Below are 57,671 nucleotides of genomic sequence, written 5' to 3'. Positions count from 1 at the left end.
AGTGTGCTTTATCCTGCAGCCCACCGCATCTATATCCGCTATAAGGACAACCTCAAACGCTATGAGAGTCCACAGCGATTAGCGGCCGATATTGTACAGCAGCCGCCTCAAGCAACGGTGCTAGTGATTGGTATGGGCCGGGTGGGTAAAAGCGCGTTTAAAGCGCTCCGCACGGTTTTAGATGAGCAGGTTGCAGGACTCGACTCAGATCGATTTCGCGCCTCACAGTTGCAACAGAAAGGTTTAAATGTGTGTTTCGGGGACGGTGAAGATGCCGATTTCTGGGAAAACTTTGACACCTCGGATATTAAGCTGGTTCTATTGGCGCTGCCGTTGGTTGAAGATAGCCGCAATGTCACGGTACAGCTGATCAATGCGGGCTATACCGGGCAAATCGCCGCCATTGCTCGCTTTGAAGACGATCGAGAAGCGCTGATCGCATCTGGTATCGATAAGGTCTTTAACTTCTATAAAGAAGCCGGTTCCGGCTTTGCTGAAGACAGTCTACAGCTGATCTCGCAAAGCACCCAGTCAGCGCCTAAGCACTATCATGCCAATGAAGAGGATGATTGATCCGACCACAAACGCATTGCTACCCGGCGCAGTGAAATGACATCGCTGTCCGCCGGGAGCAACCAATATTACCTTGCTAATAACGCCATTACTGAGGGTTTTAGCTTGAACCACTTCTAGGTCACTACGCTAAAACCCCGTGGCATAACGCCTAACCCTCCTCGCCTAAATCGTGAATCCGCTCAACCCCATTAACGGCGAGCACTCAACAAAGACACTCGAAACAGCGGTTTCAGCCAACGCCATCGGCTCACCAACATCGCCATAAAAATCAAACTGCAGCCACCGAGCTGTAACGGACTCATCACCTCAGCATAGATGATTGCACCCAATAACGCCGCCCACACCGGCTCGAGGGTCATGATCAGCGCTACATGACTCGCCGAGGCCAAGCTTTGAGCATAGGTTTGCAAAGCAAAACGTAAGCTCGTGGCAATCAATGCACTGGCCAACAACCAACTGATAGTCGTAGGACTCAAGCTATCGGGCCACGCTTCAAGCCAAGCAGACACGGCAATCCCACCGACGCCTACGATCAATAACTGAATAGCGGTCAGAATCAAGCTGGGCACCACTAGCGCCATTCTCGACACCAACACGAAATGCACCGAAAACAGCAGCGCCGCCCCCAAAAACCAAAACTGTCCTGCGGCCAAGGAGATACCCCCTTCAAGCGATAATAGGCCTAACCCAGCAATAGCAACCGGTAACGATAGCCAGGTACTCAGCTGCGCCCGTTCTCTATAAACCAGCCAAGCCATCACCGGCACTAACACCACGCCCATGCTGGTTATAAATGCCCCCTCACCAAGATGATGGCCCTGATACAACCCCATAATCCAACATAACAGCGCGCCGGTCATCAATACGCCAAGCCCCAACACCGGTACGATCTGACGCTGTTGCAGTAATTTTAAACAGCCGCGGTAACCGGGAATCAACAGAATTAGCCCGGCTAATAGAAAACGAACCCCAATAAAGAGTAAAGGAGGCATCTCTAGTAGCGCCTCTTTTGAAAAAATCCACCCTGCAGCAGCAATCAGGGTGACGAGTAACAGCAGCAGATCTGCGCGGGCTGCAGGCGACAATGGCATATAAACCTCAATAATTAAAAATATAGAGTTTCGCGAAGTAAAAGCAGAAAAAAGTTTAAACACATAACGACCAACCCCGTTACGCATAAACTCTTTATGAAAAAGCCTGCTTAATAGGCTATGAGAGATGAACGTCAACGCATCGATTTTTCCATCTGTTGCAAGCTTTTCTGCGCGATCGTACGGCCTAACTCAATCATCTCTTTGGCTCGATGAAAGTCATAGAAACGACAGGCCTCTTTGGGTATGCCGATCAACAGATCCGGTGGGTAGCCCGCCACTTTATACTTACCCAATGAAGCCTGCATCACTTCAACTGAATTAAGCAATACATCGATACGGCCAGTCGCTTTATGCACGGGATTGTCTTTTAGCACAGGTTTGCCCTGAGCCAACGCACTCTCTGCTGAGGTATCATGCTGCCATTCATCACTAAAGCCAGAACGTTCCAGATAGCGTGTATCGGGCAACTGCACATGATTACGCTGCTGATCCGCATTTAGATCGACGGCAATAATCAGATCAGCATGAGCTGCCACGGTGGGTATGATCGGAATCGGATTTAACACCCCACCATCCACCAGCACCCTTTCCTCTTCAATGACTGGGGTAAAAAAGCCAGGCACGGCAATAGAGGCCCTAATGGCATTGAGCATTAAGCCTTTCTGAAACCACACCTCTTTTTGATGGGTTAAATCGGTTGCCACGGCGGTGTAACTAATGGGTAACTCTTCAATTAACGGGTTACCGATGATCTCACGCAGCTTAATCAGTAACCGCTCTCCACGAATGGTGCCTTCACCTCGCAGGGTTAGATCCATCAACTTGAACACATCGATGCGCCTAAGACTGGTCACCCAATCGCGATACTCCTCCAACCGCCCGGCGGCATAGACTCCGCCTACTAGCGCCCCCATAGAGCTGCCAGCAACACAAACGACGTCATAGCCACGTCGATTTAGCTCATCAATCACACCGATGTGGCTATAACCGCGAGCGCCTCCGCTACCGAGTACCAGCGATACCGTGGTTTTCATAGATCAGCTCCTTGATTTCCCAGTACCGGCCTATCCAGGCCGATACATTTAGAGTCTCGATATCTGCTGAGTAAACCAGATTAGCGCAGCTGGACCCATAAACCCGACACTAACGGTGCATCAACCGGTAGTGCAGGCCCCACAGGGACCGTTGCTATACGTGCCGGATCAATACCCGCCCCGGTCAGCATAGCAATAAAGGCTTGGGCCGCCCGTGTGCTTTGCTGTAGCTGTTCTTCGAGGGAGACACCCGTTGCTTTGTTATAGCTACCGATCAATACCTGCTGGGTCGGATTTTGCATCATATAATCTAGCAACGGCTCTGCACTGTCCGGCTCATTCAGCCAGCTAAAACCTCGCTGTTTGATATCGGTGGCCAAGGTATCCGCCGATTGCTGCAAAGGTTGAATAAGATCGAGCTGAACATAACTTCTACGGTTACCCCGCTGCACCGTGTAAAGGGCTAACTGCAAATTACCCAGGCTGGCTGACACAAAAAACTGAGTTCGATCGATACCATATAACTCAGCAACCTCGAAATAGTTATTGGCCCACTGATTACTGCTACCACATTGACGGCTACTGCATTGGAATAGAATGTTTGCCTTTAGTGATCCTAGCAACTCAAGATAATAACGAAACACCTGTTCCGGTGTATGTATGTCGGACACTCGATAGGTAATACGGGTCAGATCACCTTTAATCACCTTACTCTGTTCCGGCGCAATGACCCCCTCAAGTTTTCGCATCGGTCCGGTGGCCAGTTCGTACTCGGGAATCTGCTGTTCATCAAAGCTAACAATCCAGCTCAAAGGAAAGCGGGGAAGCTGCAGTGGATCTCGACTACCCGCGACATCACTCTGCGCCTGTACGGTAAAACTTAACAGCAGCAACCCTAGCGGTAAAAGTGTTCGAATCCTCATTAATATTCCTTATGCTTATTAGCGTACGGTCATGAATAATCTGTGTCGAATAAGGTTAAGCAAACTTAAACTCATTGATCAGTGTAGCAATTTGCCCAACCGCCTGCGCTTCTAGATGTAAATGATGGCCGCCTTTTAATCTTTTTGTGGTGCACTGTTGCAACAATGAGATACGTCGTTCACTTTGAGGTATACCATTCTGCGCCAAAATCAGCAGGGTATCGGCCGTCACTCGGGTCAGAAAACTCTCCACCTGCGCTTCAGTCATGCGCATAATCGAGGGCAGCATCAGATTAGGATCGCTGCGCCAATAAAAGCCATCTTCACGTTCTTCGAGCCCTCTCTCAACCAACCATTTAGCTGCCTGTATATCAACAGGCCAACGACCGTTCATACGCGCGGTGATCGCAATATCCGCATCACGATAGCCTTTCGCCAAGCGCGTCTGCATTCTCACCCGCTTCTTGATCGCCGCGGCCAATTGTTCCGCCGTGTGCTCCGCCTGCGTAACTAAAGGGCCAATGCCTTCGATCAGCACCATCTTTGACACCCGTTCGGGAAAACCGCCGGCCACTAACGTGGCAATGCTGGCGCCCATTGAGTGACCCAGTAGAGAAAACGTCGGTAAACCGAGCTGATCCGCAACGCCAAGAACATCCTGCACATTATCCCAAATATAATAGGGCATCGATGCAGGCCGATGATCGGAAAATCCATGCCCCATCAAATCGAGGGCGATTAAGCGCACACCTTGCAAATGAGGTGCTAAACGGTTAAAGGTAGCCGCGTTATCAAGCCAGCCATGCAATGCCAACACCGGAATGCCGTCCTCAGGCCCCCAGCTCTTGGCCGCAATCCGGTGGCCGTTAACGTCAAACTGTAACTCATGTGTTATATCTGTATGCGTCATTGATCCATTAACCCTGAAAATCATCACTGTTGATGCTTAGCTAGCATGTATCAGAATACAAAAATGGGGTAGTATCTTCACTGTTTTTTCTTTTAAAACAGATAGTTTCAAGCCCAGTATAAACTAATCCTATATATTACCCGATCACCGAGGCCCTTGATGAATAACCTTCTATCAAAAATTAAACCACAACAGACGGGTTTATGGCTGCTCGGTTTACTCTTTCTTCCGGCCACCCTTTTCTTTCAACCGAACCTTGGCGGTGAAGGGATGTCAATTTCACACAACATTAGCCTCTGGATAGCCGCTATTCTGGTCATCGCTGGCGCTATGCTGCTGATGCTAAAAACTAAAACATTTAGTTATCCAAAATACTGGCTAGCGATGGCTGCCCTGCCCATCAGCATGATCATACTCGGTTTTATCGTCGATAACTTTCTGCCGACCGAGTGGCTGTTTCGACAACTCTATATTTTTGGCGGCTTTTTGTTTCTCATTGCCCTATTTCAGTTTCGCTTTACCCCGCGGGATGTACAACGAGCATTAATCGTAGTGCTGCTGGCGGGTATTGTTCACGGCCTTTATGGTATCTCCCAGATTATCTGGCCGAATATTCTCACAACCTATATCACTCCGAGCAAACAGATCCCCTACAGTATTTTCCAGCAGATCAATATTCATGCCTCGTTTCAGGCGACGGTATTGATGATCGGCCTTTACCTGCTGAGTCGCCCGGTCAGTTTGAGCCCGCGCCCGCTATTTACACTGACCCTACTGGCAAGCATTTTTCTTAGCTGCTTTATCGTTGCCTATTCCGGCTCAAGGGTCGGACTGATTGGCGCAACGGCCGGCGTGGTCATACTGATTCTGTGCAACGGGCGTCAGTGGCTCAAACGCAAATCACTAACCCTCGCCGTCATACTCACGATCACTGCCGCCCTATTGATGGGCAGCCAAGGGATTGAACGCAGTTCTGGCAAGCTCGGCGACCTCACCTCACTCAATGAAGCCGGCGTGGCACAAAACGGTTCTAATAGCCGTATCAATATCTATAACATATCTCTAGAACTGTTCCGCCAACAGCCACTGAGTGGTTATGGGATCGGTAGCTTCCAAAAAGTTTGGCATGACCAAAAAGTAGATTACTTAAATCGCTTCCCAGACGCCAACCTGCCTCCACAGCGTCTCAGTCATCCCCATAACGAGCTAATGTTCTGGTTGGTCGAGGGTGGCCTGATTGCCATCGCTGGTATATTGATTTCTGTGCTAGCTATTCTGTATGCTGCCTGCCAATGCGGTTGGCGTCGTGGCTTGAGTTATACGGCGTTGCTGCTACCGATTGGTTTACATACTCAGGTGGAGCTGCCCTTCTATATCAGTAATATCCCGTGGTTTTTACTGCTATTCCTGAGTTTTGTCATACTCCACCACAGCCGCCGTACTAAGCCGCTCACATTAAGCCGTTCGGCAGAGATCACTACCGGGGTTGCGGCTATCAGTCTGGCGGTGATTGTGACCGGGGTAATGTTACAAACCATACAGGCGAATAGCAGTGTGATCCGTTTCCTCAAAGGGCGGATGGCAGAACCCGCACTACTCCAACCAGCACTTAGCAATCCGTTCTTCAGGGATTCAGCCGAGCTCTACCTTATGCGCACCCTGCTGTTACGTGAACTCAATGCACACCAAGGGCGATTTGCACCGCAGTTTATCACCTGGGCAGTGCCCTATATTGAGTACACGCCGATTCCTCAGCTGTATATTGATCTATCCCGCGCCTATCTGGCCACTGGCGATAAAGACAATGCGATCAATATCATTGATGCGGGTCTGGCCCGCTATCCAAAGATACCATCACTGCTTGAAAGTGCCCGCTTAATCAAAGACGCTGCGGCGGGAATGTCGGAAATAAAACCAGTGGCGAAGACCGCCGTTACCACTACAGCAACGACTGAAGCCGTCGTAAGCCCCAGCGTGGCTAGCGCACCATCATCTGCAGTTGCCCCAGCCCTGCGGCAGGAAACGCCAGCTCAATAACGGCTAGCGCGCCCGGTAACATGGGTTCCGGGCGTAATAGGTTACCGTCACGCAGCAGCGAAACCAACTGACCTATCAGGGGTTGATGGGTCACCAGCATCAATGTGCTATCGGCTTGCAGAGCCAGCCAGTCCACTAGTTGCTGAGGTGATGATTCAGGTGTTAATAGCGCCAAAGATTCACACACCGCCGGTTGCTGGTCTTGCACCAACTGAGCGGTTTGACAGGTACGTAGGTAGGGACTATGGACAATCCGCTCCAGTCCGGCAAGACTGCCTGAATGCTGTTTAAGCATCTGTTGCACTCGCAGCCGCCCCTGCTCCGTCAAATGCCGCTGGACATCACTCGGGGCGTCATAGCCCGCCTCACCGTGGCGCAATAACAGTAATCGCATTAACAATCATTGTCCCGTGGTAGGACAAACTCCACATCGCTGCTTTGGGTATTGAGCATCATCATTTTAGCGACCTGAGAGACTGGCGCGCCATTAAAAACGACCTCATAAAGACCGCAAACCAACGGCATATAGATCTCCAATTGATCGGCCTTCTCTTTGACGTAACGCAGCGTGTTAACACCCTCGGCAACTTCACCAAGTGAGGCAACCGCCTCATCCAACGTTTTGCCCTCACCTAGCGCATAGCCAACCCGGTAATTACGACTCAGAGGCGATGAGCAGGTAACGATCAGATCGCCAACACCGGCCAACCCCAGAAAGGTCATCGGATTCGCCCCCAGTTGTACGGCAAAACGGCTCATCTCAGCCAGACTTCGCGTCATCAGCATACTTTTGGTATTTTCACCCATGCCCAACGCAGCGCTGAGTCCTGAGGCGATAGCGTAGATATTTTTCAGTGTGCCACCGAGTTCAACGCCGTACATATCGGTACTGGCATAGATACGGAAAAAGGCACAATGCAGAATATCCTGTACCGCTGTGCGAACCTCTTCACTATCACTGGCAATCACCGTCGCGGTGAGTTGCTTCTGGGCAATCTCTTTCGCGAGGTTAGGTCCGCTGATCACCCCAATAGGGTTATCGGGTAACTCCGCAGCTAGAATCTGACTCATCAAGCTAAAGGTTTTCGCTTCAATGCCCTTAGTCGTACTGACGATGATCTGATCCACTGTCATAAATGGTTTGGCTTGGCGGATAACCTCACGAAACGATTGGCTCGGGATTGAGACAAATACAATTTTGGCGCCGCTCAACGCTTGCGCCAGATCCGCCGTCGCCGTTACCTGTTCAGATATCGAGCAACCGGGCAAATATCGACTGTTTTCATGGTTGCGATTGATCTCTTCCGCTCGCCCGGCATCGCGCATCCACAGGCTTACATCCACCCCTTTACTGCCAATCAGGTTTGCTATCACAGTACCGAAGCTACCGCCGCCAAGTACTGAAACTTTTACCCTGTCCGTCATCAGAGATTCCTTACATGTATTCAAAGCGTTGTATAAAAAATATGCTTAAAGAAACCGTTCTTTAAGCAGAACCTAGCAGGGCGTTATTATTCAGATCGCTGATTGTGCTTATCATCCAACGAATCTAATAGTTTATTCACCCCAAGAAATAAAAATTTAACCATAAAGTAGCCCACTACCGCCAACAGGCCAAACAGCATCGCCAATGAGATATCGCCGGTACGTTGATAACCACTGACCGCAATAAACACAAAGAACAAGCTCACAACAATCGACAACACCTGACTAATCAGGCCAGTTTTATGTTTATCCATAGGGTCCTCTTTATTCCTGATAGTCATCTTTATCGCTCTTCTGCTGCGGGCCAAGCACGGCCAGACTCACCCATCAGGATGAGCAGCTAAGCGAAATATTTTTACCCCACTGCGGGGTTGCTTGATTGTATTGACTCAAGGGTGCATCGAAGGGGGTCTTTAACGCCCCATAAAGCCGAGCAAGATCCGTAAAGTCACCAAGCTCAGCCCGTTCAATCACCTGCTGCGCCAGATAGTTACGCAGTATAACCCGAGGATTGTGTTGTGCCATTATCACCGTAGCATTACCCTCGAGACGGTCAACATAGTCACCGAACCAAGGGGTGAAATCCGCAGCCCCAGCCAATAACGTGGTTAACGGTTCGATTTCGCCATCAAGCGCCTGCTCGAGAGCAATAAAAGCCTCATTATAATCCGCTTTTTGTTGTTCCAGTAGCTGTAAAAAGCGGCTAATCAGGTCGCCATCCTGAGTTGTTTTGCCCAGCATACCTAACCGCAGCTTCATCCGTTCGGTATAAGCTATGGCATAAATCGGCTGAAAATGTTGTAACGCCGCTTCAAGGTCGGCCTGTTTAACCAAGCCACTCAAGCTTTGTGCCAAACAGACACAGTTCCACATCGCGATTGAGGGTTGTTGCTGATATGCATAGCGACCGCGTTCATCCGAGCGGTTGCAAATATAATCGGGTTGGTAATCATCAAGAAAACCAAAGGGACCATAATCGAGCGTCACACCGATAATCGACATATTATCGGTGTTCATCACTCCATGGCAAAAGCCTAGTGCCTGCCAACGCGCCAACAACTGTGCCGTACGCTCAACCACCTCGGTGTACATGGCTAAATAAGGGTTTGCTTGTTCTGCTGCATGGGGGTAATGATGCTCAATCACAAAGTCAGCCAACTGCTTTAACTGTTCTGGCTGGCGACTGTAGTAATAATATTCAAAATGTCCAAAGCGTATATGGCTGGGGCTCATTCGCACCATTGAAGCACCAAACTCGATTGATTCGCGATAGATCTGGGTTTCACTACCGATAATACAAAGCGCTCGGGTGGTGGGTACATCGAGGGCTGCCAAAGCTTCACTGGCGAGGTATTCTCTAATCACCGAACGCAGCGCTGCACGGCCATCACCATGGCGTGAGTAAGGCGTCTTACCGCTACCTTTAAGCTGCAACTCCCACCGCTGACCATCACTACCGGCAATATCGCCGAGTAACACTGCACGACCATCTCCCAGCTGTGGCGTGTAACCACCGAACTGATGCCCGGAATAAACCGATGCCAGAGGATCACTGCCGTTGAGTAGCCGCTGACCGCTAAAATACTCACTCAATTGCTGCGCTGACGCTTGGCAGGGATCTAGCCCGATCAACGCGGCAGCCTCAGTACTGAAAGCAACCAAGTGAGGATTTTTAAGCGGCTGTGGCGTCACCGACTGATAGAACGGTGCAGGCAACTGCCGAAAGCGGTTTTCTAGCTGCAATTGATCCAAGCCAGCCCATTTCATCATCACCTACCGCCGTCAAGGTTAAACCGCTTCAAGCAGATTGGGGTCCGGATAGACACACTTCATTTTCACTCCCGCTACCTCTTCGATCTCAGGTAATAGGAAGGCATCATCCTCAGTCGCAAAACTGATAGAAGTGCCGGTAGAACCTGCGCGACCAGTACGGCCAATACGGTGAACATAATCATCCGCATCTTCCGGCAGTGCGTAGTTGATCACATGACTAACACCGTCGACATGAATCCCTCGGCCCGCCACGTCGGTGGCGACCAGAATATTGATTCTGCCACTACGGAAATCATCCAGTGTTTTAACCCGCTTTTGCTGGGTGATCTCACCGGACATCAAGGCAGCTTTTAAGCCATCTTTCTGTAACCGCTCAGCTAGCCGACGCGTTTCGTCACGACGATTACCAAACACGATAACCCGCTCCAACTGATTCAGCTGCATAAAGTTACGCAGCAAGCGGTATTTATCCTGACGTGAAACGAGATACACCAACTGCTCCACCGAATCGGTACTCTTTTGCTCTGGGGCGATCTCGATCACCTTAGCATCCACCGTCCATTGACGGGCGAGACTCATCACATCATCGGTAAAGGTGGCACTGTAAAGCAAGGTTTGACGATCACCTTTACGCGGGGTATGGCGAATAATAGTACGTACATCGGGAATAAAGCCCATACTCAGCATTCGATCGGCTTCATCAAGCACCATCACTTCCACATCACCGAGGTCTACATCAGATGAACGTACGAAATCGATCAAACGGCCCGGCGTCGCTACTAGAATATCGACTGGACGCGCCGCCAGCTGTTTACGCTGACGGTCGTAATCCATCCCGCCCACCAAGGCGACCACACCGATATCGGCATACTTACCCATCTCTTCTGCATCCGATGCAATCTGTAATGCGAGTTCGCGGGTCGGTGCAATAATGAGCGCCCGGGGCACCCCTTTAGCCGCTTTATATTCCAGCGGGTAATCCAGCAAATCGGTAATAATACTGATCAGAAAGGCCGCTGTTTTACCGGTACCGGTCTGGGCCTTACCAATAATATCCCGACCTTCAAGTGATTCGATCAGCGTTGCCGCCTGAATATCAGAACAATATTCAAAATTTAAGTCCGCAATCGCGTGCATCACATCATCAGGCAGATCGAAATCATGGAAACGCTGCTTCCCTTCCACCGGCGCTACGGCAAAATCCTCACGGCGCCAGCTTTTAGTCTGAGACGGGCCTGAGGTTTTGCTCTCACGGGTTTGCTGTCGCTTATGATCGCCACTACTGGATGTATTACGCGCGGCATTACCTGTTTGACTCTCATTGGGCACGGTTGCGGGTAGTACGGGTGTCGTCTCCGACGTTTCTATATTGGCAGACGGCGTCGCGTCTGATGGCTTAAATATTTTCTTTAACAAAGTCATACCTTATCCGCTTAAGCGAACGGTTAGCTAATATTTCGTCGAAATGGCGGCAATGAGTCGAGTAATTGTCGACCGTAACGTTTAGTCACAACACGTCGATCCAGCAATACGATGCGTCCTCTATCCTGCTCAGTTCGCAGCAGCCGTCCAGCAGCCTGAGTTAAGCGCACCGATGCCATCGGCACTGACCATTCCATAAAAGGGTTTCCACCTTGCTGCTGTATCCATTCAGCCATAGTGGCATCCACCGGATCATCCGGCACACTAAAGGGGATCTTGGTGATAATAACTTCCGTCAAATAGTCACCGGGAAGATCAACTCCCTCAGTAAAAGAAGCGAGACCGAAGATAACACTCCCTCGCCCCTCATCAATTTCGGCCTTATGACGTTTCAGAATCTCATTTTTACTGAAATCGCCCTGCGACAGCACCCTATTGTTGAGCTTTTCGTCGAGACTGGCAAGCACTGATCTCATTTGCCGCCATGAGCTGAACAATACCAGTGTACCGGTATCAGTTTTTAAATGATTATTAAGATAATCGGTGACCGCTTGGGTATGTAATTCAGGGTCATTCGCTTCAACTTTCATCGGCGGGACATAGAGTTCCGCTGCATTATAATGATCGAAAGGGCTGGCTAAGCTAAAACAGGGGGTATCGGCGGGTAAGCCTAGATCAGCTAAAACCCGATCAAAACGCCCCAACGCCGTTAATGTCGCCGAAGTCACCACCGCTGCATAACAGTGCTGCCACAGATTCATATGTAACATCTGCGCCGCCGACACGGGGGCAGTACTGCATTCAAAGTCATACCCTTGGGCGGTTTCCACCAAGCTGATCCAACGTGCCGTTGGCGTACTATTCTCAGCGTCCACATGCCCCATCGAACGCCCTAGGCCAGTGATGTTTTGCATTCTCGACACCATCATGCCAACCCGGGGATACCACATTTCGGCGGCCTGACGGTCAATACTGCCATCGCCATCCAACGACTCTTTCAGGAGATCTAGGATCATCTCCATCTTAGTGCCCATCCGAGCCGCTAGGTGCTCTACCTGTAAACCAAACTGCTTAACCTCATCAGGCACCACGCCACTCGGGTAACGGTAGCGTTCTTTAGGTCGGGTAAAGGCATCACTCAATAAGATCGGCCGGATCAGTTCGGCCCAGTTATTCAACACCACCTGCAAATCTTCCATCGGCTTACGCTGGTGCTCAATGTAATCACGCATTAATTGCGGATTCCCGCTTTGATCGAGCATTTTATCCAGCTGTTTAATCGTGCCGGATAACCAACGTTCGGTGGACTTAAGCCGCAAGTTAAAGGAGAAGTGACCGCTGGCCTTATCAGATAAATGGTGACCTTCATCGAAGATATAAATGGTCTCAGACGGATCCGGCAGGATAGCACCACCACCTAACGCTAAATCGGCCAGCACGATATCATGGTTGGCGATCACACACTCGACCTGATCAAGGTCTTTACGGGCTTTGAAAAAGCTACAGGCGGAAAAATTACTGCAACGACGATTGGTACACTGTAGATGATCACTGGTGAGCGGATACCAATCCTGTTCACTGATATCCTGACTCAGGTTATCGCGATCACCATCCCAGCGACCTGAGGCAAACTCATTTAATAGGCTCTTATAGAACTCGGCGGTTTCACCATCGATACGTAGCGCTTGCTCGTCTTCATACAACGCCTGCTGACCGGATGCCCCGTGGGCATCGAGATGCTGCTCCGCCTTACTGATACAGAAATAGCGGCCGCGCCCCTTGGCCAAGCCATAGGTGACAGACAATCCCGCATGTTCCGCCACCTCAGGAAGATCCTTATTAAGCAGCTGTTCTTGCAAAGCCACCGTCGCGGTGGAAAGCACTACCTTTTTACCCTTTGCTTTAGCGATCGGCAGAACCGCCAATAAATAGCCAATGGTTTTACCGGTACCGGTACCCGCCTCAATGACGCTCACATGCTTTTCACCCAAGCGGTGGGATTTGTCATCCTCCATAATGGCGCCAAGCACTTTCGCAACCTCTGCAATCATCTGCTTTTGCCCCATACGCGGCTTAAGCTGACGGCTCTCAAGAAAGCGTCTATACGCCCCCTGTATCTCTTTTTTTATCTCTTCTGAAAGCACCTGACTGCCCTAATACACCGTAACGACGGACATTCTAGCAATAATACTGGATAAATAGACAGAAAAATGTTTACAAAGCCAGAATACTGTATATAGTTACAGCTACTGGATAAAAACACAGAGTTCATCATGAAACTGACACAACGCCAAACAGATGTACTTGAATGCATTAAACACTGCATCAGCACCACCGGCTATCCGCCTACTCGGGCAGATATCGCTAAAGCGCTGGGGTTTAAATCAGCTAACGCCGCCGAAGAGCACCTCAAAGCATTGGCCCGTAAAGGAGCCATTGAGATGATCCCCGGCACCTCCCGCGGCATTCGAATCCCTGGATTTGATGACGAAGACCCTGGTTTGCCGGTTGTCGGTCAAGTCGCGGCGGGTGAGCCGATTCTGGCACAGGAAAACGTCGAAGAGCGCATTACTATCGCCTCAGACTTTTTCCACCCGCCAGCCGACTACCTACTTCGGGTGCGTGGCACCAGCATGAAGAACGTCGGTATTATGGATGGCGACTTACTGGCAGTGCACCAGTGTCAGGCGGCTAAAGACGGCGAAATTGTGGTTGCCCGAATAGATAATGATGTCACCGTCAAACGCTTTAAACGAAAAGGTAATCTTGTCTACCTAATCGCTGAGAATGAAGAGTTCGAACCCATTGTGGTCGATCTGCAGAAGCAGGAACTTTCCATTGAAGGTCTCGGTGTTGGGGTTATCAGAAGAGGACAGTAATCATGTTGCACGCAGTTAGCAGTCTCAACAGCTCAGATTCCGTACTGCCCGGTTTTATTCGTCCGGTCGCCGTACCATCAAACCACCCGGAACTGGCCGGCAAGGTAACGGAAATTGTTTTGCAAGGCAGTGATTTTGGGCAAATGACCATGCTACTGCCACTCTTAGCACAACTCAGTAAAGATGATCGTTGGTTTGCCTGGATAGCACCGCCGGCATCTCTACCGAAGAGCTTACTTGAAGCTGCCGGCATCGACCTCAAGAAGGTGATGCTGCTGCAACCTGATCAAGGCCACTCAACCTATCAATTGGCCTGCCAAGCTCTCAAAGCTGGCACTTGCCATGCGGTTATCAGCTGGCCCGGCGTACTCAGCAATGAAGAACTCAGCGGCCTCGAAGCTGCGGCGGTTAACGGTAAAAGCCATGGTATCGTGATCCGTGATCGCCGACTCGCTTAAGCCAAATATACAGCAAAAAAAAACAGCGCCTCGGCGCTGTTTTTTTAATGGATAATCCTTGGCTGATCCGGCGAATCCACGTCAAACTCAGCGTCGGGATCATTCTCCAACCCAAGTCCTGCGTCATCCCCATTCGCCGATGCCTTGACGCTCATATCAGAAATCATATGGATACCCGCTGTTAGCATCACCTTAGCGACATCAATGCACTCTTCATCAAGCTGCTCTCTGACATCGTCCGAGAAGCTGATCCGCATAATAGGCTCATCATTGGAATCAGCACGACGCAGCGCAATCTGACCATCATCCAACTCAATTATTTCCAAAAACATATTAGACATATTTTTCTCAACTCGGCTCAAATACGTGAACGAAACCACCGGTGTGAAGCACTACGCTTAGAAGCCTCGGCCTCAGAAACCCTTCAACCACCGATGCTTCTCTCCTCTTTTACCACTCCTGCATACCATTACGCATACGTTCGACCAGTGCCTTAAATTCGCTAAACCAGCGCTGGTATTCGCTGAGTATATCGCCATCTTCAGCATGGTCGGGATTAATCTGCATCACGTGTATCTCAGAGACACTTTCGGCTTTGCCTTGCGATTGCTGATGGTCTTCCGCTCGCCAGCAGGCTTTATACGCGGCAAGCAACTGATGCAACCAACTGTCAGTATCATTATGTAACTGTTGCAGTTCGGCGACTTCAGGTGCTTCCAACCCCTGCGCCTCCATCTGCTGCGTTAGCTGACTGAGCTTACTAATCCGGTTAGCATCAAAACTGTATTGTTCAGCGATCTCTCTGAGCAATGAACTGTATGCCGACACCATATGAAACAATACCGACTCATTATAGGATTCAATCAACGCATGCTTACTCCAGCCGGTCGATTCCTGAGCCACCTTCAGCGCATCCAAATGGATGCGGGTAAAGTTTAATTTCTGGTTGGTACGGGTTAAATACACACCGCTCATACTAAGCCTCCGCTCACTTTTTGGTTGCTGTCTTCTTCGCTTTAGCAGCTTCCACTACCCATTTACCGCCACTGTAGAAAGCACGCCATCCGGTCGCCTTACCTTCGACTTCCGTCATCACATACTGCTCTTTCGTTTTACGGCTGTAACGGACGATTGCAGGGTTGCCATCATCATCTTCTAACGGTGCACTGAAGAGGAAACTATATTTGGGATCGATCTCGCTCTTATGTGGTAAGAGCTCAGACACTTTAGGCGCTCGAGTTTCCCGTTTACGAGGGAACTGACTCGCCGCAAGGAACATACCTGATGCACCATCACGTAAGATAAAGGTGTCTTCGACGTTATCACATTGCAACTCTGGCATCGGCACCGGATCCATTTTCGGCGGCGCAGCCTCACCACTTTTCAACAACTTACGAGTGTTTTTACAAGTATCACTTGTACAGCCAAAGAACTTGCCGAAGCGGCCCGTTTTTAACTGCATCTCAGCACCACACTTGTCGCACTCCAACACCGGGCCATCATAACCCTTGATTTTAAAGGCACCCTGCTCAACTTCAAAACCAGGACAGTCCGGGTTGTTGCCACAGATATGCAGCTTACGTTGCTCATCAATCAGATAGCTGTCCATCGCCGTATCACAGATACTACAACGGTGCTTGTTACGCAGGATACGCGACTCTTCTTCATCATCGCCATCGACACTGACAACCTCATCACCGTGAACCAGATTCATGGTCGTTTTGCAGCGCTCTTTCGGTGGCAGGGCATAACCTGAACAGCCTAAGAAAACCCCGGTTGTGCCGGTACGCACCATCATCATCCGACCACAGGTAGGACAAGGAATATCCGTTTCTGTCGGCGCATTCAAGCGCATCCCGTCATCAGGGTCTTGTGCTAGCTCTAAACGATTACTAAAGCCTTCATAAAATTGGTTGAGCAACGCTTTCCAATCGGCTGCGCCAGTAGCGATGTCATCTAACGACTCTTCCATCCGGGCGGTAAAGCCAAAATCCATCAGGTCAGAGAAGTTCTCCACCAGTCTTTCAGTAACAATATCGCCCATTTTCTGAGCATAGAAACGCCGATTATGGACTTCCACATAACCACGATCCTGAATCGTCGAAATAATCGACGCATAGGTGGACGGCCGGCCAATGCCTCGTTTTTCTAGCTCTTTAACCAAACTCGCTTCGGTATAACGGGGTGCAGGCTTAGTAAAATGCTGCTTAGGATCTAGCTGTTGCAGTTGCAATACATCGCCCTGCTTCACATCTGGCAAGATAATATCGTCATCTTTACCCCGGCTATTCATCACTCGCGTATAACCATCAAAGCGCAAAATCCGACCTTTGGTGCGTAATTCAAATTCACCCGCCGTAATGGTTACCCGTGTACTGGTGTAGAGGGCCGGCGTCATCTGACACGCCATGAACTGCCGCCGAATGAGCTCATAGAGGCGTTCAGCGTCCCTCTCCATGCCTTTTAACGAAGTAGCCTCGATACTTACATCTGAAGGACGAATCGCCTCGTGCGCCTCCTGAGCGCCCTCTTTGCTGCTATAGGAGTTAGGTTTTTCAGGCAGATACTTGCTGCCAAAGTTCTCATTAATATATTCGCGGCAGGTAGCAACGGCTTCAGCACTTAAATTGGTCGAGTCGGTCCGCATGTAGGTGATATAGCCAGCTTCATAGAGTCGCTGCGCCAGCATCATGGTTTTCTTCACACCAAAGCTCAGTCGGGTACTCGCCGCCTGCTGCAGGGTTGAGGTGATGAAAGGGGACGAAGGACGACTACTCGTTGGACGATCCTGACGATTCGTGACCTGAAAGGCTTCTTTTTTCAGCTGCGCAACATATCCATCAGTCTCGGCACCACTGACAGGACGGAACGCCTTGCCCTGATATTTTTCGACCTGAAAGCGCAATGCTTCTTTTTTGTCCGACTCGACATCGGCATGTAACTCCCAGAACTCTTCAGGGATAAAGCTGCGAATCTCTTTTTCACGCTCAACTAGCAAACGTACAGCGACCGATTGCACCCGTCCAGCCGACAAGCCACGGGCAACCTTGGCCCATAACAGCGGCGACACCATGTAACCGACCACGCGATCAAGGAATCGACGCGCCTGCTGCGCATTAACTCGGTTAATATCAAGCTCACCCGGTTGCTTAAATGCTTCCTGAATCGCTTTTTCAGTAATTTCGTTAAATACCACACGTTTATAACGTGAATCTTCACCACCAATCGCTTCCCGCAGGTGCCAGGCAATCGCCTCCCCCTCGCGGTCCAAATCGGTTGCGAGATAGATTGTGTCTGCATCTTTCGCTAGTCGTCTCAATTCATCAACGACTTTTTCTTTACCGGGCAAGATCTCATAACGGGCATCCCAGTTATGTTCGGGATCAACACCCATACGAGCAATCAGTTGTTTTTTACTCTTTTCAGCCTTGTGCCGGATTTTATCTTCCGGTGACAATTTACGGGTTATCGCAGCCTGACGAGCGCGTTCTTTTGGATCCGATGCGGTCCCATTACCCGAGCCACTGGTGGGCAGATCCCGAATGTGGCCCACGCTCGATTTAACCACAAACTGGTTACCCAGATACTTGTTTATGGTTTTCGCTTTGGCAGGTGACTCAACTATAACTAGGGACTTTCCCATATAAATAAAATCCTTAAAGGACGAGGTGACAATACAAAACAGCGTGCATATATAAGGGCTGTAACCAGCAGGGTCAAGCTTCTGCTAAAAAAAACACGCCAATTAATCAAGATTATTGGCTAATAAAGGTATGTTTCTGGTAGCTTAAATACAGTATGCTGCCGCCAATATTAGCCCGTTCCTTAATTACAACTACCTGAGAATATGTTGCAAGACAACCTGATTTTTCTTTTTTCTTTAATCGCAGTCGGTTTCGTGGCGTTGCTGGTGAACAATTATTTCTCTACCAGAGAACAGCAAAATGAATACCGCAATAAGCGTCTGAAAGAGCTGAATAAGAAGTCAGCCGAAACCCTAGAAAGCCTTGCCGTGCTGAGGGAAGCCAACTGTCGCACGGAAATAACCGATGCTTTGAGCGGCTACGTTGTCAGCATGATCGAAGAAATTTCAACACTGGCCCCCGAATCGGAACTCCTTCAGGATATCGGTGCACAAAAAGAAAGTACCGACCGCATCACTGCGGTACCCGGTGGTTTTAACAACGATCGCGCCCTCAAAAAAGCTCAAATCCATATTCAACATGCCGAAAAACTCTGTATCGAGATGGCGCAACTTAACAAGCTCAGTGTAGCCCGGGCCAAGCAGTTTCAGCATGATCTTTACTGGTTGCATGTTTGCGTATTTGCCGATGCCCATATCAATCAGGGTAATCACTATCTCGAGCGGGGCGATAAGTTAGTAGCCATGTCCCACTACAAACATGCTAAAGCGATGGTTGCTCGTGCCAACGTGCCGCAGAAGCAAAAACAAGAATATATCGATAGGATTAGAGATCTTCTCAACCGCGCAAGACCCAGTAGCGCCATGGCTACCGGCAACTTGGCCGCCTCTGTTGATCTCTTAAGCCAGAAAGAAAATAAAGAAGAATAAGTATTAAGCGCCGACCTCAGTTTGAAGCGGCGTTTAGATATTCAAATCGGCCAACCGATTGGCCATCCGCACCGGTCACGGTTTCAGTAAACATCGCCAACGGCCGCACCCAGATGCCTCGCTCGCCATAACAGGGGCGATACACTACTAACCACTCTTCCGTTTCGGAATGCCGAGCGAGATGCAGCACTTCGTAATCTGCGCCTTTGTAATGACGGTAAATACCCGTTTTAAGCGTCATAGTCGCTCCTCTATCTTGCCTATTCATGATTAAAACTGCTGGTCAATAAAGGGCTTGAGTAACGCTTGAAACTCATCCAAGCTGTTTTCATCACCACGTTCATCCCAATATAACGAAATATGCACCGGTGTTGACTCGATCGAAGAGACGCCTGCTGGCAACTGCTCTATCAATGTATTCAAAACCGCTAGTTGCTGCTCGTTCAAGCAACGCTCACCACTGCCCCAACACCAACCTTCAGGCAAGCCCTCATTGGCCACGGCAATCTGACGAAAAACCTGCCACTCGGTGAAGTTATTGCGATGGGCTTTTTCCAGGTTATAGCGAGGCAAACGATAGGCTGTTGCCATCAAGGTTTCAGGCTTCACCTGGCCCGCTGCACGGGGCGGCGTCATGCGCACCATCTGCACCTGAAAGCCATGTTTAGACGCCTGTTGACGCAGTTTGGCAAGAAACCGCTGCCGTGGACTTGGCATCACCCACATCATCGACCCTAGCAATGACATCATAATTAAAATAATAATGGCCCACTTCATTTAATGCCCTCGACTAACCGGGTTGACACCGGTCATAATTAGAACCAGAGATTCTATGTTATTCTCATTATTAGGAATCAACAGGAGCAATTCCCATGTCCCTTTATAAACACATCTTAGTAGCGACTGATTTATCAGAAGAATCTGATCAATTGATCGACAAAGTAAAACAACTGGCCGAATGCTCTAACGCTGAGCTATCCATGATTCACGTTATCGAGCCGCTGAGCTTTGCTTACGGCGGTGACGTTCCGATGGACTTAACCGCGATTCAAGCACAGCTTGATGAGCACGCACAAAGCAAGATGACTCGCTTTAGTCAACAGCTAGACTACCCCGTTAAGCAATGTCATGTGGTTTCAGGTCACACTGAAACTGAAATTCACAAAGTCGCTGACGAACAGGGGTGCGATCTAATTATTGTCGGCAGCCATGGACGTCACGGGCTGGCATTGCTGTTAGGCTCAACTGCCAATGGCATCCTGCACGGCGCTAAATGCGACGTACTGGCGATCAGAGTAACCGAGAAAGAAGAGTAACACTCCCCTTTCTCTGCGCTCTACACGATCATCCTAGATTGTTAGGCGATGCGCGTATTACTGCATCGCCTCTAGTTCCACCCAGCGATCCATTAGTTTTTCCAGCGCTGCTTCTTTGCTTTGCAATGCTGCTAACTTAGCCGCAACTTGCGCATGATCGCCGTTATAAAAATCAGCCGCGCCGGTTTCTATATGCAGTTGTTCGATCTCGCCTTCAAGCTGTTCTAACTGCCCCGGCAGTAGATCCAACTCTCGCTGCAACTTGTAACTTAGTTTCTTCTTCGCCGGTTCCGCTTTAACGGGCTCCACCACTGCTTTAGCGGTAGGCTTTTCCACCGGCCGGTTGATCTCAGCACGCTGCCGTAACCAGTCTTCATAGCCCCCGACATATTCCTGAACCTTGCCGTTGCCTTCGAACACCAAGGTGGAAGTCACCACATTATCCAAGAATGCCCGGTCATGACTGACCAACAACAGGGTACCCTTGTACTCTAACAAGATCTCCTCAAGCAGCTCTAGGGTTTCAATATCCAAATCATTGGTCGGCTCATCAAGCACTAACAAGTTGGATGGCTGACTAAATAACTTAGCCAACATCACCCGGTTACATTCACCACCGGACAACGCCTTCACCGGGGTGCGTGCACGTTCCGGAGAGAACAGAAAATCACTCAAATAACTAATAATATGACGTGATTTACCATTGATCGAAATACTCTCACGGCCTTCGGAAATATTATCAATAATCGTTTTTTCCGGGTCGAGCTTGCCTCGCAACTGATCGAAATAGGCAACATTAAGACTGGTGCCGAGTTTAACCGCACCTTGATCCGGCTGAATTTGCCCTAACAGTACTTTCAATAGCGTACTTTTACCCACACCGTTCGGGCCGATCAGACCGATACGATCACCACGCTGAATAGAGAGTGTTAGATCACGTAACACAGTATCACCGTTATAGCCGTGGGTAACACCTTCCACTTCGATCACGATTTTGCCCGAACGGTCCGCTTGCTCTACTTGGAATTTAGCTTTGCCCTGCTTATCACGACGCTGGGAGCGCTCCACGCGCAAATCTTTAAGTGCACGGACACGGCCTTCATTACGGGTACGACGGGCCTTAATGCCCTGACGAATCCACTTTTCTTCTTCGGCTAAGCGCTTATCAAATAGGGCGTTATGACGCTCCTCTTCCTCAAGCATTTTCTCTTTTTGTGCTAAATAAGCGGAATAATTGCCGGGAAAAGAGGTGAGATTACCGCGATCCAGTTCAACAATACGGGTCGCCAAACGCTCAACCAATGAACGGTCATGGGAAATAAATAACACGCCCCCACGGAACTCCATGATCTGCTTTTCCAGCCATTCGATGGTTTCGATATCCAAATGGTTGGTTGGCTCATCGAGCAATAATATATCGGGGGACTGAACCAATGCCGCGCCGAGCGCCGCACGACGGCGCCAACCGCCAGATAGCGCCGACATAAGCTGTTCGCCATCTAATTCTAGACGTTCCAACACCTGCACGATTTTCTGCTCAAGGTGCCAGCCGTCAACGAGTTCGATTTTATGTTGCAACCGTTCCAGTTCAGCCATATCCGTATCACTTTGGCTCATCGCCAAAGCTTCATAACGGTTCAGCAGATCAACGGTTTCAGCACAACCGGAAGCCACGACATCGCGCACCTTGCGTTCATCAGCGGCAGGTAGCATCTGCGACAGTTCCGCCACTCGAGCGCCGCCATCCTGCCAGATTTCACCATCATCAGTTGCTTGATGCCGTGCCAGCACTTTCAGCAGGGTCGATTTACCCGCGCCATTAATGCCCACTAAGGCAACCCGTTCGCCTTTATCCAGTTGAAAGTCGATATGATCGAGCAGTTGTTTATCGCCAAAGGCGACGGAGACCTTGTCCAGTCTGATCAGAGCCATGCTTAAATCCATCAAAAACGTTGGCCGCATATTCTACAGAAAAACCACTCGGCGGTGGTACGCAATCACAATATATTTACGCACACCCTCCGGTAGACGCCTGAGATAGCCGCTGAGAATGAAATTTCACCCCTTTAGACCATATTTTTCTCGAGTTTAGGTTCGCTTTGCCGCTATGATTGATATACATGCAACTACCGACAAAGATGGATGATGTCTTATAAAAACAGCAATACCTTACGCCCCCGTCTCGTTTGCAGTTTATTACTCTGCTTTTTTGTAGCGGGAACCGCGGTTGCAGATTCGTCTGAAGCATCACGACGTCTCTATCAAAAATCACTCAAACAGCTAAATAACGATAATCTGGATGAGTATTATCAACTTAAAGCACAGTTGACTCAGTACCCCCTGTATCCTTATCTGGAACAGCAGGAACTGACACATAATTTCGCAGCCGTTACACAGCACCATATCGATCTTTATGCCAAACAATATGCGGATGTACCGACGGTTTACCCGCTTGAGCAAAAATGGCTTAACTATCTGGCCACCCATAAACGCTGGAAAGACTATATCGTCGCCTATAAAGGTTCAACGGTCAGAAATGAGCTGTCTGAGTGCCACTACCGCAACGCTCTGCTACAAACAGGCCAAGCAAGTCTTGCAGTTAAAGGCATTGATACCCTCTGGAATGCAGGCCACTCGGTCTCTAGCGCCTGCGATTCAGTATTCAGCCATTGGATGAAGCAACACAACGCTCCAAGCAGTAAGCTCGCTTATCAACGTTTCTGGAAAGCAGCTGACAACAACAATATGAATTTGGCTGTTTATCTGCAACGTTATATTAAGGACGCTAAACAGAAGAAAGCCGTCGAACGCTTTCTCAGTGTCCGCAAAGACCCGGCCCTCATTACAGACCCCACTTATTTCCCCGGTGATACCGTGGCTAGCCGTATAACCTACCTATATGGTATTGATCGCCTTTCAAGAAAGAGCCCACAAGCAGCGACACAAGCTTGGTTTAAAGTTCGCTCAAGTCGATCTTTCAACCAAGATGAGCAGCAAAAGCTCAGCCGCACTTTGGCACGTCGCCTAGCGAACATTCCCGACAAACACACCGACGGTTTACTTAAACGATTAAACACCACCCAGGATGAAGAGATTCAGGAACGCCGTATCAAATTGGCACTGACGGATCTTAATTGGAATAAAGTACATCAACTGATCGACGAAATGCCCGCAGAGATGCAGCAGGATGAACGCTGGGTCTATTGGAAAACCCTATCTGCCAGCCATATCAAAGGGCTTCAGCCGGCCTACTCCGATGCGTTTGTAAAACTCAGCACCGAGCGCAGCTATTACGGTTTATTAGCCGCTCGCACGCTGCAAACCAGCTTCCGCTTGAACCCTCAGCAAGATAAAGTCGTTGAAAAAGCCGTACTGCAACAGGCAAGCGCACCAGCCATGCAACGTATGCACGAGCTTTACCAGTTAGACCAGCGCTACCTAGCCCGCCGTGAATGGAACCAATTCACTCGCCAGTACGATGCCGAGCAACTGCGCACCGCTGCCACAGTACTGCACCGCTGGGGCTGGCATAATATGGCGATTATTGGTGTCGCCAAAGCCAAATACTGGGATGATATCGCGCTGCGTTTCCCTATGCCCTATTCGGATACCTTTGCCACATTGGCTGGCAAGTTTAATATCGATACCAACTGGGCACGGGCAATTGCCCGACAAGAAAGCGCCTATCAGCCCCATGCGCGCTCTCGCGTAGGTGCTCGCGGTTTGATGCAGCTGATGCCCAAAACCGCGAAAATGACCGCTAAACATAACGACATTCCGTACAAGCAAGTCAGCGAGCTGTATCAGCCGAGTACCAATATTAACCTTGGTGTCGCGTATCTCGCCGAAATGCAGAAGAAGTTTAACAACAATCAGGTGTATGCCACCGCCGCCTACAACGCTGGCCCTAGCCGGGTCAACCGATGGCTAAAACAGCGGGGTGAATTACCGATTGATATCTGGATCGAAACGATTCCATTCACCGAAACCCGCCGTTATGTGATGAATGTCATGGCCTATCATGCGGTCTATCGAACGCTGGCCGGCAAGCCCACCCACCTGCCCGAAGGCCAAACCGCCTTTAGAGTCGCACTGCAAAGCTCAACCGGTGCCCATCAGGCGGAACAGCTGAGAGACTTTATCCGGCATAATACTCAGTAGGTTTTAACTCATTAACGGCAGATAGACCAAAATGCATGCAAGCGACCTAACGGATATCGGTGTTAACCTCACCGATAGCGCCTTTGACGCCGATCGAGAAGCTGTCATTGCTGATGCGGTGACTGCTGGCGTGGCGCGACTGCTCATTACAGGCACTAACGTTGATGACAGTGAACAGGCACTTAGCCTTTGTCAGCAACACCCCGGCCAACTGTTTTGCACCGCAGGGGTTCACCCCCACTACAGCAAAACCTTTACCAGCGAGGGGCGAGCAACCTTAACCGCGCTACTCAAACATCCCGAGGTCGTGGCGGTGGGTGAAACAGGATTGGATTTCAACCGTAATGCGTCACCGCCCGCACAACAGATCAACTCCTTTGAACAACATTTAGAGCTGGCCAGTGAAGCGGCGTTACCCCTGTTCCTCCATGAACGGGATGCCCATCAACAACAGCTCGAGATGCTCAGGCTGCATCACGACGACCTACATGGCGCCGTTGCTCATTGCTTTACCGGCAACCGAGAAGCACTATACAATTACCTCGATCTCGATCTGTATATCGGCATTACCGGCTGGATCTGTGACGAACGTAGAGGCCTTGAGCTACTCAACTTAGTCAAAGATATTCCAGCGGATCGTCTGCTGCTCGAAACGGATGCCCCTTACCTACTGCCGCGCAATCTCAAACCTAAGCCCAAAAGCCGTCGTAATTTGCCCGCCTATCTACCTCATATTCTCAATGAGGTGGCTAAAGCCAGAGGCGAAGACCCACAAGCATTGGCACAGCAAACACAACAGAACAATCAACGCTTATTCGGCTTCCGTTAGGCCTGGGTTTCAATCTGACGAATAAACTCGCCAACGCCTTCAGCATCGAAGGGCCAGCGTAGTTCAGCACCGCTGGCCTCATCGACGAGTACCGGAATCAACACACCATATTTTTCCATTAAGGCATCGTCGTAAGCAATATCTACTTCATCTAACAGATGTTGACTGGGATTAAGCTGAGCGATAAGTATGTCTGCGGCTTCATCACAAAGATGACAACCCTCACTGCTCATCAGCAGAAACTGACGCATAAGGTCTCCTAAGTGGCCTAAAAGACCTCATAATCGATAATGAACAAAACTCGTCTGATTATATAACAACATAAACTCTTTTTTGGGTTTTCCCCTGCCTATTGCATCGCCCTCAACAAAAGCGATAAAACCCTCGTCGACAAGTTCCGGTATGGGGCCGATAATGACATCAACATCTAGGCGCAATAGCCGCAGCACCGAACAACCGCAACATATTTTGGTTAGATTTCCATAGCGTCGCAGCGTAACTCCCCGAAGCGTCTAACTAAAGTAGTGCAATAGAAGCTTGCTGCGCCGCATCAAGTTGTCTATGCTCAATGACTCTGTTTAAACATTGTATTTAATATTGAGCTTCATACGACAGAACAGCAGGCAGTTATAACAATACACGGGTGTCGGCTCTCCTCAGACGTTTGCACCGATGACTAAGATAGGCTTCAGATAGAAGGCAGTTATATGGAAAACAACAGCAACATTCTCTCTAATCCACAAGAATTCATTAATTATCTGAATAAGGAAAGCAAGAAAGTTCTTGAGATGTATTCTCAGAATGGCAGTGACGACGTCTTTAAGAAGTTCACCCAGTCATGGACTGATCTGGCTGCTCGTTCTTTCGAAGACCCATCTGTCTGGGTGCGAGCTATCTCTGACTATCAGCAAGCGCAAATCAGCTTGTGGCAAAACATCCTAACCGGCAAAGCGGTAGACAAGCCAATCGCGGAACCGCTCAAGGGCGACCGCCGTTTCGCTGCCGAAGAGTGGAGCCAAAACCCTGTATTCTCTTATATCAAACAATCTTACCTGCTGACATCAGATCTGCTTAACCAGATGGCCTCTAAAGCGAACCTGAGTGAAACTGAGCAACGCAAGCTAGAGTTCTACACTCAGCAATATACCGATGCCATGTCTCCCACCAACTTCGCCCTGACCAATCCTGAAGTACTGCAACAAGCATTGGAAACCAAGGGGCAAAGCCTTGTTGATGGCCTGCAAAACCTGCTCGGCGATGTTGAGAAAGGCCGCATCACCATGACAGATGAATCCGCATTCACCTTGGGTGAAAATATAGCGACATCTGAAGGCGCGGTCGTTTTTGAGAACGAAATGCTGCAGCTGATTCAATACAAGCCAACCACTGATCAGGTATACAGCCGGCCAACGCTAATTATCCCTCCTTGCATTAATAAATTTTACATTCTCGACCTGCAAGAGCATAACTCCTACGTTAAGTACTGCCTCGAACAAGGCTTGAACGTATTCTTGGTCTCTTGGGTTAACCCAACCACTGAGCAGCGTGACCTTTCTTGGGATGATTACGTCGACAATGGCACCATAAAAGCCATTGACGCGGTGAAGAAAATCACCGACCAAGATAAAATCAACTGCGTCTCATGGTGTATCGGCGGTACTATCCTTGCCTCAACACTGGCGGTGATGGCTAAACGTAAAGATGAATCCGTTGCCTCTGCAACCTTCCTGACAACCCTGACTGACTTTACAGATCCAGGTGATCTAAGAGTGTTTATCGATGAACAGCAGGTTAAGCAATTAACCGATAAAGTCGATGAGCAAGGCCTACTTAACGGCCGCGACTTGGCCGCCTCTTTCAACATGCTTCGCTCTAATGACTTAATCTGGTCTTACGTCGTTAACAACTACCTGAAAGGTCAGAATCCAGCACCGTTCGATATTCTTTACTGGAACTCCGACTCCACCAACCTGCCTGCTAATATGTACAACTTCTATATCAATGAGATGTACATCAATAACAAGCTGGTAGAGCCCGGCGGCCTGACTATCTGCGGTGAGTCCATTGACCTACGTGATATCAAGATTCCAGTCTATTTCATGTCTGCTATCGACGATCATATCGCACCTTGGAAAGGGACCTTTAAAGGGACCGAACTGATGCAGGGTAAGGTCGAGTTTGTGCTGGGTGCCAGCGGCCACGTTGCCGGTGTTGTCAATCCAGCCTCTAAGAATCGTCGTAACTACTGGACCGGCGGTGAGCTAGGTCAGGGAGCCGATCACTGGCTTGAAACTGCCGAGCGCCAAGAAGGCAGCTGGTGGCCAAACTGGGCTAAATGGCTCAAGCCAAAATCTGGCAAAAAAGTTGACGCCCCTAAAGAGTACGGCAATAAAGAGTTACCAGCGATTGAACCGGCTCCGGGCCGTTACGTTACCGCTCGTATCGACTAGCAGACTCCGCAACCATCAGAAACCGGGGCCTGCGCCTCGGTTTTTTTATTTCCGTCACTTTAATAATTTGATCGCTATTGAAATACATACCGTTATGCTCTCTGCACGAGAGCCGAAATATTCTATCACTCGCCATTCCTATTCTAGTGGCAGAGCTATCGAAGGCCGCCATGGGCTTTGTCGATACGCTGATGGCGGCCCGATATAGCGCTGAAGACCTGGCCGCTGTGGCGTTGGGCTCGGGTATCTGGCTGCCGGTGCTGATTTCACTCAGCAGCGTATTGATGGCCGTTACCCCGATGGTGGCTAATCATGCAGGCAATCATCAACTACGCAGAACCCGCTTGATCTTTCATCAAGGGGTATTGATTGCGCTCTGTGTCAGTGTGCTAGCCTGGCTCATCTTACGCAATATGGCCCCCGTGTTAGAGATGATGCAGGTCAGCGGCAGCCTTAAAACCAAAACATTGGGCTACCTCGAAGCACTATCATGGGGCGTGCCCGGCATTATGCTGTATCAAGCCTGCCGTAGTTATTCTGAAGGACTCGGCAAGACTCAACCGCTAATGAAAATCGGCATTTTTGCGTTACTCTGTAATATCCCTCTGAACTACGTATTAATCTACGGTAAATTTGGCTTCCCAGAACTCGGCGGCGTCGGTTGCGGCTGGGCAACTACCATTGTGATGTGGATCATGGCGCTCAGTGGCGCTGCATATTTGCGCTATTCTCGCCACTTTCGCCACCTAAACCTTATTATTCGGCCGCGTTTTAAGGCCGTTTACTTCGCCAATATTCTTCGTATCGGCGTCCCCATCGGTTTTACCATGCTGATAGAAGTCAGTATGTTTTCCGTTATTGCCCTGCTAATTGCCCGCTTAGGCGAACAGGTTATTGCCGCCCATCAAATCACCCTTAGTTTTACCGGCATGGTGTTTATGATTCCTCTGAGTATCGCCATGGCCCTGACCATCAGAATCGGTCAGAATATCGGCCGCAAAGACTATCACGGCGCCCGAGTCACCGCGGCTAGCGGCTATATGATTGTGATTTTAACCTCCATCACGACCTGTACACTGATCGCTCTACTTTCAGTGCCGATCGCTCAGCTCTACACCCCCGACCATGACATTGTCACACTCGCCAGCAGCCTATTACTGATCGCCGCTATATTTCAAATACCCGATGCGATTCAAGTTGCCAGCGCCGGCTTGCTACGGGGTCATAAAGATACGGTCTATCCATTGTTGATTGTCTTTACCGCTTACTGGTTGATCGGACTACCGCTGGGATATACCCTCGGCCTGACGGATTTAATCACCCCCGCCTCTGGACCCAAAGGTTTCTGGCTAGGCATGATCGCCGGCTTAACCGTTGGCGCTATACTGTTATTACTCCGTTACCGACACATTAAACGACAATGCCATATACCCGCTGCTTCACCGCACTGAGCTTGATACTGGTACTACAGGGTTGCGATCAGCGCCCTGTTGAAACCATGCTGGAACGATACAGTAACCGGGTCTCCAACAGCCTCGACAGTGAGACACAGCTTGATCTCGACCACCCTTTAGCACTGCCGACCTATCCCCGCAGGCGTGAACGAATACGCCCAGTGACCGATCTGCGCCAAGGACTACTGGAAGTATTAAAGCTGCGTCACTGCCAACTGGTGCAACTGGTCGCCGAACGGAACAGCTCATTAGGCAAGGTAATGCCTCCTTCCCGGCAACTGGTCTATGAAATACGTTTTCTTAGTGGACTCAATCAGTGCCGCCAAACCCTGCAGCAAAACCATGCTGATAGCGGGCTAATCGAGACTATTGACGAAATTTACCAGATCAAACAGCAAAACATGGAAGCGGCGCTATGGAACGGGATCTTCACCAGCGAGGCGATGGAGCGAAACTTCTCCCACGCCGAACCGGCCCTACCGCTGACCGGCGAGGATGGCTTTAGCCAGAGCCGTCAAGCGCTGCAGCTATTCAACCGCATCGCCGCGCTCAACCCCATTATGCAAACGCCATTAACTTGGCGTGAGCCGGATTACCTAGATCAACTAGAACCCCATTATCAGGCACTATCAACTCTGCGCTATGGCAGTCGCTGGTTACGCTCGATCGTTTTAATCACTGAAACTTTAGAACATACCGCCGATGTGATTGAACAGCGCCTTGCTAAACGCCCCTTGTGCTATAACAACCAAGCCAACCCTACAGCCCTGATTGTCAAAAATGTATTCAATAAATATTATGCCGCTGAACTACAGCCCTATATGGCCAAAATACATAACCAAGGCCGTGAGTGGCTCGACCTTAATCAACAACTGCTGCAACACTTCCAGCATATTCCTAAATCGATGCAGCAATATCAGCGCTTGATGCTTACACCTGAATCACCACTATGGCAGCGCTATACTCAAGCGAGAAATCGACACACAGAGGCATGGCAAGGCTTGCTAACACAATGTAATCTCATGCCAAACGGATCATAATCAGCCCAGCAACATTTTGAGTAAATAATACAGGTGTTCTGCGCCTGACTATGAAACAATAAAGTTATTGTTAATTATCAATGGTTCGCCGTGTCCAGAGCAGCTCAACATAGCCCACGAAAATCGTTAACAGGCACGTTTATAACGCGCCTGGGCTTCTTGTTAATGCTATTCCTGTTATCACTCGCCTATACCATCACCGCGGCCCCCGGCTTCAGCGTTATCATGTCCGACGCCCAGATTGATAAACTGGGTCAAAAATACGGAGAGATGGCTAAACGACGTTTACGTAGCTGGCAAAACCTAATGACAGAAATTAAAGACTTTGATGATGATGAGAAGCTCCATCGGGTAAACCGCTTTTTCAATCAGTTAACCTTTGTTGATGATCTAACACACTGGCATAAGTCGGATTACTGGGCCAGCCCAGTGGAATTTTTAATCACCAGCGGCGGTGACTGTGAAGACTTCTCGATCGCCAAGTACTACACCCTGAGACAGGTCGGCGTACCGATTGAAAAACTCAGCATCGCCTATGTAAAAGCCCTTAAGCTGAATCAGGCACACATGGTGCTAACCTATTACAGCACTCCCAAATCAACCCCGCTCATTCTCGACAATCTGATCCCGGAAATAAAACCGGCCAACCGTCGACCTGATCTACAGCACGTCTATAGCTTCAACGGTGATAATCTATGGTTATCAAAAAAAGGCCGTCGCAGTACACTAGTCGGTACCTCTGATCAGTTAAAGCCTTGGGTACAATTACAATCACGAATGGAGAATCAGGGTTTTTAGCCTGATAACAGCACAGATGAGGAATCAAACATGTCAATCGTAAATCAGTTAATGGCAGCAGTGCTCGCCGTACTGATCGGATTAGCGGCAGGCTCAGTCTATCTGATGTCAGACAGCTCCAAGACGATGCTGATACATCAATTGGAGTCCCATGGTCAGGACACCGCCACCCATTTAGGACTCTATCTGGCCCCCTATATTGCCGATCATGATAAAGCCGCCATTGAAACCACCGTCAATGCTATCTTTGATAGTGGCTTTTATCAGCAGATTCGCGTGGTCGATGCCGACGATGTGCCGCTGTTTATCAAAACCACCGATGCCCAGATAAGTGACAGCGTTCCCGACTGGTTTATTGATCTTATTGAAATCACACCGCCAGAAATGACCCGTGAAATCACCCATCAATGGCAAAAAGCCGGCACTATTTTTGTTCAAAGCCGAGCCGGTTATGCCTATGAGCAACTCTGGCGCGGAACGGAGCAGACCTTTATCTGGTTTGTTATCCTCTCGCTACTCTGCCTGTTTTTTATCAGCCTGCTGATGCGCTATATTCTCAATCCATTGAAAGGTGTTGAAGATCAAGCAACAGCCCTATCACAACAAAAATATATTGAACAAGCCCATATCCCTCGTACCCGTGAGCTAAAACAGGTGGTGCTGGCGATGAACATGATGGTGCGGCGTGTGCGCACAATGTTTAATGAGCAGGCCAAGTACATCGAAGAGATCCGCCGTACCGCTTATCAAGACGATTTGACCGGCCTAACCAACCACCGCGCCACCATGACTCAGCTTAACGAGCGTATCGACTATCGCAACGATTATGGCCCCGGTAGCCTTATACACCTGCATATAGCCGACCTACAAAAGCTAAACACCGAGTTAGGGGTAGAGAAAGCCAATAACTTTATCCGCGCCTGCGCCTCGCAATTGAAAGAGATCAGTTTACTGACAGAAGCACCGATCCTCGGCCGTATCGGTGGTTCTGAGTTCGTCCTGCTGACCCATATAACTGATCCAGACCAACTGTCCCGCGAGCTCAATAAGCTAGCCGAGATTCTGCAGGACAGTTATCAGCAACTCAGCCACACCCAGCAAGAAAAGGTCATCTTTATTGGCGCCACCGCCTATAACGAACAGGGTAGTTCAGAACAATTATTAGTTAACGCGAAACTGGCGGCCGAACAAGCCAAAAGTGATAATACAACCATCTGCTGTAAAGGCATTGGCAACCCTGAATTGCAGAGTAGCTGGCATGAACACGTCAGTCAGAAAATCATCAGCGGCGATATCTTTTTACAATCGCAGCCCGTTAAACAGCTATCAGCATCCCAGGAGATCGTTCACCGCGAGGTCTATGCCCGCATCCTTAATCAGGACAATAAGCCCTGTATCGCAGGTGAATTTATTAGTGTTGTGAAGCAGCTTAGCCTGATGACCGCGCTGGATAAATCAGTATTAAGATCCATTTTAGCGCGACTGAAACAAAGCGCAGACAATCAATTTGCGGTCAACCTAAGCAATGACTCGATCAAAGATACCGCCTTTTGTGGCTGGCTGATTTATAAAACCACGAAACTCGCTAACCCGCACAACCTATCGGTTGAGGTCAATGAAACTTCGGTATTGAATAATATTGATCAGGTAACCCTATTCCGCGATCAATTGCGCCAAACTGGGGCGCTGTTTGGGGTCGATAACTTCGGTATCAACCCGGCCGGCTTTAGCTACCTTTATACGGTTCAGCCCGACTATATTAAAATCGATGGTTCATTGATTAGAGAACTCGACAGCAATGATGAAGACCGCTTCTTTGTCAGGAGCTTAGTCACCGTTGCCCACAGCCTCGATATCAAGGTTTATGTGGAACACGCTGAACGGGAAACGCAGCTCAGCGCCCTGCAACAACTCGAAGTGGATGGTTCTCAAGGCTGGGTACACGGCATCCCAGAACGCTTATAAAACAGCCATCCGACAGCCACCTATAAAAAAACCGCCTTCTGGCGGTTTTTTTGTGCTGCGATTTAAGCCTGCGATTAACCGCGCTTGGTTAACAGCATCTCAAGTTTATTGTTAAGGCGGTCTTCCTTCTCCTTAACTTTCTGCTTAGCTTGCTCTTCTTGGCGTTTTTGCTGACGCAGCTTATTGATCTCTTTCAACTGCTGTTTGGCGTGCTCTGCCTCAGACTCAGTCACTGCACCGGCAGGTTGACCATCAAGCCCGATACGATCAGCGCCCTCTTTCAGACTGCGAAAGTAATAAGGTGAGCGAACGTAGGAGGCCAAAGCCCGCTTAATTTTATTCTTTGCTAACTTCTCATCAGCAATCAGATCTTCCTGAATCCCGATTTTCAATGGCCGCATACTTTCCCGATTGAAAACCTCAGGGTAGGCATCGCACAACAGTTGCAAAGCCGCTTGATTAGCTGCTCGGTTTTTTGAACGAGTACGGCTTTTAGTTTTATCCGTAGTCTCTGTTGCCGTAGTATCTGTTGCTGTCACAGTAAGTTTCTCTCAACCATTTATCTATAGGCCAATTAACTCGGCCAGTTATAAAAATCAGTGCCTGATCCTAAAACAGGGCTACTCCCCTTTGCGGATCAGATAAAAATATTGATCATCTTCTGCTTTCTGGTCGATCAACTCGTGCCCCAGAAAGGTACAAAATTTTGGTACGTCACGCTGTGTTGATGGATCCGTTGCCGTTAATTGCAACACTTCACCAATCGCCATTTCGCGCACTTTATTGTGCAATAGCATTACCGGTTCCGGACAGAACAGGCCGGTTGCATCCATTACCTGATCCGCTTTAACTTCAACCATCAACTCCACCTCGAATACATCAGGAGCCATATTGTCGCAAATTCGGCGGTATAGAAAAACCCATCTTTTGATTAGATCCTCTTTTAGCGGCAATAACAGTGCTATTATATTGAAATAAATAAGAATAATTTTGTTCCGCTACAGGAGAGCCAGCATGATCAGAGTACTAATAGAACGCCATATTGCCGCCGACCTAGAAGAACATTACGAAAAAGCGGCCCGCAACACACTGCAAATGGCCATGCAAGCACATGGATTTATCTCCGGTGAATCATTAAAAAATAGCGCTAATCCCAATCATCGGGTCGTCATGGCAAGCTTTCGCACCGTTCTCGATTGGCAGCATTGGTATGCATCTGATGCGCGCAAGCAAATGATGGAAGCGATCATGCCAATGCTCGAGACCGATGAAAAAATCACCGTACTCGAGCATTGAGTCCCGACAAGAGAGTTTTATTAAGTCTCGCTATCCAGAGGTTAACCTAACGCGATGAGTAACCGTTCATTCGGTTACCCGTGATAGTTGAGCAACCTAACATGCACGGTAATCTCTTCACGGTCATGATAAAGATGCTTAGCAGCCATACTAAAATCGATGCCCGCATCATTCAGCGTGGTCTGTAGATAGTCGAGACAGCTCTTCACTTCCGGATAACGCTGCTTCATCGGTAGTTTAAGGTTAAACACCGTTTCACGACACCAGCCTTCTTGCAACCACTGAGTCATCAATTTGATAACACGAGTCGGCTTATCAACAATATCACACACCATCCAATCGAACGTTTTCTGCGGCTGATAGGCAAAGGCATCTTCCGTGAGGTGTGTCACCTGGCCAGTATCCATTAGGGATTCCGCCATAGGCCCGTTATCGATAGCGGTAACAAACATATTTTGCTTAACCAACTGCCAGGTCCAGCCGCCGGGAGCCGCACCTAAATCCGCCGCCCGCTTGCCGCTGCTAATATATTGATGCCACTGCTTCTCTGGGATAAACCAGTGCCAAGCCTCTTCCAACTTAAGCGTTGAACGGCTTGGTGCTTGTTGCGGAAACTTCAAGCGCATGATGCCCATCGGCCAAGGGGCTGAATTTGCGACCGGCGCATAACCAATATAAAAACAGCTACCCGAGAGCGCAAAGATATGCAATCGATCACTCGCCTGTCGCTGTAACACACCCTGTTTACGTAATACCTGACTAAAGGCGGAACCAAAGCTATTACAGAAGCGCTGCATCTCGCGACCTTCAGTGGTATCGGCAGGCTCAACCCAGAGTTCACTACACGGCGGTAGCTTTTGCACATGGGGCATCAATGACACGACCCTATCCTGGGTATCAACGCCCTCAAGCAACGGTAGGCAGGCGATCCATTGACGGGAGAAAATCAGATCATGAAAGTTCAGTTGTTCAAGAGCGAGGCTCGCACCATCAGGCTGATGGCTGACAAACAACGCATAACCGCTATTCTCTTCCAGCTTACAATAGCCATAGATCCCCTGTTGCTCACACAATTCACGCACCTCGGCAGCGCACTCTTTTTCAAAGCCGGGACGACAATAGAGCAAAAGGTGATTCATAGGGCAGTACCTCGCTGATAAGCATTGATAGTTTTGAGTGTGGATTCTACTGCATCCGCTAGGTGTTCGTCCTGTGTAATACCCGACATTTTTCGAGGTTTCAGATCATGATCGCCATCTTCCAGCCAATGAAGCGTCACCGCATCGGCTAAAGGATAGCTATCAACCAATGCCGGCTTGCCCATGCTATCGCGGGTTCCTTGAAAAATATGGATCGGTTTAACCACATGTTGTAAATGTTCAATGCGCGGTGCATCCTGCTTACCTGGGGCGTAAAAGGGATAGCCATAGACAAAACAGCCCGCTACCGCTGGATGCGCCGCCAGCATCGTGGCCATTCGCCCACCCATCGATTTGCCCGCTAACCACAGCGGCTGACCAGCCTCACTATACTGTTCAATTAAGGCAGAAAAGTACTCCAGCAATTTTGGCTGACGATCCGGTGGACGCTTTTTACCATCCAGTCGTCGCTTCTGCATATAGGGGAATTCAAACCTAACCACCTCAACACCGCCGGCGGCAATGGCTGCCGCCATATGATTCATAAATGGGCTATCCATGGGCGCACCCGCTCCATGAGCGAGTAATACACGCCCTTTTTCAGCACAACCGTCTATCAGCATTCTTACCTCCATGGCCAAAAATCCGTCGATTATGCCTCAAATTCCACTTGATCCACATCAAGTAAAGCCAAACTAGTAACTTTTGATACTGGCTTGATATAGATCAATTTACGCCAAAAGCCGCGTAAAACCACACAAACAGGACTATCAATAAAAAAACGAATATTAAAATTAATATTTAATATCAACTACTTAAAAGATAAATTCCTTTCCCTATTAGAGTCCGAAAATTAGCATTTCCTTATTTTGCACTGCGGCACTATGTCGCAACTAATACCGTTGACGCATTGAAATGTGGCCGCTGTTTCAACATAATAGCCAGCGGAAATTTACTATTTCTAAACCTTTCTAATAGCTTGTTGATGAGAGCCTGATATGAGCACAGCAGCTGAACACCCAACCTACAATTACAAGGTGGTGCGTCAATTCGCCATCATGACAGTGGTATGGGGAATCGTCGGAATGGCCGTGGGTGTGCTAATCGCATCCCAGTTAGTATGGCCTGCACTAAACTTTGATACAGCTTGGTTAAGCTTTGGACGTCTTCGTCCGTTGCATACCAATGCCGTTATCTTTGCATTCGGAGGCTGCGCATTGTTCGCAACCTCTTACTACGTCGTACAACGTACGAGTCAAACGCGCCTGATCTCTGATAAATTGGCGGCCTTCACCTTCTGGGGTTGGCAGTTAGTTATCGTGAGCGCAGCCATTACTCTGCCACTGGGTCTGACCTCTTCTAAAGAGTATGCAGAACTTGAATGGCCGATCGACCTACTGATCACAATCGTATGGGTTGCCTATGCTATCGTGTTCCTCGGTACGGTGAAGATGCGTAAAACATCACACATCTACGTGGGTAACTGGTTCTACATGGGCTTCATCCTGACCGTTGCAGTACTGCACATCGTTAACAGCGCAGCAATGCCTGTAACGCTGTTCAAATCCTATTCGGTTTATCCGGGTGCGGTTGATGCGATGGTACAGTGGTGGTACGGCCACAATGCGGTAGGCTTCTTCCTTACGGCTGGTTTCTTGGGCATGATGTACTACTTCGTTCCGAAGCAGTCTGGACGTCCAATTTACTCTTACCGTCTGTCTGTTGTTCACTTCTGGGCTCTGATCGCAACCTATATGTGGGCGGGTGGTCACCACTTGCACTACACCTCACTGCCTGACTTCGCTCAGACACTGGGTATGGTTATGTCTCTGATTCTGTTGGCACCATCTTGGGGTGGTATGATCAACGGTATGATGACCCTGTCAGGTGCATGGCACAAACTGCGTACCGACCCTATCCTGCGCTTCTTGGTTGTTTCTCTGTCGTTCTACGGCATGTCAACCTTCGAAGGCCCTATGATGGCGATCAAAACCGTCAACGCACTCTCCCACTATACTGACTGGACTATCGGTCACGTACATGCGGGTGCACTGGGTTGGGTAGCGATGATCTCTATCGGTTCTGTTTATCACATGATTCCTAAGCTCTGGGGTAAAACTCAGATGGCCAGTGTTGCGTTGATTAACACACACTTCTGGCTGGCGACTATCGGTACTGTACTGTACATCTGTGCGATGTGGGTTAACGGTATTCTGCAGGGCTTGATGTGGCGTGCGGTTAACGAAGATGGCACTCTGACTTACAGCTTCGTAGAAGCACTTGAAGCAAGTCACCCAGGCTATCTGGTACGCGCACTGGGCGGGGCTTTCTTCCTGACCGGTATGATCCTGATGGCATACAACGTATGGCAAACTGTTCGTAAAGACAGCACAGCACCCGTTGCTGATGCGTCTGCGCAAACAGCTTAAGGATCAGAGGAGTACATACAATGATCAAACATGAAACGATTGAAAAGAACATTGGCCTGATGATCCTGCTGATTATCCTGGTAATCAGTGGCGGTGGTCTTGCTGAAATCGTACCTCTGTTCTTCACCAATGCAACGACTAAGCCGATCGAAGGTCTGCGGACATATACACCGTTAGAACTCGAAGGACGGGACATCTTTATCCGTGAGGGCTGTACAGTATGTCACTCTCAACAGATTCGTCCTTTCCGTGCTGAGACTGAGCGTTATGGTCACTACTCAACCGCTAATGAAGGCGTATGGGAACATCCGTTCCTGTGGGGCTCTAAGCGTACCGGTCCAGATTTGGCGCGTGTCGGTGGTCGTTACAGTGATGACTGGCATCGTGCCCATCTCTATAACCCACGTGATGTAGTACCCGAATCCAAAATGCCCTCTTACCCATGGTTGTTTGAAAACAAACTGTCTGGTGAAGATACGGCTGCCAAAATGCGTGTCCTAGCAAAACTGGGTGTTCCATACACCGAAGAAGACGCTAGCAAAGCGCGTGAGCAAGTAGAAGGCAAGGCTGAAATTGATGCCGTGATCGCCTACCTGCAGGCACTGGGTAAACTCCACTCTCAATATACCAACAAGCGGTAACTCGAGTGAGCTACGAAGTTTATGGTCCATATCTGCCTCTATTGATGCTGATTACGTTTATCGGTTTATTTATCTGGGTGTTATTACCCGGTAACCGCAAACGTTTTGATGAAGCATCACAACTGCCATTCGCTGACGAGGAGCAAGATTCTCCCAGCGAAAGCTCTAAAAGCGCCGATATAGCCAATAACGGGAGAAATGAAAAATGAGTCCTTTTTGGAACGCATGGGTATGGACAATTACCCTAGTAGTAATTCTGGGTTGTACCTGGTTGCTGCTTGCCACGCGTAGAAGCGAGCCTCATAAGGAAGCGACAGAGGAAACTCTGGGACACACCTTTGATGGTATCGAAGAGTATGACAATCCGCTGCCAAGCTGGTGGTTTCAGATGTTTGTTGGAACCGTTATCTTCGCTGTTGCATACCTTGCCCTGTACGGCATGGCTAACGTGAAAGGTTTTTACGGCTGGTCATCTGTGGGTCAGTATGAAGAAGAGATGGCACACGCTGAAGAGGTTTACCGACCTGTTTTTGCTAAATATGCCGCTATGTCAATTGATGACCTTCAGGCTCAGCCTGACGGTCTGAAAATCGGCCAGCGCATGTTTGCCAACAACTGTTCAGTTTGTCATGGCGCGACAGGTGCCGGTGCACACGGCTTCCCTAACCTGACGGATAATGATTGGTTGTATGGCGGCGCACCTGCCACCATCAAACAGACTATCTCTGAAGGTCGTCAAGGCGCGATGCCTGCTTGGGGCCCTGTCCTAGGTGAAGAAGGTGTACGTGATGTGACTAGCTATGTACTGTCACTGAGCGGTGTTGAGCATGATGCTGATATGGCTGCTCGCGGCCAGCAACAGTTCCAGGCTTTATGTACAGCTTGTCACGGAGCTGACGGTAAAGGTACCCAAGCACTGGGTGCTCCAAACCTGACCGATAACACTTGGTTGTATGGCAACTCTTTCGAGCAGATCAGCCACACAATTCGTACCGGTCGTGGTGGTGTTATGCCAGCACACAAAGCACTGTTAAGCGATGATAAGATTCAACTTATCGCTGCTTATGTGTACAGCCTGTCTAACAAGTAAGGCTTAGATCAATAAAAAGGCGATATGATGCAAATCATATCGCCTTTTTTTGTGCTGCAGCTTAACTGCAGTCTTAAACCGCGTATAATATTCGAATTCACTAATACACCACCTCAACATAGAGGAGGATATTAGTGTTGGTATTTCGACTACTTGATGGTGAGGAATGGTATGAATCAAATACCAGTTAAGGATGTAACGCCAAAGCACGCCAAAGGTGACGCAAAGGGTGACCTGTACGCCAAACGTGCGCATATCTACGTAAAGTACTACAAAGGGTTCTTTAAAAACTTAAGAACGATCTCCGGCATTCTCATGCTGGTTATGTTTTACAGCTTCTCTTGGATTCAATGGGATGGTCACCAAGCTATCTTATTCGATCTACCGAGCCGCCAATTTCATGTCTTTGCTTTCACATTCTGGCCCCAGGATTTCATGTTGCTCTCCTGGTTGCTGATTATTCTCGCTTTTACACTGTTCTTTGTTACCGTATTTGCAGGACGACTTTGGTGCGGCTATGCCTGCCCACAATTTGTATGGACCTGGTTCTTCATCTGGGCTGAACGTGTCACCGAAGGTGATCGCAACCAGAGAATGCGCCTTGATAAAAACGGCTGGAGCGGCGAAAAATTTGCCCGTAAAGCCGCTAAGCATACGTTATGGCTTGTGATTGCGGCCGCATCGGCCATCGCCTTTGTCGGTTATTTCACCCCTATTCGGGAGCTACTACCGTCTGTTTTTTCTTGGGATCTCGGCCCTTGGGAAACCTGGTGGATCGGTTTCCTAACCGTAGCCACTTACGCCAATGCGGGCTGGATGCGTGAACAGGTGTGCATTTACATGTGTCCTTACGCACGCTTCCAGAGCGTTATGTTTGATGCCGATACACTGGTTATCTCTTACGATGAAAAACGGGGTGAAAATCGCGGTAAACGTAAGAAAAATGCTGATTATAAAGCAGAAGGTTTAGGCGACTGTATCGATTGTGATAACTGCGTGCACGTCTGCCCTGTCGGTATCGATATCCGTAACGGCCTGCAATATGAGTGTGTTGCCTGTGGCGCCTGCGTTGACGCCTGTGATGACATCATGGACCGTATGGGCTATGAACGTGGTCTGGTGCGCTACACCACCGAACATGCCTTGGAAGGTGGCGAAACACATATCCTCCGTCCGCGCCTGATCGGTTACTTCATTGCCATCTGCGCAATGTTTATCGCCTTTAGCTATACCCTTTACAGCCGGGTACCGCTCGAAGTCGATATCATCCGTGACCGCGGTCAACTCTATGTTCAAGCGTCCAATGGTATGATCGAGAACGTTTATACGCTCAAACTGGCGAACAAGTCGCAGGTTGATCATCGTTTCACCATTGACGTGACCGGTGTCGAAGGCATCACCATGGCAGGTGAGCGTGAAGTGTTGATTCGTTCCGGTGAGCTACTGGATCATCCTATCAGCCTACAGGCCGATCCGCGCTTCCTTGAGCGTCCGAACTACGACATTATGTTCCGTGTTCAGGCATTGGATGACACGAGCATTCTAGTGGAAGAGGAAAACCGCTTTATTGGTCCGGTTAAGCGTTAAGCTAAACCTACCCTCCTCCATTTGACTGAGTTAGAATAGCTGCCGGATTTGCTTCCGAGCAGCTATTTCTTTTTAAGGAAACATATGACTGATCAAGATATCGGCCCTTGGTATAAACAACCTTGGCTATGGTTTATTCTGGCTCCCCTTATCGCCACTGTGCTTTATTCCACTGTCTACATTACTGCGTCGGTTGTGACCAATGATGGCGTCGTGCTTGAGGAATACACCAAGCAAGCGAAATCATTTCACGAAGACAACCGTCTGGAAGAGGTTGCTGATTCATTGGGCCTTGCAGGCACGCTACGTTTTGACACCATGACCGGTGATATAAACCTTGAGCTAAACAGTGCTACCGGCGAAACACTACCAACACAATTAAAACTGATTATTGGCCACCCAACTAAAGCCAGCCTTGATATTAGCGTTGAGCTAAATGAACTCAAGCCCGGTTATTACGGCGGCGAACTAGAAAATGTTCTCAAAGGCAACAAAAAACTCATTATCAGCCCACTCGATAAACAGTGGCAGTTGATCAATGAAGCGACACCGCCTTACGATCAGCAAAGTTTCACCTTTGGTAACCAGTAATCCACGATGAATGCCCCTGAAGGTAATCTGCACACCCATCAAAGCTGTTTCCATTGCGGGCTTGATATCCCCTCTGGTAGCCAATTTTTTACCACGATTGGCGGACAGCCGCGACAGATGTGTTGTCCAGGTTGCCAAGCGGTAGCTCAGGTTATCGCCGACGGGGGGCTGGAAAACTACTACAAACATCGCACCAACGAAGCCTCTTCACCAGACTCACTCAACGCCACAGAACAGCTGAGGGCGGAGTTCGAACTCTATGACCACCCTAGTGTACAAAAGCATTTTGTCGCTGAACTCCCTGATGGCAATAAGCAAGCGACCCTGGTTATCGAGGGTATCACCTGCGCGGCTTGCGTCTGGTTACTTGAGCATCATATTAGTTCTTTGGACGGCGTTACGCTGGCCAGTGTTAACCTGACCAACCATCGTGCCCGAGTACAATGGGACGATGCGCAGATCAAATTGAGTGATATATTTCTCGCGATGCACAGTATTGGCTATCAAGGCCACCCCTATCATCCCGATAAAGAAGAACAGCTGCTAGAACAAGAGACTAAACGAGCGATGCGTCGCCTAGGCATCGCCGGGGTCTTCACTATGCAGATCATGATGATGGCCGTCGCACTCTACACCGGTGCCGGTGCTAGCCTTGAAAGCGATTATGAAAACTTTATCCGCTGGGCGAGCCTCGTGCTCGCCACACCGGTCATTTTCTATGCCGCCAAACCGTTCTTTCAGGCTGCCCTGCGCGACCTTCGTACCCGCCATCTGACCATGGATCTACCGGTGTCCATCGCTATTGGTGGTGCTTATGCCGCCAGTATCTGGGCCACCGTAACCGCTAGTGGCGAAGTGTATTACGACTCTGTCAGTATGTTTACCTTCTTCCTGCTGATCGGCCGCTTCCTCGAGATGAAAGCTCGCCACCGTACCGGCAAAGCAGGCAATGCACTACTCAATTTACTGCCCGCCAGTGCCATTCTATGCACTGATGAAGGCGAAGCAATTGTTGCCGCCAACGAGCTACAACAGGGCGACCGTATTCTTGTTAAACCCGGCCACACCATCCCCGCCGATGGTAATATTGTTCAAGGCAGTAGCAGCATCGATGAATCGGCCCTCACCGGGGAATACCTTCCCATCACTAAACGTAAAGGCGATAGTGTTGTCGGCGGCACCATTAATGTTGAAAACCCCATTCATGTTGAAGTCACCCAGGTCGGCGCCAGCTCGCAGCTGTCAGCGATTGTGCGCTTACTTGAACGCGCCCATGAGGAAAAACCCAAAGTTGCCCAACTGGCGGATAAAGTCTCCGGCTATTTTGTTAGCGCTGTTCTGCTGATTGCCGCAACTGTCGGCCTGTACTGGTGGCAAGTCAACCCCAGTCACGCTTTCTGGGTAACCCTGTCGGTACTGGTGGTCACGTGCCCCTGCGCCCTGTCCTTGGCGACCCCAACGGCACTGACCGCAGCAACCGGCACCCTTCGCCAACACGGACTGCTAATTACCCGCGGCCATGTGCTAGAGAGCTTAGCGAAAGCCACTCATATCGTCTTTGATAAAACCGGCACCTTAACCGAAGGTAATCTGTCGATACAGCAGAGCCAAATACTGGCAGATTTGACCCCGCAGCAATGTCTTGAGATCGCAGCATCACTGGAAGCCCACTCCGAACACCCGATCGCAAGAGCTTTTCACAAGGCCACCCAGCTAACCTCCATATCGGCCGCTGAACAACTCACCAACCATGTCGGCTTGGGTCTCGAGGGGAGCATTAATGGCCAGCGCTTTTTTATCGGTAAGCCGCAATTTGCCAGCCAAGCCTGTGGTCAATCCCTGAGTTTCGATGATGCACCGGATAACCACTGCCAATGGTTACTACTGGCCAATGATGATCAACCGTTGGCGTGGTTTGGTTTAACCGACCCCGCCCGCAAACAAGCCGCGACGATGGTGCAACAACTAAAACAAATGGGGCTTGAAGTGCAGATGCTTACCGGTGACAGTTCTGCTGCCGTGGGCCATATTGCACAACAGCTCAAGATCGACAAAGTAGTCTCCGGCGTTAGCCCTGCACAGAAGCTACAGCATATCCAACAACTGCAAGATAACGGCGCACAGTTGGTGATGGTCGGTGATGGCATTAATGATATCCCGGTGCTGGCCGGCGCACAGACCTCCATCGCCATGGGCTCGGCTACCGATTTGGCCAAAACCAATGCGGACGCGGTGTTAATGTCCGGTGAACTGATGCGCTTATCTCAGGCTCTACGATTGGCTCGACGCACCCGTAGCAACATTCGCCAAAATCTGAGCTGGGCACTGTTTTATAACCTGATCGCTCTACCCCTTGCTGCAGCCGGCATGATCGCCCCGTGGATGGCGGCAATCGGCATGTCAGTAAGTTCGTTAGTGGTGGTCGGCAACGCCCTAAGGCTGACTAAACTTGGCCGCCCCGATCGGGTAGAATAGTCACAACAATCTGAGTGAAGCACTGCTATGTCAATTATCTACCTGCTTATTCCTATCGCTATCATGCTGGCGGGTATCGCTATATGGGGTTTTTTCTGGTCAGTTAACAGCGGTCAGTTAGACGACCTTGAATCCCCGGCTCACAGCATTCTCTATGACGATGATGAACATCTCATTCCGGACGAAGCCAAGCCCAAGCAACCTAAGCCTGCCGACAAAACGCAATGACCGAACCCGTAACGGCTCTTACGGCCCTCCTGCTCGGCTTACTCGGTAGCGCCCACTGCTTAGGCATGTGCGGCGGCATCTCTAGTGCCGTATCCATGGGGATCGACAAAAAAAACCAACGCCCGCTGTTGCTGCTACTCGGATTCAATCTGGGGCGAATCTCCAGTTACACCGTGGCCGGCGCACTCCTTGGTAGTCTCGGCTGGCTTATCAGTTCCCCGGACGTGTTTATCGTGCTACGCACATTAGCGGGCCTGATTCTGATATTAATGGGCCTCTATGTAGCACAGATCTGGCGCGGCTTAGCCTATCTGGAAAAACAGGGCAACCACCTCTGGCGACATATTCAACCCCTCAGCCGAAAACTCTTACCCGTAAGCAATCCCTTACAGGCTCTAGCACTGGGTGCACTTTGGGGTTGGTTACCTTGCGGGTTGGTCTACAGCACCTTAATCTGGAGCGCCACGGCCGGCGACTGGAAAGTCTCCGCGATGATGATGGCCTGCTTTGGTTTAGGCACGGTACCCGCTATGCTCGCTACCGGTTTACTCGCCAATCAAGTGCAAGCCTTACTTAAAAACAAAAAAGCACAAACCATTGCTGGATTGCTAATTATCCTGTTTGGGCTATATACCATTCCTTGGCCGGGGCTTGGCGTGAACCTTTATTGATTGATATCAATACGGGTTGGGGAAAAATCCTTATAATCGCCTCCCTTTGCAGTAAGAGTGAGAAATGTTGTGAACCAGAACAACCTGATTAAATGGGATCTCGATCTGATCCGCCGTTATGACCTGTCCGGCCCTCGCTACACCTCTTACCCTACTGCAATTCAGTTCGACCCTGAGTTATCGGCGGTAGATCTGGTTAACACGGGCCAACAAACCGCCGATAAGACAGCACCGTTATCGCTCTATGTGCACATTCCATTCTGTGCGCATGTTTGTTATTACTGCGCCTGTAATAAGGTCATCACCCGTAATCGAAAAAAAGCTCAGCCCTATCTCGATACCTTATATCAAGAGATGACCCAGTTATCTCAATGGTATTCTGATGCTCGTACGGTTGAACAGCTACATCTTGGCGGCGGCACACCCACTTTTATCAGCAATCAGCAGATGATTGAGCTGATGCAAAAGCTCAGAGAAAATTTCACCCTGCTAGATGATGATTCCGGTGATTACTCCATCGAGATTGATCCCCGCGAAGTGGATCATGAGATGCTTAAAGTGCTCCGAGAGATCGGTTTTAACCGGGTCAGCTTTGGTGTACAAGATATTGAGCTAAAAGTGCAGCAGGCGGTTAACCGGGTACAACCGGTTGAAGAGATCGCCGATGTACTCCATGAAGCCCGTCGTCTCGGCTTCCGCTCCATCAATATCGATCTGATCTACGGCCTGCCACACCAGACACTGGCCAGCTTCACCAAGACACTGGACACCATTATTGAGTTGAGCCCTGACCGACTATCCGTGTTTAACTATGCCCATATGCCGGATCGCTTCCGTTCTCAGAGCCATATCAAAGCCGAAGATCTGCCTAGTCCCGAAACTAAACTGGCGATTCTAGAAACCACCATCAGCAAGCTGATGAGTGCTGGCTATGTTTATATCGGCATGGATCACTTTGCTAAACCTGATGACGAACTCGCCTTAGCACAACAAAACGGTAAACTTCATCGTAACTTCCAAGGGTATACCACCCACAGCGATTGCGACCTAGTGGCGATGGGTGTGTCATCGATCAGTCAGATCGGTGATGTGTATTATCAAAATGAACATGATATGAGTGCTTATAGCAGCGCCGTCGAAGCCCGTACAAACGCGATTAAACGGGGTGTCACACTTAGCACCGATGATCGCATTAGACGAGCTGTGATCACCCAACTTATCTGTCATTTCCAGCTCGATATGGCCGCTATCGACGCGCAATTTGATATCAACTTCGCCGATTATTTCGCCGAGGAACTGCAGGAATTGCAAAAGTTCACCGGCGATGGCTTAGTCGTCCTCGGTGATAAGCGTATCGATGTTACCCCTGCCGGACGCTTACTTATCCGCCGCATCTGCATGGCCTTTGATGCTTACATTCCTAAGCAGGAAGCAACCAAAGGCTTCTCCCGCATCATTTGATACGGGAAATACTTCACCCTGCCGTTGATTTAGTAGATAATCACTTATAAGCACTATCTAATAAATCAACGAAGACAGGACATAGTTATGGGCAACCATAAGGCATCAGAAGGGAAACTACACAGCTTAAGACAGGTGCATTGCAATACATGCAGCCTGAGCTCTTTATGTTTACCTGTGTCCCTGAACATGACTGAAATCGATCGGCTCGATAATATTATCGATAAGAGCCGCCCGCTGAAAAAAGGCGATCACCTCTTCCATCAAGGTGAGGCCTTCTCTTCTGTCTACGCTATTCGCGCGGGCACCCTTAAAACCTATACTCTGACCAATGAGGGTGAAGAACAGATTACCGGCTTTTACTTCCCCGGCGAAATGGTCGGCATCAGTGGTTTTGATAGCGAACAATACCCTGTTTCAGCAAAAATTCTTGAAACAACCACCGTCTGCGAAATCCCTTTTGAACGGCTCGATGAGCTATCAGGACAGATGCCAGAGTTGCGCCGCCAGATCCTACGGACACTGAGCAAAGAGATTCGTGATGACCAGCAGATGATGCTGCTATTGAGCAAGAAGAATGCTGAACAACGCGTTGCGACCTTCCTAATTAAACTATCGACTCGCTTCAAATTGCGTGGTTATTCAGAAACCCAGTTCCGTTTATCCATGTCGAGAAACGAGATCGGTAACTACCTTGGCTTAGCCGTCGAAACCGTTAGCCGTATTTTTACCCGGTTCCAAAAAATGGAGCTGGTACGGGTCGATGGTAAAGAGATCGAACTGAGCAACCTCGAAGAGATCTATCGTCTATCCGGTGAATCTCAAGACATTCCGATGTCTGAGAACAAAACCTGTCCGCTCGACTAAACCTCACTTGCAACATCCTAATACCCGCTCTTTAGCGGGTATTATTTTGATCGTACTGGCCCCTGATCGGGCTACTCGATATTAGCCCTACTGTTTTAAGGTACCCCCGATGAGTTTCGATGAATGTTATATAAAGTCAGTTATGCGCACGATAGCGGACTGGCCAGAACCTGGCGTCATGTTCAGAGATATCACCCCACTGTTTAAAGACCCCAAAGCCCTGAGAATGATTGCCGATGCCTTTATTCAGCGCTATATCGATACCGAAGTCACCCATATTGCCTGTATTGATGCCAGGGGGTTCTTGTTTGGTTCAATCATCGCTTATCAACTCAATCTGCCATTAGTGCTGGTACGAAAAAAAGGCAAACTGCCGGGTAAAACTATTCATCGCGAATATGCCCTTGAATACGGCACCGCCGCCGTCGAAATGCAAGTCGATGCGGTCGCTGCTGGCGACAAAGTGTTGATCTTTGATGATCTGATCGCCACCGGCGGCACCATTCTCGCCGCCAGCACCATTATCAAAGAGCTCGGTGCTGAAGTGTATGAAGCCGCTGCTCTTATTGATCTACCCGATCTCAACGGCTCAGAGCTGATTCAGCAAAGCGATATTCCTGTCTTTACCTTATTGGCCTACGAAGGCCTTTAATCCTCTACGCATGTCACGGGCACCCAACAACGCGCTCTACACCGAGCAACGGTGCCCCAACGCTAATCACCTTAATATTATCAAGATCAGTTCTGTCCCACCGCCGGATATCGCTTTACAATAGCCACTCTTTTTTTATCTGTTATTAAGGGCTTATTCTCATGTGGTTCAAAAATGCCATCTTTTACCGTTTCACCCAGCCGTTTAGTTACACCCCTGAAGCCCTTGAAGAAAAACTCAGCGAGAAAGCCTTTACCCCCTGTGGTAGCCAAGAACTTAGCCGCTTTGGCTGGGTAAGCCCCAGTGGCGATCTCTCCGAAATGCTCGTACATGCTGGCAACGGCTTTATGCTGATCGCGGCACAAAAAGAAGACAAAATCATTCCCACCCAGGTGATCCGTCAGCAGCTGGATAAGAAAGTGAAGCTGATCGAGGATGAGCAAGCCCGCAAGGTCTATAAAAAAGAGAAAGACCAGCTCAAAGATGAAATTGTTTTGGACTTACTACCGCGCGCATTCAGCAAGTTCCAAACGACTTGGGCACTGATCGCCCCAGCACATAACCTGCTTATCGTTGATGCCAGCAGCCACAAGCGCGCCGAAGAACTACTCAGCCACCTACGCAGCTTATTAGGCTCTCTGCCGGTTGTATTGCCGGATGTTAATCATGCCCCTTCTGCAGTCATGTCTCATTGGCTAGAGCAGCCAGAAGAACGTTACACCGGCCTAGAACCACTGGATGAGTGCGAGCTGAGAGACAGTGCAGTCGAAACCGGCATTATCCGCTGTAAAGGCCAAGATCTTGATAGCGATGAGATCCGCCACCACCTTGAAGCAGGCAAACGAGTCGTCAAACTTGCACTGGAATGGCAAGAGAGCCTTAACTTCATTTTGCAGGATGACCTGTGTATCAAACGGATTAAACTCTCGGATCAACTGAAAGAGAAGATGGATCAGGACAGTCCTGATGAAGCCTTTGCGCAATTTGATGCCGACTTCGTACAGATGTCACTGGAACTCACCCGCTTGATTCCAGCACTAACCGAAGCCTTTGGTGGTGAAGCCCAGCGCCCTTAGAAGCGACCGGCTAATGTCACGCTAGTGTCATCATCACGTTCAAGCCGGTCGCACTGACCGGTTTGATTCTCCAGTTACACCGCAAAATACTTCGCGCAAATAACTTGTTTTGTTACCCGCAATAGAACTTAACTTCCAAAGTCAATAACCGCGTCATTGTCGCCCCCATTGTCACGTTAGTATTTAAACTTAGTTAACCACTGTGTAGACTAGCCGCATCCAGCAGATCAGGGCCATTCCGTGAGCAAAACTTACAGCGTAAAAGAGATGTTTTACACCCTTCAGGGTGAAGGTGCACAGGCCGGACGGCCTGCGGTTTTTTGTCGTTTTACCGGCTGTAACCTCTGGTCCGGGCGGGAACAGGATCGCGCCAAAGCGGTCTGTGATTTTTGCGACACCGACTTTATCGGCACGGATGGTCAAAACGGTGGCAAGTTTGCATCAGCGGCAGCCTTAGCCCAAGCGGTTAAAAGCTTCTGGCCTGACACCACTACTGGCCAACAAGGTCAGCCCTATGTTGTCTGCACCGGTGGTGAGCCGCTGCTGCAACTTGATACCGCTTTAATTGACGCACTGCATCAGCAAGGGTTTGAGATTGCGGTCGAAACCAATGGTACTTTACCCGTCCCCGACGCCATCGACTGGGTCTGCGTTAGCCCTAAAGCTGATGCTGAACTGGTGCAGCGCAGTGGTGATGAACTTAAATTGGTCTACCCTCAGCCCCTTGCCCTGCCGGAACAATTTAACAGCCTAGGCTTCACTCATTTCTACCTGCAACCAATGGATGGCCCATTGCAGCGCATGAACACCCAGGATAGCATCCGTTTCTGCTTAGCCAACCCTCAATGGAAACTCAGTTTGCAGACTCATAAATTATTGGGTATCGACTGAAGCAGATCTCAGGCTTACCGGCCAGTTACGCCACACCACCAGTAGCAGTGCTGGTATCTGCATCAAGATGCCATACAACAATACCGCCAGAGACATCTCTGGCTGTTGTAGTAAGGCACCTGTGACCATCAAAGCAGTACCCGCATTCTGAACACCCGTCTCAATACTCAATGTTAGGGCGGTAGCGGTATCGAGTCGCAAAAGATAGCGCGCGAACAAACCTGCCAACAGCATCGCACTACTGGCCAGCAACACAATCGCCGGACTCAACACCGGCAGCAGTTCTGGTAAAACTTGACGATTGGCCCAGCTGATCACCACCACCACGATCACCATAAACACCAGTGATAGCACTTTTATCGGTCTCTGCAATTGCGCACAAACCTGTGGCCAACGATGATTAATCACAAGACCTAACGCCACCGGCACTAATGTGACCACGACCAACTTCATAATGGTGGTAAGCAGCGGTAACGCCACCAGCACCCCTTCGCCAAGAAGATATTCAAGTGTTAACCAGGTAAGCCAAGGCAGTGAAAAGGGAATAATCAGACTGGTGATGGCCGTCAATGAAATCGACAGGGCCGTATCCGCCCGACAAAGATAGCTGATCATATTCGATGTCGCTCCACCGGGCGCAAAGGAGACAATCATCAATCCGGCGGCCAATAACAGCGGCAAATTCATCAGGCTCACCACCAACCAAGCGAGTAACGGCAACACAATCAACTGCAGCACGACACCGGCGACTATGGCCACGGGTCGATAGCGTAACTGGGCAAAATCCGCTAGCCTCAATGTCAGTCCCATGCCTAACATAATAATAAACAACGCCACCGGTAATAACAGCGAAAGTGCATTGCCACCTTCCATCCACATATACTCCCATTTCAAGTTTGTCAGAGCCCATAATATGGCCCTGACACGCCGGCGACAACCGCCAGATTACAGAGAACTAAAGGGCTGTCTCAATCTACTCACATTAATTGTGGATAACATTGTGGGTACCCTACCTTAGCACCGCCAAATTGCCCGAGTTTAGACCGTCTCAGACAATATGGTTACTTTTTAACCAGATGTGTTTTAATATAATAATCAATAGCTTATATTCAATAAATCTTATTCAATCGGCAAATCTTGGTTTTTTATCCAAGAACTGTTTCAATTCCGCGTCATTGCTGTGACGAAAAGAAGTCAACCCTTTTTTAACAAATAAATTTAATAAAAATAGCTTTCAACTGGCCAATTGAATCGGATCGCCTTACCATATTGCCCTCGTCAAAAATTGGATTTTTTTTACCATGCCCGAATCCCGTAGCCACCAGGCACAAGCCCAGCGAATTACCATCATCGGCTCCATCCTTGATACCCTCCTTGGGGTGCTCAAAATTGTCTTCGGGATGATCGCCCATTCGAGTGCGTTAATCGCCGATGGTATCCACTCGCTGTCCGATCTGCTGACCGATGTTTTGGTGGTCTGGATTATTAAATACTCCCACCAAGAACCTGATGAAGAACATCCTTGGGGGCATGCTCGCTTTGAGACCATCGGCACCGTTATTCTCGGTTGTGTGCTGGTGGCCGTGGCCGGTGCAATGGCCTATGAAAGCTTATTAACCCTGCTGCGTAATGAAGTATTACAACTGCCCGAGTGGCCTGCCCTCGTCGTCGCCGCTATTTCAGTGTTTTCAAAAGAGATGATCTACCGCTACACCCTCGCCGTGGGCCTGCGTATTAAATCAGATCTGATTATTGCCAATGCTTGGCACAGCCGCACCGATGCCTTTTCATCCATCGTGGTATTTTTTGGTGTCGCAGGCGCGATGGCCGGCATAGCGTGGCTTGATTCTGCCGCGGCCATTGGTGTCGCCCTGATCATCGCGAAGGTCGGTTGGGACCTTACTTGGAAGAGCATTCTCGAACTGGTCGATACCGCTTTACCTGAAGAGCAGATACAAGCCTATACCGATGTCATTATGGGTGTCGAAGGGGTTCTCAGCGTCCACAGTTTCAAAAGTCGTAGTATGGGTAGTCAGAGTCAGTTAGAGATGCATCTTCAAGTAGCGCCCCACCTGAGCGCCTCAGAAGGCCACTTTATCGGTGACCAAGCGGTCTACCGGTTGATGCAGAAGTTTGAAGATGTTGGCCATGCCATCTTCCATATCGATACCTATGATGATGAAGAGGGCCACGACCTATCGATGAGCTTGCCAGTCAGAACCGAAATCAGCGGTATTCTCTGGGAATTGCTCGACCAAACAGGCCATCCAGAATTAAACATCAACCGACTGGCGCTATTCTACCGCCGGGATTCTGTTGAAATTGAACTGATGCTGTTAGATACCACCGACAACCGCGCTATCGATTTGAAGGCACTCGAGGCTGAACTAACCCAACTGTTTGGCCAATATAGCTGGTTTAGAAGCATTCACCTTTGGCTTGGTACACAACCGGCTAGACTGTAATCATCGCTTTAGGAGTCATACCCCGTGGATTATAACCGCCCTGCTAAAGCGCATCAGGCTGAAATTGAGGTGCGCAAAAGCCGGTTTATCTGCGATATCTGGCCGGTCACCGACCGTCACAGCGCCACCGCTTTTATTGACGTCATACGCACCCAGCACCCTAAAGCCAACCATCACTGCTGGTGTTATATTGCAGGCAGCCCCAATGATGCTCATCAATGGAACTACAGTGATGATGGCGAACCTAAAGGCACTGCCGGACAACCCATGCTAAATGTGTTGCGACACAGTGAATTAGGCAACATCTGCGCGGTTGTCACACGCTATTTTGGCGGTATCAAACTGGGCACCGGCGGTATTGCACGGGCCTACTCACAAGCGGTACAGGAAGCGTTGCAGACGCTGCCTTGTGAAACGGTCACTCCAACACTGCAGTTAACGATGACCGCCCCCTATGATCTCACTGGCGAACTTGAGCAATTGATCGCACAGTTTCAACTAACCGACTGCGAACGACTGTTTGGCACACAGATACAAATCAACGCCAAACTCGTCGCCAACCGACTCGACGCATTCAAACTCGCACTCACCCCGTTTCAGCACCAAGTTAACCTATGCGTCAGTTGAGCTCATCCCGAAACACCATCGCATAGGCGGTTTCCAAGGCCTCTTTACGGGTTTCATGACAGAAACTTTGGGGTATTAAGCTCAACACTTTGAACCGTTCGAGAATATCTTTGACCGTTGAGTTTAAGCCAATCATATGGACATCCCGGCCTAATGCTTGCGCTTCAACAATCATGTCTTCAATCGCTAGCGCGGTAGATACATCGATTAAAGGCACCCGACTAAAATCCATTAACAAGGCATCATGGGGGCGACGCCCTTGTAACTTGGCGGCCAACCCTTGTGCCGCGGCATAACTCACCGGCCCATCAAATTGGTACAAAATGACTCGCCCTCGGGTGTCAGCCAATAAAGCGCGCTCCCGTTTACTGAGCCCTTCGTCACTGCCTGCATGGCTATCAATCACGCGGATACTATCGAGCTGATGATCCGCCAAACCTTTAACCGTCACCACATTGGCGATAAACACACCAACAAACACCGCCGTCACTAGGTCGACCACCACGGTTAATACCAACACCACCAGCATGAGCGCAGCCACAAACAATGGCGCACGGTGTAAGCGGGACAAAAAGCGCCAATCAATAATATCTAAACCAACTTTAATCAGAATCCCGGCCAACACCGCATGGGGAATGCTTTCAGCTAAGGGGGCTGCACCAAGCAATACCGCCACCAAGATAAGCGCATGAAAACAACCCGACAGTGGGGTTCGACCTCCTGCTTTAATGTTAACCACGGTGCGCATGGTAGCCCCCGCCCCGGGTAAACCACCAAACAGCCCCGCGACCATATTGCCAATGCCCTGGCCGATCAGTTCACGATCGGAGTTATGCTGCGTCTTGGTCACGCTATCTGCCACCAGCGACGTCAGCAGCGAATCGATCGACCCCAACACCGCTAGCATCAACGCGGCAAACAGCATATCGCCGATAATCACCATGGAAAACTGAGGTACCACAAACTGCGGCATGCCAGTGGGGATATGACCGATGACCACGAGATCGGTATCACCATGAAAAACCTGATAGATCACCGTCCCGACCACCAGCGCTAGCAGTGTTGGCGGAATCACATCGGCGATTTTCTTCGGGCAAAAAATCACAATTCCCAAGGTGACACAGCCAAGTAACAGCGCGGCAGGATTGGCATCACTAATGTAATGGGGGATCTGCTCTAAGGCCTCGATCGTATCCGCCGATGAGGGATAACCAAAGATTGGCCCGAGCTCTAACAAAATGATAATAATACCGATACCGGTCATAAAACCGGAGATCACCGGAAACGGTACGAGGGTGACATACTTACCTAGTTTCAGCAGACCAAATAACATCTGCAACAAGCCGCCCATCACCACCACCGTGAAGGCATAGACTGCACCATTGACCGGATCCAAGGCCATAAACTGAGTAAAAACCGATGCCATTACCACCGTCATCGGCCCTGTTGGCCCCGATACCTGACTCGGCGTTCCGCCAAAGAGCGCAGCAAACAGACCAACAAAAACAGCCCCATATAAACCGGCAATCGCACCGGCCCCTGATGACACACCAAACGCTAATGCGAGCGGCAACGCCACCACGGCGGCCGTTAACCCGCCAAACAAATCACCCTTGAGATTATTAAAGTGGAGCCCGTAAATCAGTGACATAGCCGTCCCCTTAATACGCTTTACAACCTAAGATCGATTAACAATACTGCCTCAACAGAATAGCTGCTTTAGTACTCATTGTTTAACAATCAGTCGGTAAGCTGCTTATATTATTGATTATGCAAACAGATTAGCGCGCACTTTTAAATAATTAATCATTATAATCTACCGGCCGATATGCTAAAAAATCACCGCTCGGCAGAAATAGTGTTATTGTTTAGGCTTCTCGATGACAGAGATTCCGTTATCACGTTTTAGCGAGATAGACAAAATGAGGTTCTATGAAGTTCGCAGATAATTCCCACCAGGCCACCGAATATCTCCGTCAAGTTATTCCACTGATGGTGCATAATGTCATCCCTCCCACCCCGCTGAATTATGCCCTCTGGTATGCCTATGTATCTCAGTCTATCCCCGATCTTAACCAGCAGATGGATAAGGTCTTAGGGATCTACGGTACCTGCCCTAATCGCATCAGCGAACAACTGTTCAGTGAATACCTGATAAAAGATGAAGCGGCGAACTCAGAGGCGGTACAGCGGGCACTGTTATCTGTGATGGGCGATTTGGAAAGCTCGGCATCTAGCACCGTGCAAGATACCGAAGCCTACAATGAGATTCTTCAAGACAGCCTGGCCGCCCTTAAAACCGGTAATGATACGGAATCGTTAGAAGCGATTATTCAAAACCTCTCGGCGAACACTGAATCGATCAGTGAAAGTACCCGACAGTTCCAAACCAAGATTGATGAAGCACAGTCGGAAATCACAAAACTGAAACAAGAGCTCGATCAGTCCCGCCAAGACGCAACGATTGACCCCCTCACCGGCTTATTCAATCGCCGCGTCTTCGATCAAGAGATCAGTGAGCAGGCGGCGAAACCTGAACCCGATGTGTCGCTCATCATGATTGATATCGATTTCTTCAAAAAGTTTAATGACACTTACGGCCATCAGATGGGCGACAAGGTGCTGCAATATGTCGCCAAGCTTATCAAAGAAGCCTGTACTGAGCCGCTGATCCCCGTCCGTTTTGGTGGCGAAGAGTTTTCTATGCTGCTACCCGGCATGAATGTAACGGCCGCCTGTGAGCTGGCCGAGAAGGTACGCCACCGCATCGCCGCCATTCGCATCAAACAAAAGAAAAGCGGCGAAGTGATCAGCTCGGTCACCGCCTCCTTCGGAGTTGCCCGACTGAGTAGCGATGAATCACCGGATAACCTTATCGCCCGCGCCGATGCAGCACTCTATAAAGCGAAAGAAGCGGGCCGTAATAACGTGCAGATCGCCGATTAACCTTTCACTCTCCTGCTTGAGGTGGCGCTTTAGACAGTGATCTAAGGTGCCCCCCTCAACCTATGCTAAGCCCTGTTTGTGCATCCCTGTAAGCTAACACCTCTTCAACGTCTAGCCTCGCCCACATTCTTCACAGCGATACCCTACTTAAGCAAAACCCCGCTAAATGACAAGCGGCTCGCCGAATAAAAACTTAAGACAAAAAAATCCCCGGTCTGCCGAAGCAGCCGGGGCTAAAGTCGATGAAGGTCACTTAACTTACGGGTTCACGCATCGTTACAAACTCTTCCGCAGCGGTAGGGTGTATACCAATGGTGGAATCAAATACCGCCTTGGTTGCACCCGCTTTCAGAGCGACAGCAATGCCCTGAATGATTTCGCCTGCATCGGGGCCAACCATATGCACCCCAAGCACCTTATCTGTGTCACGATCAACCAACATTTTCATGAAGGTTTTCTCATCACTACCACTAAGCGTATGCTTCATTGCTCTGAACTTAGAAGAATAGACATCGACATTGTCATAGAGTTCACGGCTTTTTTCTTCAGAAAGCCCAACGGTGCCAATATTTGGCTGACAGAACACCGCAGTAGCAATCAGGTCGTAATCAACCTTTTGCGCTTGGCCGTCATACAGGTTGCGCACCAGTGCCATACCTTCAGCAAGCGCTACCGGTGTTAATTGCACCCGATCGATCACATCACCGATCGCATACACTGACGGTTCAGCAGTTTGGAACTGATCATCAACAACAATCGCGCCATTGGCTTTTTGTTCCAGATTAATATTTTCCAGCCCCAGATCCTTCACATTAGGTACTCGGCCGGTGGCGTACATAATGGTATCGGCTTCTAGCGTGGTACCGTCAGTCAGGTACGCCAGTAATGAACCATCGGCCTGCTTGTCAATCTTCTCAATATTGTTATTGAAGCGCAGCGAAACATTTTTCTTCGCCACTTCTTCAGCGGTAAATTCACGCACTTCTTGGTCAAAGCCACGCAGGAACATATCACCACGGTAAACCAGTGATGTTTCAGCGCCCAAGCCAGCAAAAATACCGGCAAACTCAACGGCAATATAACCACCGCCGACCACAATGGCACGTTTAGGAAATTCATCCAGATAGAACACTTCATTAGAGCTAATAACATGCTCACTGCCCGGGAACTCAGGCACGAAAGGCCAACCGCCTGTGGCGATCAGAATACGTTCGGCGGTATATTCTTTACCCGCAACCTCAACACTGTTCGGCCCGGTGATTTTTGCGCGACCATCCAGCAGGTTAACGCCGGAATTAACCAACATATTGCGGTAAATACCGTTCAGCCGTTCAATCTCTTTGGTTTTGTTATCCCGCAAGG

Annotated in this window: 55 protein-coding genes (2 of these 55 only partly in view); 31 read left to right on the top strand and 24 right to left on the bottom strand. The window is 49.4% G+C overall.

The genetic code is table 11. From position 1 onward, the window contains the following. A protein-coding gene (locus ACN0T0_RS06820) for a cation:proton antiporter (protein ID WP_417224472.1) crosses the window boundary here: on the top strand, positions 1 to 573 show its 3' portion. It extends 1,029 nt beyond the left edge of the window; 573 of the gene's 1,602 nt are visible here — the last part of the coding sequence; its start codon lies beyond the left edge, outside the window; its stop codon occupies positions 571 to 573. A 191-nt stretch (positions 574 to 764) separates the two neighbouring features. Here ACN0T0_RS06820 and ACN0T0_RS06815 read toward each other — a convergent pair whose 3' ends face one another. The 4 genes from ACN0T0_RS06815 to ACN0T0_RS06800 all read right to left on the bottom strand — a co-directional run bounded on the left by ACN0T0_RS06815 (position 765) and on the right by ACN0T0_RS06800 (position 4,537). Further along, entirely contained in the window at positions 765 to 1,667 is a 903-nt protein-coding gene (locus tag ACN0T0_RS06815) for a DMT family transporter (RefSeq protein ID WP_417224470.1), read from the bottom strand. A 134-nt stretch (positions 1,668 to 1,801) separates the two neighbouring features. Then, positions 1,802 to 2,704 (bottom strand): patatin-like phospholipase family protein, encoded by a 903-nt coding sequence (locus ACN0T0_RS06810; RefSeq protein ID WP_417224468.1) that lies wholly within the window; start codon positions 2,702 to 2,704, stop codon positions 1,802 to 1,804. 80 nt (positions 2,705 to 2,784) lie between these two features. After that, entirely contained in the window at positions 2,785 to 3,627 is an 843-nt protein-coding gene (locus tag ACN0T0_RS06805) for a DUF4892 domain-containing protein (protein ID WP_417224466.1), read from the bottom strand. A gap of 55 nt (positions 3,628 to 3,682) precedes the next feature. Further along, a complete protein-coding gene (locus tag ACN0T0_RS06800; RefSeq protein WP_417224464.1) occupies positions 3,683 to 4,537 on the bottom strand; it encodes an alpha/beta fold hydrolase in 855 nt (284 codons plus the stop codon). Positions 4,538 to 4,696: 159 nt separating this feature from the next. On the opposite strand from ACN0T0_RS06800, the gene ACN0T0_RS06795 reads away from it, so the two are divergent. Then, entirely contained in the window at positions 4,697 to 6,574 is a 1,878-nt protein-coding gene (locus ACN0T0_RS06795) for a Wzy polymerase domain-containing protein (protein WP_417224462.1), read from the top strand. On the opposite strand, the gene sixA is transcribed toward ACN0T0_RS06795, so the two are convergent. The 6 genes from sixA to dinG all read right to left on the bottom strand — a co-directional run bounded on the left by sixA (position 6,516) and on the right by dinG (position 13,398). Continuing rightward, positions 6,516 to 6,968 (bottom strand): phosphohistidine phosphatase SixA, encoded by a 453-nt coding sequence (sixA, locus tag ACN0T0_RS06790; protein WP_417224461.1) that lies wholly within the window; start codon positions 6,966 to 6,968, stop codon positions 6,516 to 6,518. The genes ACN0T0_RS06795 and sixA overlap by 59 nt on opposite strands. Beyond that, positions 6,968 to 7,999 carry an NAD(P)H-dependent glycerol-3-phosphate dehydrogenase gene (locus tag ACN0T0_RS06785; RefSeq protein WP_417224459.1) on the bottom strand — a complete coding sequence of 344 codons (1,032 nt, stop codon included), beginning with the start codon at positions 7,997 to 7,999 and terminating at the stop codon, positions 6,968 to 6,970. The genes sixA and ACN0T0_RS06785 overlap by 1 nt, the downstream gene beginning before the upstream one ends. 86 nt (positions 8,000 to 8,085) lie before the next feature. Beyond that, positions 8,086 to 8,313, bottom strand: coding sequence for a hypothetical protein (locus tag ACN0T0_RS06780; protein WP_417224457.1), 228 nt, complete (start codon positions 8,311 to 8,313; stop codon positions 8,086 to 8,088). 73 nt (positions 8,314 to 8,386) lie between these two features. Then, positions 8,387 to 9,829: a protein adenylyltransferase SelO gene (locus tag ACN0T0_RS06775; RefSeq protein ID WP_417224455.1), complete on the bottom strand. Its 1,443-nt coding sequence runs from the start codon at positions 9,827 to 9,829 to the stop codon at positions 8,387 to 8,389. A gap of 18 nt (positions 9,830 to 9,847) precedes the next feature. Beyond that, positions 9,848 to 11,254: an ATP-dependent RNA helicase RhlB gene (rhlB, locus tag ACN0T0_RS06770; protein WP_417224454.1), complete on the bottom strand. Its 1,407-nt coding sequence runs from the start codon at positions 11,252 to 11,254 to the stop codon at positions 9,848 to 9,850. A gap of 23 nt (positions 11,255 to 11,277) precedes the next feature. Beyond that, positions 11,278 to 13,398, bottom strand: a complete 2,121-nt coding sequence (gene dinG, locus ACN0T0_RS06765) for an ATP-dependent DNA helicase DinG (RefSeq protein WP_417224453.1) — start codon at positions 13,396 to 13,398, stop codon at positions 11,278 to 11,280. Positions 13,399 to 13,524: 126 nt separating this feature from the next. On the opposite strand from dinG, the gene lexA reads away from it, so the two are divergent. After that, a complete protein-coding gene (lexA, locus tag ACN0T0_RS06760) occupies positions 13,525 to 14,133 on the top strand; it encodes a transcriptional repressor LexA (protein ID WP_417224511.1) in 609 nt (202 codons plus the stop codon). 2 nt (positions 14,134 to 14,135) lie between these two features. Beyond that, positions 14,136 to 14,591: a cell division inhibitor SulA gene (locus ACN0T0_RS06755; protein WP_417224452.1), complete on the top strand. Its 456-nt coding sequence runs from the start codon at positions 14,136 to 14,138 to the stop codon at positions 14,589 to 14,591. A 44-nt stretch (positions 14,592 to 14,635) separates the two neighbouring features. Here ACN0T0_RS06755 and ACN0T0_RS06750 read toward each other — a convergent pair whose 3' ends face one another. From ACN0T0_RS06750 to topA, 3 genes are all read right to left on the bottom strand, one after another. Next, the gene (locus tag ACN0T0_RS06750) at positions 14,636 to 14,932 is read right to left on the bottom strand and encodes a hypothetical protein (RefSeq protein ID WP_417224450.1); all 297 of its coding nucleotides are present in this window, start codon (positions 14,930 to 14,932) and stop codon (positions 14,636 to 14,638) included. 109 nt (positions 14,933 to 15,041) lie between these two features. Further along, positions 15,042 to 15,566, bottom strand: a complete 525-nt coding sequence (locus ACN0T0_RS06745) for a DUF6586 family protein (RefSeq protein ID WP_417224448.1) — start codon at positions 15,564 to 15,566, stop codon at positions 15,042 to 15,044. Positions 15,567 to 15,579: 13 nt separating this feature from the next. Continuing rightward, positions 15,580 to 18,234, bottom strand: coding sequence for a type I DNA topoisomerase (topA, locus tag ACN0T0_RS06740; protein ID WP_417224447.1), 2,655 nt, complete (start codon positions 18,232 to 18,234; stop codon positions 15,580 to 15,582). A 207-nt stretch (positions 18,235 to 18,441) separates the two neighbouring features. Here topA and ACN0T0_RS06735 point away from each other — a divergent pair, with 207 nt between their 5' ends. Beyond that, on the top strand, positions 18,442 to 19,164 hold the full coding sequence (locus tag ACN0T0_RS06735) for a DNA topoisomerase I (protein WP_417224445.1): 723 nt from the start codon (positions 18,442 to 18,444) through the stop codon (positions 19,162 to 19,164). 16 nt (positions 19,165 to 19,180) lie between these two features. Here the strand turns inward: ACN0T0_RS06735 and ACN0T0_RS06730 are convergent, their stop codons facing one another. Further along, the gene (locus tag ACN0T0_RS06730; protein ID WP_417224443.1) at positions 19,181 to 19,405 is read right to left on the bottom strand and encodes a DUF1653 domain-containing protein; all 225 of its coding nucleotides are present in this window, start codon (positions 19,403 to 19,405) and stop codon (positions 19,181 to 19,183) included. 29 nt (positions 19,406 to 19,434) lie between these two features. Further along, positions 19,435 to 19,941 (bottom strand): hypothetical protein, encoded by a 507-nt coding sequence (locus tag ACN0T0_RS06725; protein ID WP_417224442.1) that lies wholly within the window; start codon positions 19,939 to 19,941, stop codon positions 19,435 to 19,437. A 95-nt stretch (positions 19,942 to 20,036) separates the two neighbouring features. Here ACN0T0_RS06725 and ACN0T0_RS06720 point away from each other — a divergent pair, with 95 nt between their 5' ends. Beyond that, entirely contained in the window at positions 20,037 to 20,480 is a 444-nt protein-coding gene (locus tag ACN0T0_RS06720; RefSeq protein ID WP_417224440.1) for a universal stress protein, read from the top strand. 57 nt (positions 20,481 to 20,537) lie between these two features. On the opposite strand, the gene ACN0T0_RS06715 is transcribed toward ACN0T0_RS06720, so the two are convergent. Continuing rightward, on the bottom strand, positions 20,538 to 22,412 hold the full coding sequence (locus tag ACN0T0_RS06715; protein WP_417224438.1) for an ATP-binding cassette domain-containing protein: 1,875 nt from the start codon (positions 22,410 to 22,412) through the stop codon (positions 20,538 to 20,540). Between the two features lie 213 nt (positions 22,413 to 22,625). On the opposite strand from ACN0T0_RS06715, the gene ACN0T0_RS06710 reads away from it, so the two are divergent. Together ACN0T0_RS06710 and ACN0T0_RS06705 are read left to right on the top strand one after the other, a co-directional pair. Further along, on the top strand, positions 22,626 to 24,641 hold the full coding sequence (locus tag ACN0T0_RS06710) for a transglycosylase SLT domain-containing protein (RefSeq protein WP_417224436.1): 2,016 nt from the start codon (positions 22,626 to 22,628) through the stop codon (positions 24,639 to 24,641). Positions 24,642 to 24,672: 31 nt separating this feature from the next. Then, positions 24,673 to 25,470: a TatD family hydrolase gene (locus ACN0T0_RS06705; protein WP_417224435.1), complete on the top strand. Its 798-nt coding sequence runs from the start codon at positions 24,673 to 24,675 to the stop codon at positions 25,468 to 25,470. Here ACN0T0_RS06705 and ACN0T0_RS06700 read toward each other — a convergent pair. Further along, a complete protein-coding gene (locus ACN0T0_RS06700) occupies positions 25,467 to 25,721 on the bottom strand; it encodes a glutaredoxin family protein (RefSeq protein WP_417224433.1) in 255 nt (84 codons plus the stop codon). The two genes, ACN0T0_RS06705 and ACN0T0_RS06700, sit on opposite strands and share 4 nt — an antisense overlap. Positions 25,722 to 26,177: 456 nt before the next feature. Here ACN0T0_RS06700 and ACN0T0_RS06695 point away from each other — a divergent pair, with 456 nt between their 5' ends. The 5 genes from ACN0T0_RS06695 to ACN0T0_RS06675 all read left to right on the top strand — a co-directional run bounded on the left by ACN0T0_RS06695 (position 26,178) and on the right by ACN0T0_RS06675 (position 33,177). Continuing rightward, on the top strand, positions 26,178 to 27,920 hold the full coding sequence (locus tag ACN0T0_RS06695; RefSeq protein WP_417224431.1) for a PHA/PHB synthase family protein: 1,743 nt from the start codon (positions 26,178 to 26,180) through the stop codon (positions 27,918 to 27,920). A gap of 77 nt (positions 27,921 to 27,997) precedes the next feature. After that, a complete protein-coding gene (locus ACN0T0_RS06690; RefSeq protein ID WP_417224430.1) occupies positions 27,998 to 29,371 on the top strand; it encodes an MATE family efflux transporter in 1,374 nt (457 codons plus the stop codon). Beyond that, the gene (locus ACN0T0_RS06685; protein WP_417224429.1) at positions 29,341 to 30,414 is read left to right on the top strand and encodes a DUF3080 family protein; all 1,074 of its coding nucleotides are present in this window, start codon (positions 29,341 to 29,343) and stop codon (positions 30,412 to 30,414) included. Before ACN0T0_RS06690 ends, ACN0T0_RS06685 begins: the two co-directional genes overlap by 31 nt. Before the next feature lie 165 nt (positions 30,415 to 30,579). Continuing rightward, positions 30,580 to 31,212, top strand: a complete 633-nt coding sequence (locus tag ACN0T0_RS06680) for a transglutaminase-like cysteine peptidase (RefSeq protein ID WP_417224427.1) — start codon at positions 30,580 to 30,582, stop codon at positions 31,210 to 31,212. A gap of 30 nt (positions 31,213 to 31,242) precedes the next feature. Beyond that, positions 31,243 to 33,177, top strand: a complete 1,935-nt coding sequence (locus ACN0T0_RS06675; RefSeq protein ID WP_417224425.1) for an EAL domain-containing protein — start codon at positions 31,243 to 31,245, stop codon at positions 33,175 to 33,177. Between the two features lie 74 nt (positions 33,178 to 33,251). Here the strand turns inward: ACN0T0_RS06675 and ACN0T0_RS06670 are convergent, their stop codons facing one another. Further along, a complete protein-coding gene (locus tag ACN0T0_RS06670; protein ID WP_417224423.1) occupies positions 33,252 to 33,716 on the bottom strand; it encodes a ProQ/FINO family protein in 465 nt (154 codons plus the stop codon). A gap of 81 nt (positions 33,717 to 33,797) precedes the next feature. Next, positions 33,798 to 34,037 carry a sulfurtransferase TusA gene (gene tusA, locus ACN0T0_RS06665; RefSeq protein WP_417224421.1) on the bottom strand — a complete coding sequence of 80 codons (240 nt, stop codon included), beginning with the start codon at positions 34,035 to 34,037 and terminating at the stop codon, positions 33,798 to 33,800. A gap of 154 nt (positions 34,038 to 34,191) precedes the next feature. Here tusA and ACN0T0_RS06660 point away from each other — a divergent pair, with 154 nt between their 5' ends. Then, positions 34,192 to 34,473, top strand: a complete 282-nt coding sequence (locus tag ACN0T0_RS06660; RefSeq protein WP_417224419.1) for an antibiotic biosynthesis monooxygenase family protein — start codon at positions 34,192 to 34,194, stop codon at positions 34,471 to 34,473. Between the two features lie 74 nt (positions 34,474 to 34,547). On the opposite strand, the gene rlmM is transcribed toward ACN0T0_RS06660, so the two are convergent. Both rlmM and ACN0T0_RS06650 read right to left on the bottom strand, forming a co-directional pair. Further along, positions 34,548 to 35,612 carry a 23S rRNA (cytidine(2498)-2'-O)-methyltransferase RlmM gene (gene rlmM / locus ACN0T0_RS06655; protein ID WP_417224417.1) on the bottom strand — a complete coding sequence of 355 codons (1,065 nt, stop codon included), beginning with the start codon at positions 35,610 to 35,612 and terminating at the stop codon, positions 34,548 to 34,550. Beyond that, positions 35,609 to 36,235, bottom strand: a complete 627-nt coding sequence (locus ACN0T0_RS06650; protein WP_417224416.1) for an alpha/beta fold hydrolase — start codon at positions 36,233 to 36,235, stop codon at positions 35,609 to 35,611. Before ACN0T0_RS06650 ends, rlmM begins: the two co-directional genes overlap by 4 nt. A gap of 375 nt (positions 36,236 to 36,610) precedes the next feature. Between ACN0T0_RS06650 and ccoN the strand changes: the two genes are divergently transcribed. From ccoN to queE, 14 genes are all read left to right on the top strand, one after another. Then, the gene (gene ccoN, locus ACN0T0_RS06645) at positions 36,611 to 38,041 is read left to right on the top strand and encodes a cytochrome-c oxidase, cbb3-type subunit I (protein WP_417224414.1); all 1,431 of its coding nucleotides are present in this window, start codon (positions 36,611 to 36,613) and stop codon (positions 38,039 to 38,041) included. 23 nt (positions 38,042 to 38,064) lie between these two features. Beyond that, positions 38,065 to 38,682 (top strand): cytochrome-c oxidase, cbb3-type subunit II, encoded by a 618-nt coding sequence (ccoO, locus tag ACN0T0_RS06640; protein WP_417224509.1) that lies wholly within the window; start codon positions 38,065 to 38,067, stop codon positions 38,680 to 38,682. Positions 38,683 to 38,687: 5 nt separating this feature from the next. Further along, positions 38,688 to 38,891, top strand: coding sequence for a cbb3-type cytochrome oxidase subunit 3 (locus ACN0T0_RS06635; protein WP_417224413.1), 204 nt, complete (start codon positions 38,688 to 38,690; stop codon positions 38,889 to 38,891). Beyond that, the gene (ccoP, locus tag ACN0T0_RS06630) at positions 38,888 to 39,772 is read left to right on the top strand and encodes a cytochrome-c oxidase, cbb3-type subunit III (protein ID WP_417224412.1); all 885 of its coding nucleotides are present in this window, start codon (positions 38,888 to 38,890) and stop codon (positions 39,770 to 39,772) included. The genes ACN0T0_RS06635 and ccoP overlap by 4 nt, the downstream gene beginning before the upstream one ends. 171 nt (positions 39,773 to 39,943) lie before the next feature. Further along, a complete protein-coding gene (ccoG, locus tag ACN0T0_RS06625; RefSeq protein ID WP_417224411.1) occupies positions 39,944 to 41,359 on the top strand; it encodes a cytochrome c oxidase accessory protein CcoG in 1,416 nt (471 codons plus the stop codon). Between the two features lie 84 nt (positions 41,360 to 41,443). Continuing rightward, positions 41,444 to 41,950, top strand: a complete 507-nt coding sequence (locus ACN0T0_RS06620; protein ID WP_417224410.1) for a FixH family protein — start codon at positions 41,444 to 41,446, stop codon at positions 41,948 to 41,950. Between the two features lie 6 nt (positions 41,951 to 41,956). Next, complete coding sequence (locus ACN0T0_RS06615) at positions 41,957 to 44,425, top strand: heavy metal translocating P-type ATPase (RefSeq protein ID WP_417224408.1); 2,469 nt, start codon at positions 41,957 to 41,959, stop codon at positions 44,423 to 44,425. 27 nt (positions 44,426 to 44,452) lie between these two features. Then, positions 44,453 to 44,653: a cbb3-type cytochrome oxidase assembly protein CcoS gene (gene ccoS, locus ACN0T0_RS06610; protein ID WP_417224406.1), complete on the top strand. Its 201-nt coding sequence runs from the start codon at positions 44,453 to 44,455 to the stop codon at positions 44,651 to 44,653. Further along, complete coding sequence (locus ACN0T0_RS06605) at positions 44,650 to 45,324, top strand: sulfite exporter TauE/SafE family protein (protein WP_417224404.1); 675 nt, start codon at positions 44,650 to 44,652, stop codon at positions 45,322 to 45,324. Before ccoS ends, ACN0T0_RS06605 begins: the two co-directional genes overlap by 4 nt. Before the next feature lie 69 nt (positions 45,325 to 45,393). Next, positions 45,394 to 46,785, top strand: coding sequence for an oxygen-independent coproporphyrinogen III oxidase (gene hemN, locus ACN0T0_RS06600; protein ID WP_417224403.1), 1,392 nt, complete (start codon positions 45,394 to 45,396; stop codon positions 46,783 to 46,785). 87 nt (positions 46,786 to 46,872) lie between these two features. Further along, positions 46,873 to 47,652 carry a fumarate/nitrate reduction transcriptional regulator Fnr gene (gene fnr, locus ACN0T0_RS06595; RefSeq protein ID WP_417224402.1) on the top strand — a complete coding sequence of 260 codons (780 nt, stop codon included), beginning with the start codon at positions 46,873 to 46,875 and terminating at the stop codon, positions 47,650 to 47,652. A gap of 109 nt (positions 47,653 to 47,761) precedes the next feature. Next, entirely contained in the window at positions 47,762 to 48,304 is a 543-nt protein-coding gene (locus ACN0T0_RS06590; protein WP_417224400.1) for an adenine phosphoribosyltransferase, read from the top strand. Positions 48,305 to 48,465: 161 nt separating this feature from the next. After that, the gene (gene rdgC / locus ACN0T0_RS06585) at positions 48,466 to 49,380 is read left to right on the top strand and encodes a recombination-associated protein RdgC (protein WP_417224398.1); all 915 of its coding nucleotides are present in this window, start codon (positions 48,466 to 48,468) and stop codon (positions 49,378 to 49,380) included. A gap of 267 nt (positions 49,381 to 49,647) precedes the next feature. Beyond that, a complete protein-coding gene (gene queE, locus ACN0T0_RS06580) occupies positions 49,648 to 50,271 on the top strand; it encodes a 7-carboxy-7-deazaguanine synthase (RefSeq protein WP_417224507.1) in 624 nt (207 codons plus the stop codon). Here the strand turns inward: queE and ACN0T0_RS06575 are convergent. Further along, positions 50,254 to 51,150 carry a bile acid:sodium symporter family protein gene (locus ACN0T0_RS06575; RefSeq protein ID WP_417224396.1) on the bottom strand — a complete coding sequence of 299 codons (897 nt, stop codon included), beginning with the start codon at positions 51,148 to 51,150 and terminating at the stop codon, positions 50,254 to 50,256. The genes queE and ACN0T0_RS06575 overlap by 18 nt on opposite strands. Before the next feature lie 422 nt (positions 51,151 to 51,572). Here ACN0T0_RS06575 and ACN0T0_RS06570 point away from each other — a divergent pair, with 422 nt between their 5' ends. Together ACN0T0_RS06570 and ACN0T0_RS06565 are read left to right on the top strand one after the other, a co-directional pair. Beyond that, positions 51,573 to 52,736 carry a cation diffusion facilitator family transporter gene (locus ACN0T0_RS06570; RefSeq protein WP_417224394.1) on the top strand — a complete coding sequence of 388 codons (1,164 nt, stop codon included), beginning with the start codon at positions 51,573 to 51,575 and terminating at the stop codon, positions 52,734 to 52,736. 24 nt (positions 52,737 to 52,760) lie between these two features. Beyond that, on the top strand, positions 52,761 to 53,363 hold the full coding sequence (locus ACN0T0_RS06565) for a YigZ family protein (protein ID WP_417224392.1): 603 nt from the start codon (positions 52,761 to 52,763) through the stop codon (positions 53,361 to 53,363). On the opposite strand, the gene ACN0T0_RS06560 is transcribed toward ACN0T0_RS06565, so the two are convergent. Beyond that, positions 53,356 to 55,014 (bottom strand): SulP family inorganic anion transporter, encoded by a 1,659-nt coding sequence (locus tag ACN0T0_RS06560; RefSeq protein ID WP_417224391.1) that lies wholly within the window; start codon positions 55,012 to 55,014, stop codon positions 53,356 to 53,358. The genes ACN0T0_RS06565 and ACN0T0_RS06560 overlap by 8 nt on opposite strands. A 281-nt stretch (positions 55,015 to 55,295) precedes the next feature. Here ACN0T0_RS06560 and ACN0T0_RS06555 point away from each other — a divergent pair, with 281 nt between their 5' ends. Beyond that, on the top strand, positions 55,296 to 56,309 hold the full coding sequence (locus ACN0T0_RS06555; RefSeq protein ID WP_417224389.1) for a GGDEF domain-containing protein: 1,014 nt from the start codon (positions 55,296 to 55,298) through the stop codon (positions 56,307 to 56,309). Between the two features lie 253 nt (positions 56,310 to 56,562). Here ACN0T0_RS06555 and gorA read toward each other — a convergent pair whose 3' ends face one another. Continuing rightward, positions 56,563 to 57,671, bottom strand: the 3' portion of a protein-coding gene (gorA, locus tag ACN0T0_RS06550; protein WP_417224387.1) for a glutathione-disulfide reductase. The gene runs 247 nt beyond the window's last position; the window shows 1,109 of its 1,356 coding nt (coding positions 248-1,356); its start codon lies off the right edge, out of view; it ends in the stop codon at positions 56,563 to 56,565.

It is taken from the genome of Amphritea sp., from assembly GCF_048266285.1.
In the GTDB taxonomy this organism is placed as follows: Bacteria; Pseudomonadota; Gammaproteobacteria; order Pseudomonadales; family Balneatricaceae; genus Amphritea.
This window is presented reverse-complemented; position numbering and strand designations above follow the sequence as displayed.

Coding starts and splice junctions, on each gene's coding strand:
- topA (WP_417224447.1), bottom strand. CDS start 18,234: ATGGGAAAGTCCCTAGTTATAGTTGAGTCACCTGCCAAAGCGAAAACC.
- ACN0T0_RS06560 (WP_417224391.1), bottom strand. CDS start 55,014: ATGTCACTGATTTACGGGCTCCACTTTAATAATCTCAAGGGTGATTTG.
- ACN0T0_RS06685 (WP_417224429.1), top strand. CDS start 29,341: ATGCCATATACCCGCTGCTTCACCGCACTGAGCTTGATACTGGTACTA.
- ACN0T0_RS06730 (WP_417224443.1), bottom strand. CDS start 19,405: ATGACGCTTAAAACGGGTATTTACCGTCATTACAAAGGCGCAGATTAC.
- ACN0T0_RS06815 (WP_417224470.1), bottom strand. CDS start 1,667: ATGCCATTGTCGCCTGCAGCCCGCGCAGATCTGCTGCTGTTACTCGTC.
- ccoG (WP_417224411.1), top strand. CDS start 39,944: ATGAATCAAATACCAGTTAAGGATGTAACGCCAAAGCACGCCAAAGGT.
- ACN0T0_RS06750 (WP_417224450.1), bottom strand. CDS start 14,932: ATGTCTAATATGTTTTTGGAAATAATTGAGTTGGATGATGGTCAGATT.
- ACN0T0_RS06805 (WP_417224466.1), bottom strand. CDS start 3,627: ATGAGGATTCGAACACTTTTACCGCTAGGGTTGCTGCTGTTAAGTTTT.
- ACN0T0_RS06590 (WP_417224400.1), top strand. CDS start 47,762: ATGAGTTTCGATGAATGTTATATAAAGTCAGTTATGCGCACGATAGCG.
- ACN0T0_RS06570 (WP_417224394.1), top strand. CDS start 51,573: ATGCCCGAATCCCGTAGCCACCAGGCACAAGCCCAGCGAATTACCATC.
- ACN0T0_RS06605 (WP_417224404.1), top strand. CDS start 44,650: ATGACCGAACCCGTAACGGCTCTTACGGCCCTCCTGCTCGGCTTACTC.
- ACN0T0_RS06780 (WP_417224457.1), bottom strand. CDS start 8,313: ATGGATAAACATAAAACTGGCCTGATTAGTCAGGTGTTGTCGATTGTT.
- ACN0T0_RS06745 (WP_417224448.1), bottom strand. CDS start 15,566: ATGAGCGGTGTGTATTTAACCCGTACCAACCAGAAATTAAACTTTACC.
- ACN0T0_RS06555 (WP_417224389.1), top strand. CDS start 55,296: ATGAAGTTCGCAGATAATTCCCACCAGGCCACCGAATATCTCCGTCAA.
- sixA (WP_417224461.1), bottom strand. CDS start 6,968: ATGCGATTACTGTTATTGCGCCACGGTGAGGCGGGCTATGACGCCCCG.
- ACN0T0_RS06575 (WP_417224396.1), bottom strand. CDS start 51,150: ATGTGGATGGAAGGTGGCAATGCACTTTCGCTGTTATTACCGGTGGCG.
- ACN0T0_RS06720 (WP_417224440.1), top strand. CDS start 20,037: ATGTCCCTTTATAAACACATCTTAGTAGCGACTGATTTATCAGAAGAA.
- ccoP (WP_417224412.1), top strand. CDS start 38,888: ATGAGTCCTTTTTGGAACGCATGGGTATGGACAATTACCCTAGTAGTA.
- ACN0T0_RS06680 (WP_417224427.1), top strand. CDS start 30,580: ATGCTATTCCTGTTATCACTCGCCTATACCATCACCGCGGCCCCCGGC.
- ACN0T0_RS06710 (WP_417224436.1), top strand. CDS start 22,626: ATGTCTTATAAAAACAGCAATACCTTACGCCCCCGTCTCGTTTGCAGT.
- ACN0T0_RS06650 (WP_417224416.1), bottom strand. CDS start 36,235: ATGCTGATAGACGGTTGTGCTGAAAAAGGGCGTGTATTACTCGCTCAT.
- queE (WP_417224507.1), top strand. CDS start 49,648: ATGTTTTACACCCTTCAGGGTGAAGGTGCACAGGCCGGACGGCCTGCG.
- tusA (WP_417224421.1), bottom strand. CDS start 34,037: ATGGTTGAAGTTAAAGCGGATCAGGTAATGGATGCAACCGGCCTGTTC.
- ACN0T0_RS06795 (WP_417224462.1), top strand. CDS start 4,697: ATGAATAACCTTCTATCAAAAATTAAACCACAACAGACGGGTTTATGG.
- rlmM (WP_417224417.1), bottom strand. CDS start 35,612: ATGAATCACCTTTTGCTCTATTGTCGTCCCGGCTTTGAAAAAGAGTGC.
- ACN0T0_RS06620 (WP_417224410.1), top strand. CDS start 41,444: ATGACTGATCAAGATATCGGCCCTTGGTATAAACAACCTTGGCTATGG.
- ACN0T0_RS06660 (WP_417224419.1), top strand. CDS start 34,192: ATGATCAGAGTACTAATAGAACGCCATATTGCCGCCGACCTAGAAGAA.
- ACN0T0_RS06810 (WP_417224468.1), bottom strand. CDS start 2,704: ATGAAAACCACGGTATCGCTGGTACTCGGTAGCGGAGGCGCTCGCGGT.
- ACN0T0_RS06705 (WP_417224435.1), top strand. CDS start 24,673: ATGCATGCAAGCGACCTAACGGATATCGGTGTTAACCTCACCGATAGC.
- rdgC (WP_417224398.1), top strand. CDS start 48,466: ATGTGGTTCAAAAATGCCATCTTTTACCGTTTCACCCAGCCGTTTAGT.
- ACN0T0_RS06775 (WP_417224455.1), bottom strand. CDS start 9,829: ATGATGAAATGGGCTGGCTTGGATCAATTGCAGCTAGAAAACCGCTTT.
- ACN0T0_RS06800 (WP_417224464.1), bottom strand. CDS start 4,537: ATGACGCATACAGATATAACACATGAGTTACAGTTTGACGTTAACGGC.
- rhlB (WP_417224454.1), bottom strand. CDS start 11,254: ATGACTTTGTTAAAGAAAATATTTAAGCCATCAGACGCGACGCCGTCT.
- ccoN (WP_417224414.1), top strand. CDS start 36,611: ATGAGCACAGCAGCTGAACACCCAACCTACAATTACAAGGTGGTGCGT.
- ACN0T0_RS06785 (WP_417224459.1), bottom strand. CDS start 7,999: ATGACGGACAGGGTAAAAGTTTCAGTACTTGGCGGCGGTAGCTTCGGT.
- ACN0T0_RS06675 (WP_417224425.1), top strand. CDS start 31,243: ATGTCAATCGTAAATCAGTTAATGGCAGCAGTGCTCGCCGTACTGATC.
- ACN0T0_RS06695 (WP_417224431.1), top strand. CDS start 26,178: ATGGAAAACAACAGCAACATTCTCTCTAATCCACAAGAATTCATTAAT.
- ACN0T0_RS06755 (WP_417224452.1), top strand. CDS start 14,136: ATGTTGCACGCAGTTAGCAGTCTCAACAGCTCAGATTCCGTACTGCCC.
- ACN0T0_RS06715 (WP_417224438.1), bottom strand. CDS start 22,412: ATGGCTCTGATCAGACTGGACAAGGTCTCCGTCGCCTTTGGCGATAAA.
- ccoS (WP_417224406.1), top strand. CDS start 44,453: ATGTCAATTATCTACCTGCTTATTCCTATCGCTATCATGCTGGCGGGT.
- ACN0T0_RS06615 (WP_417224408.1), top strand. CDS start 41,957: ATGAATGCCCCTGAAGGTAATCTGCACACCCATCAAAGCTGTTTCCAT.
- ACN0T0_RS06700 (WP_417224433.1), bottom strand. CDS start 25,721: ATGCGTCAGTTTCTGCTGATGAGCAGTGAGGGTTGTCATCTTTGTGAT.
- fnr (WP_417224402.1), top strand. CDS start 46,873: ATGGGCAACCATAAGGCATCAGAAGGGAAACTACACAGCTTAAGACAG.
- ACN0T0_RS06725 (WP_417224442.1), bottom strand. CDS start 19,941: ATGAAGTGGGCCATTATTATTTTAATTATGATGTCATTGCTAGGGTCG.